Source organism: Bradyrhizobium sp. USDA 3650, from assembly GCF_054057395.1.
The window spans coordinates 842658-897762 of sequence record NZ_JBSRZG010000001.1 but is presented as its reverse complement, the minus strand read 5'-3'; the positions used below and the strand labels follow the sequence as shown (position 1 = coordinate 897762).

The following is a 55105-nucleotide window of genomic DNA, read 5'->3' as shown; positions in this document are numbered from 1 at the left end:
ATCATCTTCACGGGCATCGTCGCGAGCCTGATGGAGCTGCCGTACCTCAAGCTGGTCGGCGGTCTTGCGCTGATCGTGATTGCGGCAAAGCTGCTGGTGCCGGAACAGGAGGACGAGGACGGCGTCGAGTCGGCTTCGCATCTGTGGCAAGCCGTGCAGATCGTCGTCGTCGCCGACATCGTCATGAGCCTGGACAACGTCATTGCGGTGGCCGCGGCCGCCAATGGCAGCGCGCCCCTGCTGGTGCTCGGCCTTGCCATCAGCGTGCCCTTGATCGTCGCCGGTGCGGCGCTGATCATGGCGCTGCTCGCAAAGCTCCCGGTGCTGGTGTGGGCCGGCGCGGCGCTGCTCGGCTGGATCGCGGGCGAGGTGATCGCGACCGATCCCGGCATCGCGCCGAGGCTGCACGCGCTGTTCGACGGTCCGTTCGGCGCCTCGCTGGACAACATGCTCGGCGCCTTGCGCATCCCGCCGCAATTCGGCCATGGCGGCGGAGGCGGCGAATATCTCTGCGCAGCTCTCGGCGTCGTCGTCGTGCTGGTCGTCGGCTCCATCTGGCGCCGCCGCAGCATGAGCGCAGCCGCGCTGGAGTCCTCCGAGCGCCACGCCAAGGCCTCGGCGGAATAGATCTATCTTTTGAGCATGATCTTTTCGGAAAAGCGCTTCAGGCTTTTCCGGATCATGCGCTACCGCCGGACGATCGAGCCGGCGCGGTTGATCAGCCGGGCGAGCGCGCGGAAGCGGCTGCCGACGCGGTCCGCGACGAGATCGCCGAGGCGGTGCTCGAACACCAGCAACAGCTTGCGGCCCACGCTGCGGAAATGCGTCGCGGGCAAGACGCCCGGACGCGCTGCCGAGATCAAATGCGCGACGCGGAAGGCCGCGCCCAGCAGGCGGGCGCGTTCGAGTTGCGCCGGCGTCAGCAACTCCTGCATGGCGACCGGCGGCTGGTTCTCCTCGCTCAGGCCCGCATAGCGATAGAACACGGACAGGCCGACGAAGGCGCGCTCGGTGTGGGTGATCGCGCCGAAATTGCCGTTGACGACCAGGCTCAGCGTCTGCTCGCCGCGATGGTCGGGATGCACGCGCCAGCCGATGTCGGACAGCAGGCACGCGGCGTGGCGCAGGCGGCGGTCCTCCTCGGTCTCGCGCAGCTTCACCACACGCGCGAGGCGGTCGGTCCAGGCGATCAGCTCGCGCGCGTGCTTTGCCGAACGCGACAGCAGCTGGTTCAGCTCCTCGGCCGCGCAGATCAGTCCGTCCTTGTTGCGTTCGGACTCCGGCAGCTTCTCGTGCAGCAGGCCCTCGCGCACGCCGAAGGTCGAAAACACGATGGTCTTCGGCTTCGCCACCCGGATGATGTGCTCGAGCACCAGTGCCGCATAGGTGAGGAGCGGGCGGCGGGCATCGGCGACGATCTCGATGTCGGCGAGCATGCCGGCGGCCGCAAGCCGGCGGAGACGACGGGAAAAATCGAGCGCCTCGGCCGCCGAAATCGAATAGCCGTGCATCACCTGGAGCGGATAGCCGCTCTGGATGATGTGGATGCGCGCAAGCGCGCGCCAGGTGCCGCCGACGGCGTAGAAGCTGCGGCCGCTCCCTGCCTTGAGCTGCGGCACCCCGTCGAGCGCTTCGCGCACGATGCGGTCGGCGCGTTTCAGGGATTTATGCGCGAGGTCCTGCAGCGCGAGCCCGCCGAGCGGCAGCGTCACGCCGCTGCGCACGGTGTTTTTGCGCACGTCGATCAGTTCGAGCGAGCCGCCGCCGAGGTCGCCGACGATGCCGTCGGGATGATGGATGCCGGAGATCACGCCGAGCGCCGACAGCCGCGCCTCGCGCGGGCCCGACAGGATCTCGATCTTCACCGCGCAGATGCGCTCGGCCTTCGCGATGAAGTCGGCGCCGTTGGAGGCGTCGCGGCAGGCGGCGGTCGCAATCGCAAACACCCGTCCGACCTGCATCACCCGGCACAGCGCACGGAAGCGCTTGAGCGAGGTCAGCGCCTTGTCGACGGCGTCGGGCGCAAGCAGTCCCGTGCTCTGCACCTCGCGGCCGAGCCCGCACAGCGTCTTCTCGTTGAAGATCGGAATCAGGCTCCGCGTCAGTCCCTCGTAGACGACGAGACGGACCGAGTTGGAGCCGATGTCGATGACCGCGACGCTCGAGCCGCGCTTGCGCGGCCGCTTCACGTCGACGATCCCGGATCAGGATTGATGACGTTCATTACGGCGCGTGAGGCGGCGCGGCGAGGATTCCTTGAGCGACTTACCACGGCCAGACAGACTCGGATTTGTCATGAAGTAGTTGTGGACGTTGAAAGGCTCCTCGCCCTTCGCGGTCTTCATACGCGTTGAGGACCCGTCCGGCAACAATTGCCAGCTCTGTTCATTGTCCTTGAGATTCGCGACCATGATCTGTTCGAGAACCTGCTGATGCACCGTGGGATTTTGCAGCGGACACAGCACCTCGACGCGGCGGTCGAGATTGCGCGGCATCATGTCGGCCGAGGAGATATACACAGCCGCTTTCGCGCTCGGCAGGCCCTGGCCCATGCCGAAGCAGTAGATTCGGCCGTGTTCGAGGAATCGTCCGATGATCGACTTGACGCGAATGTTCTCCGACAGTCCGGGAATGCCGGGCCGCAGGCAGCAGATACCGCGCACCACGAGCTCGACCTGCACGCCGGCCTGTGAGGCCTCGTAGAGCGCGTCGATGATGTCGGGATCGACCAGCGCGTTCATCTTCATCCAGACCGCACCGGGCCGGCCGTGCCGCGCATGCGCGGTCTCGCCCTGGATGTGCTCGATGATGCGCTTGCGCAGGGTCAGCGGCGAGACCGCCATCTTTTCCAGATCGCTCGGCGCGGCATAGCCGGTGATGAAGTTGAACACGCGGGCAGCGTCGCGGCCGATGGTCGGATCCGAGGTGAAATAGGAGAGGTCGGTGTAGATGCGCGCTGTCACCGGGTGGTAATTGCCGGTGCCGGTGTGGACGTAAGTTGTGAGGCTGCCGCCCTCGCGGCGCACCACCATCGAGAGTTTTGCGTGCGTCTTCAGTTCGAGGAAGCCGTAGACGACCTGCACGCCGGCGCGCTCGAGGTCGCGCGCCCAGCGGATGTTGGCCTCCTCGTCGAAGCGAGCCTTCAGCTCGATCAGCGCGGTGACGGATTTGCCGGCTTCGGCAGCTTCCACGAGCGCGCGCACGATCGGCGAGTTGCTGGAGGTGCGGTAGAGCGTCTGCTTGATGGCGACGACGTCGGGGTCGCGCGTCGCCTGCTGGAGAAACTGCACCACGACGTCGAAGGATTCGTAGGGGTGATGGACGACGAGGTCCTTCTGCCGGATCGCAGCGAAGATGTCGCCGCCTTGCTCGCGGACGCGCTCGGGATGGCGGGGCACGTAAGGGGTGAATTCCAGGTCGGGCCGGTCGAGGCGGGTGAGCTGCGAGAGCTCGTTCATGGCGAGCACGCCATCGACCAGGAACACCTCGTCGTCCGCGGTCGACAGCGCGTGCTGCACGAAGCTGCGCAGCTGCTCCGGCATCTTGGCGTCGATCTCGAGCCGGATCACCGAGCCGCGGCGGCGGCGCTTCAGCGCCGTCTCGAACAGGCGGACGAGATCCTCGGCCTCTTCCTCGATTTCGAGTTCGGAGTCGCGGATGACACGGAACGCGCCCTGGCCATGCAGATTGTAGCCGGGGAACAGGCGGTTGATGAACAGCGCGGTGGCCTGCTCCAGCGAGATCAGCCGGACCACCTTGCCGTCAGCCGGCAGGCGGATGAAGCGGTCGATCTTGCCGGGCATGCGGATCAGCGCGTTCATCTGCTTGCCGTCGGCGGCGCGCGTGAGCTGGAGCGCGATGGTGAAGCCGAGGCTCGGAATGAACGGGAAGGGGTGGGCCGGGTCGATCGCGAGCGGAGTCAGCAGCGGGAACACGTTGCTGAGGAAGTAGTCCTCGACCCAGGTTCGTTCCGCCTTGGTGACTTCCTTGCCCTCGACCAGCACGATGCCCTCGTCGGCGAGTGTCCCGCGCAGGTCGCGCCAGATTGCCTGCTGGTCGGAGGCAAGCTGCGAGACGGTCCTGTTGATGAGCGCGAGCTGCTCGGACGGGGTCAGACCGTCGGGGCTGCGCTCGGCAATGCCCTCGCGCACCTGGGCCTTGATGCCGGCGACGCGGACCATGAAGAACTCGTCGAGGTTATTCGCTGAAATCGACAGGAATCGCACCCGCTCCAGCATGGGGTGGCTGGGATTGACCGATTCCTCCAGGACGCGGCGGTTGAAGTGCAGCCAGGAAAGCTCGCGATTGATGAACCGCTCGGGGCTCGATGCGATCGCCGGCGGGCCTTCGGCCTCCGGGGCTTTTTCTTTAATTTCAACAGCTTGCGCAGAGTCCATCAGAAGTCGATCCATCCAGTTCGCCCCAATTTGCGACTTAGCCGCAAAACCCGCGGGAGCATGTGTTAGAGCGATGACGTTTCGATGACATTGATGTTCCGCCGCCCGGCCGCGTCAAGCCGCCTTGGTCAGACATCCCGGAGCAGCTCGGCCGCCAGGGCCCTTGTGACGGGACGGCCGAGGCGCAGGGCCTCGCTGTCCAGCAGGTCGACTGCCCGTCGGGCGGCGACCGAGGACCGCTCCACGCGAGTGGCGAGGTAGCTGACCACGCTCTCGTCCACCGCGAGCTGGCGGTCGGCGCAGAATTTGACGATCAGGCCGCGGAAGAGCTGATCGTCAGGCGGCAGCAGCGAGATAACGGGGACGGCGCGGAGCCGCGAGCGCAGGTCGGCAAGCTCGATCTCGAGAGAAGCGGGCGCCTCGCGTCCGGTGAAGAGGACGTAGGCGCCGTCCTCGCGGGCCAGATTCATCAGATGGAACAGGGCGCGCTCGTCGAATTCCCTGGCCTTGGGGTCCTCGACCACCAGCGCGCCGGTGGCGAGCGCAGCCGGGACGGCTTCGGCGGTCAGCCCATTGGCCGTGGTCGAGCGGGCGCCCGATGCCTCGGCCCAGATCGCGGCGAGATGGCTCTTGCCGCTTCCTTCCGGGCCGGCCAGCCACATGATCCGGTTCGGCCATTCCGGCCAGGCGTCGACCAGCGCAAGACCGGCGGCATTGACGGGGCCTTCGAGGAAATTGTCCCGGCTCAGGCTCTCCGCATGCGGAAGCGAAAACGCCAGTTGTCGGGGATGAACGCGGCCTGGCACGCTTGCTTTGCTCCATGCCGGCGTGCCGGCTTCGTTTGACGAGATGCGACTTCATCGAGCGGGAGTTGGCCTTTTACGGGGCCGCTTCCCAACTCACTTGGCCTCGATCGTGCTCATGTGCCGCAACCACTCAACGAGATAGAGCGACACGGAGGAGAGCGTGAAGATCGTGACGAGGCCCATCAGGATGATATCATAAGGACCGGCTTTGAAGCCGAAGGCGAGGGCGGCCAGCACCAGCGCTGCGAACGCCACCTGGGCCACAGTGTTGAGCTTGGATACCTTCGAGGGCTTCATCTCCACAGGGCGGTCGAACAGCCACGATATGATCACGGCGGCGACGATCATGATGTCGCGCGAGACCACCAGGATGACGATCCAGCGCGGAATCGCGCCCCAGATGCCCAAGGCCATGTAGATCGAGACCAGCAACGCCTTGTCGGCGAGCGGGTCGAGCAAGGCGCCGAGCTCGCTCGTCATGTTGAAGCGCTTGGCAAGGAAGCCGTCGACCGCGTCGCTGATGCCGGCGATCAGGAAGACGGCGAACGCCACCTCCATTTGGCTCGACACGATGGCCCAGACGATGATCGGGACCAGCATGATGCGGCCCAAAGTAATGATGTTCGGTATACTCACACGGCGCTTCCCGGCACCCGGCCTGACCTCGAATTCGGCCCTTTGGAGGCTGAACCGGTTGATATCTCTACATAGTATACGGAGGCGCGCCATGCGAGCCATTGCGCGTCCCCGGAATTCGACGTAACCAGCCGCAAACCCACTGGAAATCGGGCATGACCGACCGCAAAAACGGCCTCACTTACGCCGATTCAGGCGTCGATATCGACGCGGGCAACCGCCTGGTCGACCTGATCAAGCCAATGGTGCGCGCAACCGCGCGGGCCGGCGCCGACGCCGAAATCGGCGGATTTGGCGGCCTGTTCGACCTCAAGGCGGCCGGTTTCAAGGATCCCATCCTGGTGGCCGCGACCGATGGCGTCGGCACCAAGGTCAAGATCGCGATCGAGACCGGGCTGCATGGCGGGATCGGCATCGACCTCGTCGCCATGAGTGTCAACGACCTCGTGGTGCAGGGCGCCGAGCCGCTGTTTTTCCTGGACTATTTTGCCTGCGGCAAACTCGATCCGGAGGCGACCGCGTCGATCGTCGCCGGTGTCGCCGAAGGCTGCCGGGAATCCGGCTGCGCCCTGATCGGCGGCGAGACGGCCGAGATGCCCGGCCTCTACAAGGACGGCGACTACGACCTCGGCGGCTTTGCCGTCGGCGCCGCGGAGCGGGGCACGCTCTTGCCGCGCAAGGACATCGCCGCCGGCGATGCCGTGATCGGGCTCGCCTCGTCGGGTGTGCACTCCAACGGTTTCTCGTTGGTGCGCAAGATCGTGGAACAATCCGGCCTCGGCTTCGGGGCGCAGGCGCCGTTTGCGCCCGTCATGACGCTCGGCGGCGCGCTGCTGACGCCGACGCGGCTCTACGTCAAATCTTGTCTGCGGGCGATCCGCGAGACCGGCGCGGTGAAGGGGCTTGCCCACATCACCGGCGGCGGCTTCACCGACAACATTCCGCGCGTGCTGCCGAACCATCTCGGTGTCGGTATCGATCTGGCGCGCCTGCCGGTGCTGCCGGTGTTCAAATGGCTGGCAGCCCAAGCCGGCATCGCCGAGCTCGAAATGCTGCGGACTTTCAATTGCGGGATCGGCATGATCGCGATCGTCGAGCCGGACAAGGTCGACGAGGTCGTGGAGACCTTCACTGACGCCGGTGAGACCGTCGCACAGCTCGGTACCGTGATCCCGGCTGAGGGCGAGCACCGCGTCGTCTATAACGGCCATCTCGACCTGGCGCTGTAATGACCGGCGCTGTGATGAAACGCCGTGTCGCCATCCTGATTTCCGGCCGCGGCTCCAACATGGCCGCGCTGATCAAGGGCGCGGCTGCGCCGGATTTCCCGGCGGAGATTTCGCTCGTCATCTCGAACAAGGCCGACGCGCAGGGGCTGGAAAGCGCCAAAGCGAGCGGCGTGAAGACGCTGGTGATCGAAAGCAAGCCGTTCGGCAAGGACCGCGCCGGCTTCGAGAAGGTGCTGCAAGCAGCGCTCGATCAGCACGGCATCGAGCTGATCTGTCTCGGCGGTTTCATGCGGCTGTTCACGGCTGAATTCACAAAAGCCTGGTACGGGCGGATGCTCAACATCCATCCCTCGCTGCTGCCGTCGTTCCCCGGTCTCGACCCGCACGGCCAGGCCTTGCGCGCCGGCGTCAAGCTGTCTGGTGCGACGGTGCACTTCGTCATCCCCGAGACCGACGCCGGCCCAATCGTGATGCAGGGCGCGGTTCCCGTCAGCGACCACGACACGGCGGACACGCTGTCGGAGCGTATCCTCGAAGTCGAGCACCGCATCTATCCCGCAGCACTGAGCCTGCTCGCGACCGGCAAGGTCCGGATCGAGGGCGATGTGTGCAAGACCGCAGGCAGCGGGCCGTCGGAGAATTTTCTGGTTGCGCCGTTGGTGCGGTGAAGCGCCGTCGCACTCGGAATACTTCTCATCCCAAACAAAAACCCCCGGCAGAGCCGGGGGCAGCGTCATGATCCCTCGCGCAGACCGCGAGAGAAATCAGGAGACCTTGAGGTTCTCCGCGGATGCTTTGCCGCGGTTCTCCACGAGGTCGTATTCAACCACCTGGTTTTCATTGAGGGTGGAGAGTCCGGCGCGCTCGACGGCGGAGATGTGGACGAAGACGTCCTTGTCACTGCCGTTCGGCTTGATGAACCCATATCCCTTGGTCGGGTTGAACCATTTGACGGTGCCCTTTTGCGGCATCCTCAGTCTCCTCCGCTAGATACAAAAACGACGCGGCCGCTTTTCGCGTGCCACGCCACAAACGGGCTTCCGGTAGTCTGTTCGAGTCTTGAGTCTCAATGTCGCGAAACGCACAGTCGAGCGGCCAATTCCGATTGTGTCCGATATTGCAACATGAAAATCGCCCGTTAGCAAGCCGCGCGCGAATTTCAAGTCCGGGCCCGGTGTCGTCATCTGCAATTTACGACCTGTGGCCGGGGAACCACAATCGAGGGCAATCGCCTTGGCGATGAGGTCTGGACCGATTGACCCTCGGGGGCAGTTCAGCACAAATCGTCGCACGCAGTGCGGCGCGTGTTGCATTTTTGCGCGCCGCCATTTTGCTTTGGGATTCATCGTCATGCGCTGCACATTGCAGCTTTCCAGGACGCGGCGGGTGATTGGCGGAGACCGGGTTCGTCGGACGGCGGCCAAGGTCGCGAGTGCCATCGTGCTTGGCTTGGTGACGACGGCTGCTCCCGTTCTCGCTCAGGTCGCGCCGCCGCTGCCACCGCCACCGCCACCGCCTCCCACGCCGTCGGCCACCTCCACCAATTACGACCAATCGGCCGGCAACAGCGCGCTCAATCTCGGGTCGAATTTCCTGGAGCGGCTCGGAAACCAGGCATCTGGCGGCGTCAACCGGGCGTTCCGGACCAATCCCGGCGGCGGCGGCGCATCGGCCGGCGCGGAAGATCCGCGCTACCGAACCTGGTTCGAGAGCTACGGCATCTCGGTCCGGACCGATGCGCAAGGAGATTTCGTCGGCGACAAGCGGAAGACCTTTGGCGGTGTCGCAGGCTTTGGCGCGCGGCTCGCACCGCGCGTCAATCTCGGCTTCTCCGTCGACCAGAGCCACACCGACATCGACGTGCCGCTCGCGCTCCAGTCCGCGACGCTGGACCTGACGCAACTCGGCTTCAGCGGCTCCGTCGACAAGGGCCCGTGGACCTGGGCTTTCGCGCTGGTGCACGGTTTCGGCAAGGTCCGCTCCAGCCGGGATACCGGCCTGGGCCTTGCGACCGCGGGTTATCGCGCCGCAGTCGACGGCGCGCTGACCGAGATCAGCTATTACTGGACCAAGGACCAGATGCGCATCGTGCCCAAGGGCGCACTGGAATATGTCCGCGCCACCAGCGTCGCGTTCCAGGAGGTTGGCGGCCTCGATCCACTCAATGTCGGCTCGACGGCGCTCTCGCGCGCGCGCGTCATGATCGGAGCCGAGATCGGACGCTACTTCATCTTCGACCAGAAGATCCTGGACCTGTCCGCCTACGGCAAGTTCGTCGACAATTTCCATCAGAACCTGGGATCGGTGCAGGTCAGCCTCGGGACCCAGAGTATCGTCGTGCCCGGCATCGGCGAGAGCCGCTACGGCATGGATGCCGGCGCCTCGGCCTCGCTCAGCCTGACCAACACGGCGCGGCTCTACGTCAACTATGACGGCAAGTTCCGCAGCGAGCTGACGTCGCACCAGGGCACGGTCGGCTTCGAATATCGGTGGTGAGGCGAAGCCTGCCCACGTCCGCCCAGAGCGGGATCTGGAAAACCGCGAAGCGGTTTTCCGAAGAGATCATGTTCAAGCTTCAAGTCGGCATTGCCGCGACATAACCCGTCAATCCAAAGCCCTCGCGCGCGGCCGTCATCATCGGCGCCAGCGCGTTCGGGTGGATGAACTCGTCGCGGAAACAGGGATGGATCTTGGGATCGAAGATCTTCTTCAGCCAATCGACCACGATCTTGTGGCGCTCGGAGGCGCGGAACTCCTTGTGATAGGTGAGCCAGAGATCGGCGTGGTGGCTGACGCCGAGATCGACGGCAACGAGCGGGGCGCCAAGCGCGATCGAGACCGTCGGCAGGAACCCGATGCCCGCGCCGCGCTCCACCGCATAGAGCACGCCGACCGAGGAATTGGTCTTGATCCCGACGATGCCCTCGAGCGACTTCAGTCCGAGCACGCGGGCGTAGGCGCCGTCGTCGACCTGCGGGGCGCTCTGCTTGATGATGCGATGGTTCTTCAGCTCGGCCAGGCTCGCCGGCACGCCGTAGAGGTTTTCGTACTCCTTGGAGACGAAGGGATAGATGTGCAGCCGGCCGAGCTTGGCGACGATCAGATCGGGATTGGTCGGTGGCTCGAGCTGGATCGCGATATCGGATTCGAGCCGCGCGACGTCGGCCTGTTCCATCGCGCAGCGCAGGTCGACGGTGATCTTGCGATAGGTCTTCTGGAAGTCGATCAGTCGCGGCAGGATCCAGAAATTGCCGGGGCCTTCCGTCACCGCGACGCGCACGGTGCCTGACATGTCGTTCGACGATCGCGAAGCACGCCGGAACACGTTGAAGGCATGACGCTCCATATGCGCGACGTCGGCGATCATCGCGCTGCCTTCGTCGCTGAGCGTGAGCCCGCTCTGGTCGCGCAGGAACAGCTTGCAGTCGATGCTCTCTTCGAGCCGGTCGATCCTGCGCATCAGGGTGGTGGAGGTGAGCCCGAGCTCATCAGCGGCGTTGCGGAAACTTTTATATTTTGCGCAAGCTAAAAACAGTTTCAAATCGTCCCAGGACATATCCAGGGCTTCTTCACGGTGCTGCATCACCGCAGCACCCCGGTGCAATAACTGTTGCATACGCCTGATCCCCAGCCGCTAAGCTCTTGGTCATAGCGGGGCACGAAAGCCGCAAACGATAGAGGGGTGACATGGCTATGGAAAGGGGCTCGTTTGCCGCAAGGCATGATTTCGACGCACTGCCGCTCAGTCCGGATGTCGACGTCCGTCGCGCCCAATTTTCCGAAATCGCCGCGCTTTCGCAGTTGGCGCACCGGCTGGTGCCGGGTGTTCGGATCGGGGCGGCGGAGCTTGCAAAATATTTCGCCTTCGATCCCGAGAGCATCCTGACTTTCAGCCGGAAGGGCAACCTCGTCGGCGGCATGGCCTTCCTGTTTCTCAACGATCACGGGCATGATGCGCTGCTGCTCGACGAGATCTGCCTCACCGCGCCGGAGACGCGCCATCTCGCGTCCGCGAAGGAAGACGTTTCCGCCATCTACATCTGGGCGATCGCGGCGACGGGGCGCGGCGTCGCCGGTCTCGGCAAGGCCGCGGCTCATCTGAGGCAGCTAAGGTTTCGCAACGCGGATTGCTATGCGCAGCCGTCAACCGTGGCCGGACGCGACATCATGAAGGCGACAGGATTCGAGCCTGTTCCAAGCTTCCAACCCGACCTCTGGTGCTACGAGCGGCCTTGGCATCGGCAGCCGATGCGCATGCCGGGCGCGATCATTCAAGCAAGGAGTTTTGCAGATGCACGGTACTAGGATTCCTCTCGCGAAGCCCGATTCCCGCGCCATCACCATTCGCCTCGCACGCGATCTCAGCGATCTCATGCTGGTCACCTCGATCCGCTCAGCCGTCTATCTCGCCGAGCAGGATTGCCCGTTCGACGAGGAGTTCGACGGCAACGACATGGTCGCTGCGCATTTCATCGGCTATGTCGGCAACGAGCCTGCGGGCTGTCTGCGAGTGCGGTTCTTCGGCGATTTTGCCAAGGTCGAACGACTTGCGGTGCGGCACCAATATCGGCGCTCGCGCGTCTCGTTCAAGCTGGTGCAGGCGAGCGTCGACTATGTGAAGCGCAAGGGCTTTCGCAAGATCTACGGCCAGGCGCAGGATCGGCTGGTCGACTTCTGGGCCCATTTCGGCGCCAAGCCGCTCGGCCACAATCGCAAGATCACTTTCTCCGACTTCTCCTACACGGAAATGCTGCTGGAGATCGAACCGGGCCCGGATGCCATTACGCTGGACAGCGATCCGTACGTGATCATCCGACCCGAGGGCGATTGGGACCGGCCGGGCGTGCTCGACGCCTCGGCAGGACGGGCCGTGACGTCGCCGCTGCGGGACGTCGCGCTCGCTGGCCGTTGAAACTGGTGCAGCTGCGCGCAAAACCATGCTGGTTTCCATCACCGACGATCCGCCGATCCTGGTCTGCGCGGATCTCCAGGCCGAATATCTGACCCCCGGCCGTCGCCACGTCATCCTCGACGGCGACGCCGCGACAGCGCGCTGCGTGGAACTGTTGACGTTCTGGCGCGCCAATCTCTGGCCGGTGATGCATCTGAAGCGCATCGCGCAGGCGGCCTGGTTCAATCCGGCATCCAAGCTGACCGATTGGATCGCGGAGGCGAAGCCGCGGCCTGGAGAAATGACGTTCGAGCACCCGCTGCCGTCGGCCTATAGTTCGTCGCGGTTTGTGGACTACATGTCCAATATCCGTAATGTCCGTTGCGTGCTCGCGGGTTTTTCCCTGGACGAAACTGTCTTGGCCACCGCCATCGACGGGTTTCACCGCAGTCATCGCTTCCAGGTAGTGGCCGACGCGGTGGCCTGCCGGCAGCCGGGGACCGGCGATGCTGCCGCCTACAAGCATGCGGTAGTGAATGTGATCGGGAATTTTGCTACAATCCAGTCCAGCGCCGAACTGATCAGAACCAGCGGCGCCGTTGCGGTGTAGGCGGCCGCGATCGACGGATGGAGTGGGACATTGTCACGGGGAGATCAGCTCGAGGAGCTGGCAAGCGACCTGTCGCGTGCCGCCGAGGCGGCGCGCCGTCTTGGTCTGCCCACGACGGTGTATCTGCTCTCGATGGCGCTGGTGGAGGTGCGGGAGGCCGCTGCCGCCGATAGCGATGGAAATGACGACGGCGCGGCGTGACAGCTGCCCGATGTGCGGCTTTGTGCAACGCTGCTGAGCGCTTGGTGCCGACGAATTGACGTTGCAAGTTTTGCGCGGTGGCAATAGCCAAGGAGCTGGATCATCGCGTGATGACGCTGGCCGCGCCGGCGACGTGACGCTTTCAAGGATGCCTGCAAATGTCCATGTTGCCCAATTCGCAAGAGGCCCGGGATGTGGCCTACCAGCTCCATCCCTACACCAACGCGCGCGCCCATCAGCAGGCCGGTCCCCTGGTGATCGAACGCGGAGAGGGCCCTTACGTGTTCGACGCCTCGGGCAAGCGCTATTTCGAGGCGATGGCAGGCCTGTGGAGCGTCGGGCTCGGCTTCAACGAGAAGCGGCTGGTCGAAGCCGCGCACAAGCAGATGCAGGCGCTGCCGTTCTATCACACCTTCTCCGCCAAATCGCACGGGCCCTCGATTGATCTCGCCGAGAAGCTGGTGGCGCTGTCGCCGGTGCCGATGAGCAAGGTCTTCTTCACCAACTCCGGCTCGGAGGCCAACGACACCGTTCTGAAGTTGATTGCCTATCGCTCCAATGCGCTCGGCCAGCCACAGCGCAAGAAGGTGATCAGCCGGATGCGCGCCTATCACGGCGTCACGATTGCGTCCGCCAGCCTCACCGGGCTGCCGAACAACCATCGGTCTTTCGACTTGCCGCTCCCGAACATCCTGCACACGGGCTCGCCGCATTTCTACAAGGACGGCGCGCCCGGGGAGAGCGAGGAAGCCTTCGCTACGCGGCGGGCCGAGGAGCTCGATGCGCTGATTCAGAAGGAAGGCCCGGACACGATCGCGGCGTTCTTCGGCGAACCGGTGATGGGCGCGGGCGGCGTCATCGTGCCGCCGGCGACCTATTGGGACAAGATCCAGAAGGTGCTGAACAAATACGACATCCTGTTGGTCGCCGACGAGGTCATCTGCGGCTTCGGCCGCACCGGCAAGATGTTCGGCTGCGAAACCTACGGCATCAAGCCCGACGCGATCGTGGTGTCCAAGCAGATCACCTCGAGCTATTTTCCGCTGTCGGCCATCATGATGAACGATCGTATGTTCGAGCCGATCGCCGACGAGAGCAACAAGATCGGCGTGCTCGGCCACGGCTTCACCGCGGGCGGCCATCCGGTCGGGTCGGCGATTGCGCTGGAGAATCTGAAAATCATCGAGGAGCGGGGCCTGGTTGCGCATGCCGCCGAGCTCGGTGGCTACATGCAAGGCAAGCTGCGTGAGCTCACCAGCCATCCGCTGGTCGGCGAGGTCCGCGGTGTCGGCATGATCGCTGCGATCGAGCTGGTGCTGGACAAGGCGCGCAAGACCGCGGCGGCGACGCCGGGCGCCGTCGGCGGCATGGCCAGCCGCATGCTGCAGGAGCGCGGCGTGATCTCGCGCAACATGCTCGACGCCATCGCAATCTGCCCGCCGCTGATCGTCACCAAGGCCCAGATCGACGAGCTGATCGCGGCGATTTCAGGTGTGCTGGACGACATGAAGCCGGAAGTCGCGAAGCTGACGCCGGCGTAAGGGAAGCGTTTCAACGCGAGCGGAGCGGCTCACCACACCCGCGGTGTCGTCCTGGCGAAAGCCAGGACCCATCACCACAGGGAGGGGTTTGGCGAAGATTGGTCGTTAGGTACGGCTACCGCCCGCCACGATAGATTTCGCGGTATGGGTCCTGGCTTTCGCCAGGACGACACCGGAGACGGATCGGGGCCTATTCCGCCCGCTGAACCCCGATCACGCGGCCTTTCTCGACCGCCAGCGCCAGCTCGCCGCGCTTCAGTTTCAGTGCGGCCTCGCCGAACAGCTCGCGGCGCCAGCCGCGTAGCGCCGGCACGTCGGCCTCGTCGTCGGCCGCGATCTCCTCGAGATCGTCGACGGTTGCAATCACCTTGCTGGCGACCGCATGGCGCTCCGCGGTCATGCGCAACAGCACCTTCAACAGCTCGACGATCGCGGCGCCATTGTTGTTGTTGCGCGGCTTTTCCAGCTTCGGCAGCGTGGCGTGATCCCGCGCCAGCCCGCGCTCGACGGCGGCGACGATGTCGGCGCCCCATTTGGATTTCTCAAAACCCTTCGGCACGGAGCGGAGGTTTGCGAGCTTCTCGATCGTATTCGGCGCGTGGGTCGCGATGTCGCTGACGGCTTCGTCGCGCAGCACGCGGCCGCGCGGCACGTCGCGGCTCTGCGCCTCCTGCTCGCGCCAGGCGGCGACCTCCATCAGGACTGCGAGGTCCTTGGGCTTGCGCACCCGCGTCTTGAGCCGTTCCCAGGCGCGCTCGGGGTGGAAGTCGTAGGTCTTGGGCGAGGTCAGGACCTCCATCTCGATCGAGACCCATTCGCTGCGCCGGCGCTTCTTGAGGTCGCCATCGAGCGCTGCGAAGACGTCGCGCAGATGCGTGACGTCGGACACGGCATAGTGCATCTGCTCCTTGGTCAGCGGCCGGCGCGACCAGTCGGTGAAGCGATGAGTCTTGTCCGGGCGGTGCCCGGTGACCTTCTCGACCAGCGCGTCGTAGGCGATGCTGTCGCCGTAGCCGAGCACCATGGCCGCGACCTGGGTGTCGAACACCGGGTGCGGGATGATGCCCGCCTGGTGCCAGATGATCTCGATGTCCTGGCGGGCGGCGTGGAACACCTTCAACACGCCCTCGTTGCCCATCAGCTCGAAGAACGGCTTGAGGTCAATGCCGGCAGCCAGGGTGTCGATGACGATCGCTTCCTCGGCGCTGGCCATCTGCACCACGCACAGCAGCGGGTAGTAGGTGGTCTCGCGCAGGAACTCGGTATCGACGGTAATGACGGGGTGCTTGGCCAGCCGGCTGCAGGCAGCCGCAAGGTCAGCGGTGGTGGTAATCAAATCCATGAACGGCCCATGACAAGTCCATCAGCCGTTCTGCCGAAAGCGCTGTGATGTCAAGGGGCTCGAAGCGAATTCGAGCCTTGCATTTGGGCCGGAATCGCATTTTCCGACGAAAATTCTATTCGTAGCGGACCCGCCGGGAGGGTTTGCGCGCGCAAGGCAGTGCCACCACGACCACGCACATGGCGACCAGCGCCAGCCCCAGGAACTCGAAAACCAACAGATCCACGGCAAAACCCCTCAGAAACATTGCTAAACTTGTCTGGGGTGCGTTGAGGGTCTGTTAATGCTCGTGGTTACCGGCGGGAGGGTGGGCCGGATGGTGGACGGGGGGTTAACGGGGGCTCTGGTGGATCAGTCAGTCGCCCCGGCCAAAGGCTCCGTCGGCGCGTCGACCCACTGAACTTTTTCGGATTTGAACCGGGCCCATTTGCTGAGGCCGTGCTCAGGATCGACCTTGAGGCGGTCGCCGATCAGTTTCGTGAGTTCGTCGTGACGTTGACGGTCTTCGGGCAGGGCGGGGTGGGTTTTGTGGGGAGTCTTTCCCTGCCGGTAGGTACTGTCCCACCGCAGCCAGATCTCCCAATCTTCCAGCACCAACGAAAGCAAATCCGGATCGATAGGGCTCAGCAGGAAGCGCGACGAGTAGTCGTCTCTCTCCGCGTCGAACTGCCTTTCGTAGACGTGCGGCTTTCCCAGATAGTCAGCAACGCCGAGTTCTGGCCCGTCGTAATATTTGTTGACGGTGTGGACGCGGTCCCAGATGTCTGTGCTCATCATGCCAGCATGGCAGGATCGATCGCATACCTCCAGTGTGCTGCGGAGAGGTGGCCTAGGCCTGACCGCCATTCTGTCGGCCAAGATGGTCTTTCAAGAAACGACTGCGGCGCCCCGCATGACGGAGCGCCGAGGCTTGTCGTGCCGATGTTGCCCGCCTTACGGCAGCTTCAGCGAGGTCTCCGCGTTGTACGGCTTGAGCGTCTCGTCGGCGGCCTTCTGGGCGGCGACGAGAGCCTCCTTCGGCTGCTTCTTGCCGTTGAGGACGAGCATCACCTCGTCCTCCAGCGTCTTGCGCACCGGCACGGTCTTGTAGGTCGCAAACCACGGTTTTGCGACGTCGAGCTGCTCGACGGCGGTCTTGGCGTCCGGGTTCTTGTTCAGGAATTCCACCATGTCAGGCGTCTTGTAGGCGGCCATGTTGGGGGCGAAATAGCCGGTGGCGCGGCTCCACCAGCCGCTCTTCTCGGGCGAGGTCATCCACTTGATCAGCGTCCAGGCGGCCTTCTGCTTGTCAGCTTCCTGGCCCGCCGGAACGATCAGCGAGGCGCCGCCGATCGGCACGGCGTTGCGGACGTTGCGCGGGATGAACGCGACCTTGTAGGCGAACTTGGCGTTGTCACGCACATAGGTCAGCGAGCCCGTCGAGAGCATCATCATCGCGGCATTGCCGGAAATGAAGGAGGTGCTGACGGCCGGGCCAGGCGTCGCGCCGGGCGGGTGAACCTTGTGCTTGGTGACGAGGTCGTTCCACCAGGTCAGCGCGCCCAGCATCGAGGGCGTGTCGTAGTAGACCTCGCCGCCGAACTCCTCGTTGTAGTAGCGCCCGCCATTGGTCATGGTGAGCGTTTCCATCATCCAGCCGCAATAATCGTAGGCGCAGGGGATCGCGATGCCCCATTGGATCACCTTGTCACCCTCGCGCTTGGTGAGCTTCTTGGCCCAGTCGGTCAATTCAGCCCAGGTCTGCGGCGGCTTGCTCGGATCGAGGCCCGCTTCCTTGGCCTTGTCGGCGTTGATGTAGAGCAGCGGCGTCGAATTATGGAATGGCACGCCGTAGACTGAGCGGTTGATCACCGCGTTGCCCTGCAGCGCCGGAAAGAACTGGCCCAGAAACTGCTCCTTGGTGGTGCCGTCGGCGGCGATCAAGGGATCGAGATTCGTGAGCTCGTTCTCGATCTGCATATCGAGCAGGAAGTTCGCCGACATGATCACGGCAGCCGGCGGCTTGCCGGCCTTGATCGAGGCGCGCGTCTTGATCAGCGTGTCGTCATAGGAGCCGGTGTAGACGGCGGTCGCCTTGATCGCGGGATGGGTCTCGTTGAATTCCTTGATCAGGGTGCCCATGTCGCGGGCGAGCTTGCCGTCGACGGGTACCGGGAAGAACAGGTCGATCTCGGTCGGGCCTTCGGCCAGCGCCGGAAAGGTGAGGGCGCTTGCCAAAGTGCCTGCGATGGCAAGGCCAAGCATGAGCCTGCGGGAAAACAGCATCGAGAAATCTCCTATTTGATGCCTGAGGTGACGAAAGAGCTGATGAAGCGTTTCTGGAAGATCAGGAAGGTGACGAGCAGCGGTGCGATCACCATCAGCGTGCCGGCGGCGATGGTGCCCCAGGCCTGCGTGCCTTCGGCGGTCGCGGTGAACACCGAGAGCCCGACCGTGAGCGGCCGCTTGTCCGGCGAGTTGATCACCATCAGAGGCCACAGGAAGTCGTTCCAGTGGCTGGTGACCGAGATGATCGCGAAGGCGGAAAAGCTCGGCATCGACAGTGGCACGTAGATGTGGCGGATGCGCTGGAGCAGGCTGGCGCCGTCGATTAGGGCAGCGTCTTCCAGCTCGGTCGGGATAGCCTCGAACGCCTGGCGCATCAGGAAGGTGCCGAAGGCGGAAGCGAAGAACGGCATCATCACGCCGGTGAGCGTGTCGTAGAGGCCGAGCTGCGCCACCAGGCTCAAATTGGGCACGATCAGCAGCACCGGCACCAGCATCAGCTGCATCAGGAACAGATAGAAGATCAGCGTCTTGCCCGCGAAGTCGAGCCGGGCAAAGGCAAAGCCCGCCAACGTGATCGTGACGAATTGCACCAGGAGGATGCCGGTGCAGATCATGATGGTGTTGAGGGTGTAGCGCGGGAAATCGCCGATTTCCCAGGCGTCCCTGACGTTGTCGAGCGTCGGCTTCAGGCTCGGTATCAGCTCGGCCATCAGATTGATGCCGTCGGATGCCGGACGCAACGTCGCCACGCCCGTCCACAGGAACGGGATCAGCCAGACCACCGCGAGCAGCACGGTCAGCGCAAAACCGAGCTTTGGCGTGATCTCGCGGCGGGTGGCGAGCGGGGCGTCCTTGAGCAGCCAGTCGATCAGCTTCATGAGCCGCCCTCGCGGTTCGCCATCGTCCGGAAGGAGAGCGCGGTGAGGCCCATCAGCGCCGCAAGCGTCAGCAGTGTCGCTGCCGAGGCCTTGCCGATGTCGTAATGCTCGACCGCCTGCTGGTAGATGTAGAACAGCACGAGATTGGTCGCGTTGGACGGCCCGCCCTTGGTCATGACGAAGACGTGGTCGACCTGCGTGACCGCGTTGAGCGTGGCGATGACCGTGACGAACAGGAAGGTGGGCTTGAGTTCCGGCAGGATGATGTGGCGCAGTCGCTGGTACGGTCCGGCGCCGTCGAGATGTGCGGCTTCCATGACGTCTCCCGGCACCGCCTGGAGGCCGGCCAGGAAGAACAGCATGTAGTAGCCGGCGTTCTTCCAGATCGTGATGACCATGATCGCATAGAGCGCGATGTCGGAATCGCCGAGCCAGTTCGGCAGCACCGGCAGGAAACGGCCGATGTAATAGTCGAGCAGCCCGACATTGGGCAGGAAGATGAACAGGAACAGCGCGGACGCTGCGACCATCGGGATCAGCACCGGCAGGAACAGCGCGGCGCGCAGTGCACTGGTCAACGCGTTGGTGCGCGACAGCGCCAGCGCGAACAGCAGCGCGAGGCCAATGCTGGGGATCGCCGTGCCGACGGCATAAACGAGATTGTTGACGACCGCGCCGGTGAAGGCCGGGTCAGCAAGCACCGCTGCGATGTTGTCGAGACCGACGAAACGAACCGGCGCCCTGGGCGTGGCGCGCTGATAGAGCGCGTCGACGAGGACGCGGCCCATCGCGCCATAGGTGAACAGCGCGAGGAAGACGAGCGAGGGCAGCAGCAGCAGATAAGCCGGCAGCGACGTTTTGAAGCGGTGACAAAACCGCCTTACGATGTGAAGGCGTGCCGGCGCCGACGCCGCGACCGGGAGAGCCGCGGATTCTGCGAAGCTCATCTCATTGCGCCGGGAAAGTGAGCGCATAGTCGCGGCCGTCCACTCCCGCCGGTGGCTCGAAGGGGAAGCGCAGACTGGTGTCGAGGAAGTCGTGGCTGTGCACGACCAGGTTCTCGCCGTCGATCAGCACCACGCCGTAAGCCGGCGGCTCATGGCTGGCGAGATGCTCGGCCGCGGCGGCGTCGAGCTCAAACCAGACCTGGTGGTTGGTGCCGCGAAGCGTCGAGAACGGAATTTTGCCGTAGCTGCCGAAGATCGGCCGGTGCACATGGCCGAAGAAGAGGTGGCGGATGCGCGATCGGTAGGGCGCGATCACCTCGGCGAACTCCGCGCTTTGCTTCAACGCGATCTCGTCCATGGCGTGCACGCCGACCGGGAACGGCGGATGATGCATGAAGACCACGAACGGCATGTCCGCCGGCGCGGCCGCGAGCGTGCTTGCGAGCCAGCCCAGGCGCTTGGCGCACATCTCGCCGGCGTGGCTGGTCTCGTCGAGCGTGTCGAGGAAGACGAACAGGCCGTGCTCGGTGGTGCGCGTGCCCTGCACGAAACCATTCGGATCGCGCGGGGCGGATTTCAGGCTATCGAGGCAGCTGACGCGGCGGTCGTGATTGCCGACCATGGCGATGTACGGGATTCTCAGCGCGGACATTGCGTCTGCGAAATTGGCGTAGGATTCCGGCTCGCCCCAATGGGTGAGGTCGCCGGTCACGACCGCGAAAGCCGCATCGGACTGATGCTCGTTGATGTCGGCAATCGCAGCGTCCAGTCGGGCACGCGGGTCGAGGCCATACAGCTTCAGCCCGGGATTCGCGAGATGCGTGTCGGTGACGTGGATGAATTTGAAGGGCATGGCGCTTGTCAGGATCGTTGGAGGGTGGGCGCCTCCGGCAAGACGACCCTGACAGGCCGTTAGAGTGCGAGTGTTTCAGTTTGATGACAGCGGTTCCGGTGGAGCCAGGCGTCCACAAGCTCTGCTCGCTACGCCTTCGGCTAATCCACCCTACGCACCGAGTTTTACGTCCCGCAAAACGTCTGCAACACCCGCTGCTCCGGCAGCGGGGGATCGGCGTATGCCGCGTAGTCCGGTTGATCCTCGAATGGTTTCGCCAGCACCTTCACAAGTTCCTCGAACGGCGCGTAGTCGTCATCATTCACCGCGGCCTGGATCACGGCCTCGATGCGGTGGTTGCGCGGGATGAAGATCGGGTTGACGGCGTGCATGGCGGCTTGCCGTTCGGCTGCGGTTTGCGGCTCAAGCGCCGTGCGCTCGTGCCAGCGCCTGGCCCACTCGTCGAAGGCGGCGGGGTCCATGAACTGGGCGCGTGCATCGTCGGCTGTCGGATCGCCAGCGGCGTCACCAAGCTTGCGGAAGGTGAGGGTGAAATCGGCCTGGTTCTTCGCCATGGCGTCGAGCAGGTCCTGGATCAGCGCATCGTCGCCGTCGCGCTCCGTGAACAGGCCGACCTTCTTGCGTAGGCCCGCCTGATAGGCGTCGCTGAACGTCTCGGAGAAGGCGCCGAGAATGTCCTGGGCTTCGGCGACCGCCTTTTCCTGATCGTCGGAGAACAGCGGCAGCAGGCATTCGGCCAACCGGGTCAGATTCCACAGTGCGATGCGCGGCTGGTTGGCATAGGCGTAGCGGCCCATCTCGTCGATCGAGGAAAACACCTGCGCCGGATTATAGGAATCCATGAAAGCGCACGGACCGTAATCGATGGTCTCGCCTGATATCGACGAGTTGTCGGTGTTCATCACGCCGTGGATGAAGCCGACCAGCAGCCAGCGTGCGACCAGATTGGCTTGGCGCGCGACGACGCCGGCGAGCAGGGCGTGATAGGGCCGCTCGCTGCCGATCAGATCCGGATAGTGGCGGGCGATGACATGGTCGGCGAGCCGGCGGATCGCGTCAGTGTCGCGGCGGACGGCGAAGAACTGAAAGGTGCCGACGCGGATGTGGCTCGAGGCGACGCGGGTCAGCACCGCGCCGGGCAGCGCGGTTTCGCGGATGACGTGCTCGCCGGTGACGACTGCGGCGAGCGAGCGCGTGGTCGGAATGCCCAGCGCGAACATCGCTTCGCTGACAATGTATTCGCGCAGCACCGGCCCGAGCGCGGCACGACCGTCGCCGCGGCGGGAGAACGGGGTGGGTCCCGAGCCCTTGAGCTGAATGTCGCGGCGGATGCCATCCTTGTCGATGACTTCGCCGAGCAGCACCGCCCGTCCGTCGCCCAGCTGCGGCACGAAATTCCCGAACTGGTGGCCGGCATAGGCCATGGCGATCGGATCGGCGCCGGCGGGAACCGTCTTGCCCGCCAGGATTTCGGCGCCCTCAGGGGTCTCCAGCACATCCGGATCGAGCCCGAGCTGGACCGCCAGCGGCCGGTTCAGCTTGATGAGCCGGGGCGCCGCCACCGGCGTCGGTGCGACACGGGCGAAAAAGCTGTCCGGCAGCGCCGAATAGGAGTTCTGGAACGGGAAATGGACTGTCATGGCCTCAAGATAGGCGTGGAACGCCGGATGGCAAAGGCTTGAGCCCGGATTGGGCAAAAATGGGCACTTCCAGCCGAAAACAGGGCGTTCCCTTGGTTGCCGCTTGGGGCCTCGTCGGGTAAACCCTGCCGAACTTTTGGATAGGCCATTTGGCCTACTCGATTCGACCCCTCCGACATTGATTTTGGAACGACCATGCATCGCTACCGGTCACATACATGCGGCGCGCTCCGCGAGAGCAACATCGGCGAGACGGTCCGCCTTTCAGGCTGGGTCCATCGCGTTCGCGACCACGGCGGCGTGCTGTTCATCGACCTGCGCGACCATTACGGCCTGACCCAGTGCGTGGTCGATCCGGACTCGCCGGCGTTCTCGCAGGCCGAGAAGCTGCGTTCGGAATTCGTGGTCAAGATGGACGGCAAGGTCCGCCGCCGCCCCGAAGGCACCGATAATGACGATCTGCCGACCGGCAAGATCGAGATCTATGTCAGCGAGATCGAGGTGCTGGGCCCGGCCGGCGACCTGCCGCTGCCGGTGTTCGGCGACCAGGAATACCCTGAAGACATCCGCCTCAAGTACCGCTTCCTCGACCTGCGTCGCGAGAAGCTGCATCAGAACATCATGACGCGCGTCGAGATCATCAAGTCGATGCGCAGGCGGATGGAGGGGCAGGGCTTCTTCGAGTTCAACACGCCGATCTTGACCGCATCCTCGCCGGAGGGCGCGCGCGACTTCCTGGTGCCGTCGCGCATCCATCCCGGCAAGTTCTATGCGCTGCCGCAGGCGCCGCAGCAGTACAAGCAGCTGTTGATGATGTCGGGCTTCGATCGTTACTTCCAGATCGCGCCCTGCTTCCGCGACGAGGACCCGCGCGCGGATCGTCTGCCGGGCGAGTTCTACCAGCTCGACGTCGAGATGAGCTTTGTCACGCAGGAAGACGTCTTCGCCGCGATGGAGCCTGTCATCACCGGCGTGTTCGAGGAGTTTGCCAAGGGTAAGCCGGTGACCAAGGGCTGGCGCCGGATTCCGTTCGCGGAAGCCTTGCGCAAATACGGCTCCGACAAGCCGGACCTGCGCAACCCGATCGAGATGCAGGACGTCTCCGAACACTTCCGCGGCTCCGGCTTCAAGGTGTTCGCGCGCATGTTGGAGGACCCCAAGAACCAGGTCTGGGCAATCCCGGCGCCGGGTGGCGGCTCGCGCGCCTTCTGCGACCGCATGAATTCATGGGCGCAGGGCGAGGGCCAGCCCGGCCTCGGCTACATCATGTGGCGCGAGGGCGGCGAAGGTGCCGGTCCGCTTGCCAACAACATCGGTGCTGAGCGCACCGCCGCGATCCGCGCACAAATCGGCGTGAAGGAAGGCGATGCCGCGTTCTTCGTTGCCGGCGATCCCGACAAGTTCTGGAAGTTTTCAGGGTTGGCCCGCAACAAGGTCGGTGAGGAGCTGAACCTTACCGACAAGGAGCGGTTCGAGCTGGCCTGGATCGTCGACTTCCCGATGTACGAGTACAACGAGGAAGACAAGAAGGTCGACTTCTCGCACAACCCATTCTCGATGCCGCAGGGCGGTCTCGATGCCTTGAAGGGCCAGGACCCGCTGACCATCAAGGCGTTCCAGTACGACATCACCTGCAACGGCTACGAGATCGCCTCGGGCGGTATCCGCAACCATGTGCCGGAAGCAATGGTGAAGGCGTTCGAGATCGCCGGCTATGGCGAGCAGGAAGTCGTCGATCGCTTCGGCGGCATGTACCGCGCCTTCCAGTACGGCGCCCCGCCGCATGGCGGCATGGCCGCCGGCGTCGACCGCATCGTCATGCTCTTGTGCGGCACCAACAATCTGCGCGAGATCTCGCTGTTCCCGATGAACCAGCAGGCCATGGACCTCCTGATGGGCGCGCCGTCGGAGCCCAGCACCAAGCAGCTCCGCGAGCTGCATGTGAAGGTGAATCTGCCGCAGAAGTGAGGCTGTCTCCACATCGTCATTGCGAGCGAAGCGAAGCAATCCAAAATCTTTCCGCGGAGGGACTCTGGATTGCTTCGCTTCGCTCGCAATGACGGGGAGGGATTTTCGCCGCTCCAACTGCCGTCCCCGCGCGCAGCGTCGTCCCCTACAGCCCCGTCGACGCCTCGATCCTGAACTGCGCAAGCGCGCTCTGTGGGTCGGTTTGCAAGAGCTGCATCAATTGCAGCAGCGGGGCCTTGGCGCGCGGCGACAGCTTGATGGAAAGCGTCTGGCCCGGCGTCTCGACAAAGCGGGCGATCGCGTCCACGGCCGCGTTCGCATCCGGATTGGCGGAAGCAACTTGCTCCCGTTTAGCTTTGATGCTCTCGACGAGCGCCTGGCGTGCGGTATCGCGGCTGACATTCTGCATGCGCGCGAACTGTGCCGCGACGAGATCGACGACGCCGCTGTCGCGCAATGAGAATTCGAGCGTGCCCGCCTCGATCCGGGCCGCCTGGCCCATGAGCTGGGCCGGATCGGCCGAAAACACCTCGCGTGGTACGTTGCCGAGCGCGATATGCAATTGCGCTCTTGCGACCCCTCCGATGTCGAGGGTCGCTGGCGTCAGAACGAAGCCTTTTGACGATTCTGTCCAGACAGCGCCGAGATCGAGGTCGATCGCGAGCTTGTCTAAGCCGGCGGCTAGCAATGGAAGCTGCTTCGGATCGGAAGGATCTGTGGGCGTGACAAATTTGGCAACCACATGCGCCTTGCTCGGGATCGAGCCGACCATCTGCCCCCAGTCCAGGCTCAATGTGTCGATCATGACCAGCTTCTTGGTGGTCTTGAACGGCGCGGTCACGCCCTTGATCTCCGCGCCCGAGAGCACGCCAAACAGGCCCAGCATCTGAGCCGGCGAGGGCGGCTGTCCGGGATGGGTGAGGCTCGCCGCCCACCGCATAAGGTTCGTGATGCTGAACGATTTGAGTGCGAAGCGCTCCATCTTGATTTGCCCTTGTGGCGTCGGCGCATCGAGGCCTTCGAGCGCGAACTCGCCCTCTTGGTATCTGATGGACCTAAGCCGGGGCGTCCCTTGCGGGGTCGTCATCGACATGGTGCCGATCTCGATCTTGCCGACGCGAAGGCCTTCATAGAACCCGGCGAGCTTTTCCATGATCTCGCGCGATTGCGGCGGCGTCGGCGGGGCCGAGCTGTCCGCCGGCAGCAGCGCCAGGATCTCGGCGGGCCGGAATTTCGATGGTTGCACCGCGATGTCGGTGATGGCGATCCCGTCGACCTGCATTCGGATGCCGAGCGTCGAGGTCACGACATAAGTGCCGCTGGACATCTGCCCGTAGATACGATGATAGCTGTCGTCGTCGGCCTTCTGGGGATCGAGCGCAGCGGCGATCGCAATCGAATCGAAATCATTGATGATGATGTCGGACACCTCGCCGGTCAGCTTGTCCGCCTTGCCCGGCTGCGGCACGTTGATCGTGAAACTGGCGCGCTCCGCCTTGATCGCGGCGATCTTGCCTTGGCCGAGCTTCTGGATCGCGAGGCCCGAATAGACGACCTCGCCACTGCCTCCGGCGCTTTTGCCCGCATCGAAGGCGACTGCGAGGGTTGGCGCTATCACGGACGAAGCCGTCACGTTTGCGTACTGGTCGAGCACGAAACGGTACATGTCGATCAGGGAGCCTGACGCCGGCGCGTTCTGAGCATGAATGGGACCGACGTAATCCCGCATGGTCAACTGCGGGACCTTGTAGGAGACTTTCAGCTTCCCGGGGCCGACCTCGTCGAGCGCGACCTCGAAGCCCGAGACATCGATGCTGTCGGCCGCGATGCGTGTCTCCTCGACCTGGCGGATGCCAACGCCCTTGATGGCGGCGATCTTGACATGCGCCTGTGGCTGGTTGGCAGGCTCAACCGCGATATCCTCGATCGTCAACGTCCGACTCGTCAGATCGAACGCCACCTTGCCGTGGCTCGCCTTGCCGCCGCTGGAGCGGATCTGCTCGAAAGCCGCCTCGATCTCGGCGGTGACGCGATGCTTTGCGTAGAGATTGAAGCCGAACCATCCGCCCGCGGCCACCACGGCCGCGACGATCAGGCCGATCAGGATTCGCTTCATTCCCAGCTCCAGTTGCTCGTTTTGCACTGCGCAACCTGCCATATTCGCAAAGCAACGCGCGGTCCAGGGAAAGTGAGCGCTATCAGATATTTGACCGCGCGCCCTGTTGATGGGGCCGCAATCGGATGTTGCCACCGGGGCGCCCGACGTGCTTCATCCCGTTTCCATGACCCGGAAATACCACCCGGAGGCGGGCCGGTCGGGACAACGTAGTTTGAGGCCGGTAACGCGAGGCGAGACACCGCATGTCGTCTTATTCCGATGATCTCCACCAGGCGGCGCTGGCCTATCACCGTTTGCCGCGCCCCGGAAAGCTCGAGATCCAGGCAAGCAAGCCGCTTGCCAACCAGCGCGACCTCGCGCTGGCCTATTCGCCGGGAGTCGCCGCCGCCTGCCTGGAGATCGCCAAGAACCCGGCGGAAGCGGCGACGCTGACGATCCGCTCCAATCTGGTCGCCGTGGTTTCGAACGGCACCGCCGTGCTCGGCCTCGGCAATATCGGTCCGCTGGCCTCGAAGCCGGTGATGGAGGGCAAGGCGGTCCTGTTCAAGAAATTCGCCGGCATCGACGTGTTCGACATCGAGATCGCGGCCGACACCATCGAGCGCGTAGTCGAGACCGTGGCCGCGCTCGAGCCGACCTTCGGCGGCATCAATCTGGAAGACATCCGCGGACCGGAATGCTTCGAGATAGAGGCGCAGCTGAAAGAGCGCATGAAGATCCCGGTCTTCCATGACGACCAGCACGGCACCGCGATCATCGTTGCCGCCGCCGTCACCAACGCCCTGCGACTCAACGGCAAGAAGCTCTCCGACGTGAAGATCGTAGCATCGGGGGCAGGGGCCGCGGCGATCGCGACCCTGAACCTGCTGGTGTCGATGGGCGCGCAGCGCAAGAACATCTGGGTCTGCGACATCGACGGCCTGGTGCATGAGGGCCGCAACACCACGATGGACCGCTGGAAGGCGGTCTATGCGCAGAAGACCGACAAGCGCACGCTTGGCGACGTCATCGGCGGCGCCGACATCTTCATCGGCCTGTCGGCACCGGGCGTGCTCAAGCCCGAGATGGCCAAGGCGATGGGTGACAAGCCGCTCATCATGGCGCTCGCGAATCCGACGCCGGAGATCATGCCGGAGGAGGCGCGCAAGGTGCGTCCCGACGCCATGATCTGCACCGGCCGCTCCGACTATCCGAACCAGGTCAACAACGTCCTGTGCTTCCCCTTCATCTTCCGCGGCGCGCTCGACGTCGGCGCCAGCGCGATCAACGAGGAGATGAAGCTCGCCGCCGTCGAGGCCATCGCGCAGCTCGCGCGCGAGGCGCCGTCGGATGCGGTCGCGCAGGGCTTCGACACCGGCGAGACGCAAGGTTTCGGCCCGGGCTCGCTGATCCCGTCTCCGTTTGATCCGCGGTTGATTTTGCGAATCTCGCCGGCGGTCGCCAAGGCTGCGATGGATTCCGGCGTCGCGACCCGGCCCATCACCAATTTCGACGAGTACACCGCGCTGCTCGAGCGCTTTGCCTTCCGCTCCGGCCTCGTCATGAAACCGATGTTCGCGAAGGCCAAGACCCAACCGGTGCGTGTGATCTACGCCGAAGGCGAGGACGAGCGGGTGCTGCGTGCCACCCAGGTGGTGCTGGAAGAGAAGCTGGCGACGCCGATCCTGGTCGGACGTCCGTCGGTGGTCGAGGCCCGCATCGAGCGCTTCGGCCTGTCGATCAAGGCCGGCAGGGACTTCGATCTCGTCAATCCCGAGGACGATCCGCGCTACCGCTCCTACGTGCAGTCCTATGTCGAGGTCGCCGGCCGCCGCGGCGTGACGCCGGATGCGGCGCGCACGGTGGTGCGCACCAACAACACCGTCATCGCGGCGCTCGCGGTGGTGCGCGGAGAGGCGGACGCCATGCTCTGCGGCGTCGAAGGCCGCTACATGAGCCATCTTCGCCATGTCCGCGAGATCGTCGGGTTCACGCCGGGGATCAGCGACTATGCGGCGCTGGCGCTGTTGATCACGAGCAAGGGCGCCTTCTTCATCGCCGACACCCAGGTGCGGCCCAATCCGAGCGCCGAAGAGCTCGCCGAGATTGCCTCGCTCGCGGCGGTCCACGTCCAGCGCTTCAACATCAAGCCGAAGATCGCCTTCGTCTCGCATTCGGATTTCGGCAGCTACGACACGGAATCCTCGCGCAAGATGCGCCGGGCGACCCAGCTTCTGAAGGAGAAGCATCCGGAGCTCGAGGCTGACGGTGAGATGCAGGGCGACACCGCGCTCTCGTCCGCGGCGCGCAAAATGGTGCTGCCGCACTCCAACCTCGAGGGCGAGGCCAACATCATGATCATGCCAAGCCTCGACACCGCCAACGTCGCCTATCAGATGATCAAGTCGCTGGCGGACGCGCTGCCCGTCGGTCCGATCCTGATCGGCCCGGCGCGCCCGGCCCACATCCTCACCCCGTCGGTGACGGCGCGAGGCATCCTCAACATGACCGCAGTGGCTGTGGTGGAAGCGCAGGAGCGCGCGTCGCGGCAGCAGCCGACGCTGTTTACGTAGGGGCGGGGCTCTTCACCTCGCCCCGCTTGCGGGGAGAGGTCGAATTCGCGCGCAGCTCGAATTCGGGTGAGGGGGACTCTCCGCGAGTCCAACTTTCACCGTCCCCGCCGAGGCTCCCCCTCACCCCAACCCTCTCCCCGCAAGCGGGGCGAGGGAGCGCACTTGCCGCGCGTCGGCACTTCGATGCTTTCAAAACGACTTTCGCCATTTCCCCGTTTGTAAACCGGCGAATGACTCTCCATAATCCTTCAGTGCTTTCGTCAAAATCCGGTTTCAAAAAGCCTGAGCAAAGAGGCCGATCATGCCAGCGTTCGTGACTTTCGGGCGGATACTGTTCGCCGTGCTGTTCATCTACACAGGCGCGGCAAGACTGTTTGCCATGCAGGCGACCGTTGATTTCATCGCCGCCAAGGTCGTGGTGCCCGACATGATCGCGCCTTACGCCAAGCAGGTCGAGACGGCGACGGCCATGACGACGCCGCAACTGCTGGCGATCGCGGTCGGCGTGCTCGAGATCATCGCAGGCGTGATGATCGCGCTGAATTTCGGCGCGCGCTTCTTCGCGATGCTGATGATCATCTATGTCGCGGTCGCGACCTTCCTGTTCTACGACTTCTGGAACCAGGTGCCGCCTGACAACGGCAAGATGCTGGTCGACGCGCTCAAGAACCTGTCGATCATCGGCGCGCTGTTCATGATCATGGGCTACGGCCGCGCCACGCGTCCGGCCGAGGCGGCCTACGGCGACGTGTGACGGCCAAACCACTATGTTCTGCGCCAGGGCGTGACAGTCACGTCATGCGCGGCGTCGAGCAGATACGGCGCGCCCGGCTTCAGCCCGTGTGAGGCCAGCACCTGCTGAGGCGTCCGCGCCGGTACTTCGACAAAACAGCCCTTGCCGCCGGGCAGCCGCAGATGCGGGGCTTCCGACAGCCAGAACGTGTCGTAGCGGTCCATGAACATGTCGAACACGAGGGGGCCGCCGATGATTGCGACGGTGCCGGAAGCGACATCGGCGAACGCGCAGGCGTCTTCGAAGCTGGCGTGGTCCGGATTCCACAAGGTCGCGTTCGGCATTTCGGGATCGACGGTCAGCGCCTTGATCTTGCGGTTCAGGATCAGGCGCTTGCGCTTGGGTGAATTCGGCTGCTGCTCGTGCGAGTGACGGCCGTGCACGATCAGCGCAGCGCGATCGAGCGCCTGCTCGAAGAACAGCTTGTCGCCTTCGAACTTCAGGCTGTCGGGCATGACATGCGCCGCGTCGGCGAGCATGCCGTCCGCGGAGACGATGACGTAGCCCTCGATGCGAAAGGACAAGGCGCGGCTATTCGGAAACCGTCGTCACGACGCTGTTGACCGGCCGGGTGCTCACCGTCGGCAGCTTGACGTCCTTGAGCAGCTCCTGGTCGTATTCCGGCAGCGTAGAGGCCGGGAACTTGGCGCGCATCGCCACAACCTTGTAGCCGCCGGCCTTCAGGCGCTTGAGCAACTCGGGCAGGGCCTCCGCAGTGTGCTTCTGGAAGTCGTGCATCAGGATGATGCCCTTGCCCTTGCCGTCCAGCTTCTTCATGACGGTCTCGACCACCTTCTCGGGCTTTGAGGCCTTGAAGTCGAAGGAGTCGATGTCGCAGGAGAAGATCGCCGTGTTGCGGTTGCCGAGATAGGTGACCATCTCCGGCGGATGCTGGAGCGCCGGGAAGCGGAAGAACGGCGAGGGCGAGATGCCGCCGAGCGCCCATTTCACTGCGGAAAGACCCTTCTCGATCTCTTCCTTGCGCTGCGCTTCTGTGAGCTTCTTGTTGTTGAGATTGGCGTGCGACCAGGTGTGGGTGCCCACGGTGTGGCCGGCCGCGTAGACCTGCTTGAGGATCTCCGGCTCGTAGGTCGCGTGCTTGCCGATCGAGAAGAAGATGCCGGTGGTGCACTCGTCGGCGAGCGCCTTCAGCACCGCGGGCGTGTTCTTCGGCCAAGGGCCGTCGTCGAACGTCAGCACCACCTCCTTGTCGCGCAGGAAGTCGAGCTCCTTGAAATGCTCGAAGCCAAAGCCGGGGCCACCGGTGGTGTCGATCTCGACCGTGCGGGCGACCCCGAGCGCGCCCGGCGTGTTGCACGCTGCGCGGGCGGGCTGCGGCGCCTGTTTTGGCGGGGGCGGATTGACGAAGCCCGCCGGCGCGGCTGCTGCTGCTGGAGCGGGTGCCGGAGCCGCAGCGGGCGCAGCTGCAGCCGGTGTTGCCGCCGGTGCGGCCTGCGTCGCGACAGCGGGCTTTGCAGCCGGGGTCTGCGACCATGCCGCGCCCGTCATCGCCAGAGACATCGCGCTCGCCAATATCAGTCCTGCCGCCACACGCATGGTGTTGTCCTCGAGATTGATCCCGTTGTTCCGCCGCGGCTTTTCGCCTCCGGCAAAACCATCCTGCCCCTAACGATCCTAGCCTAGATGGTGGGCCCTCGCCATTGCAACGGCTGTTTGGCGCGCCAGCCCAATTGTGCCCAACCGGGTTGGGAACGCGTGGCGTCAAGTGTCGGCCAACGCCTTGGCGATCGCCGTCTTGATTCGCGTGTCGGCCGGCTCGACGGTGGATGCAAAGACGTCGGCGATATAGCCGTCCCGGCCGATCAGATATTTGTGGAAGTTCCAGCGTGGAACATCCTTGGGGCGCGCCTCTGCCGCCCATTTGTAGAACGGATGCGCCTTCGCACCGACCACGACAGCCTTGGCCGCGATTGGGAAGGTAACGCCGTATTGGTGGTGGGCGGTCTCCGAGATCTCACTGGTGCCGCCGGGCTCCTGTCCGCCGAAGTCGTTGGCAGGCACGCCAATGACGGTGAGGCCGCGTTGGCGAAACTCGCCCCAGATGTCTTGCAGGCCGGCATATTGCGGCGTGTAACCGCAGAGCGAAGCGGTGTTGACCACCAGCAGCGGTTTGCCGGTGAAGGCCGCAAGGCGGATGTCGTCGCCTGATAATGCCGGAAAGGAGAAAGCGTAGGCGGAGATCCGGCTCATGCCGCCATCCGCCAGTGCACGCGTCACCGGCGCCAGCGTGCCCGCAAAGGCGGCGATGAGCATGGTCCTGCGGTTCATCATGACGGCGTCCCCCGAAATGATCCGGGGCGCATGTTACCCCGCCGCTGCGAGCGGCCTCGTCAACACCGCGTTATCTGCCGCGATGAAGCGCGTCAGTACAGGCGGACGATGAAATCGGTGCCTTCGCCAGTCTCGCCCTGGTTGATGCCCTGGTCGGAGACGATAATCGAGCCGCCGGACGTCAGCATTTCGTTGATCTTCGCGATCGTGTCGGCCGGGATCGAGACGCGGTCGAGGGCCTCGGCCGGGCTGTCCGGCGTGACCACGGGCTTGGCAGCGACCGGAATCACGGCTGCGCCACGCTGGTGGCCTGTCATGCGGCGATCATCCTCGCGCGCGGCAGAGCGGACGGACACCGGCAAGGACACCACCGACCAATGCAGCGCATTGGAATCGGCCTTGTCGACCTCGGCGGTGAAGACATGCGTGCCGAGCGGCCGATCGCTCGCGGCGATCGTGACAGGCACCTCGAACAGTGGCGCAAAGTTCTGCCGCACGTAGAGCTTGGAATCCTTGCGGCTGATGAAGACCGCGATCTGGCCCGCCCGCTTGGGCGCTTCAGATTTTGCCACGGGCGCCGGATCCGCGACGCGGGTCTCGTCCTTCTTGACGTCTGGCGTGGCCGCCTGCGCTGCCGCCGCGGCCGGTGCATCGGGCGTCTTCGCAGGTTCGGACTTGGCGGTTTCGGACTTGGCGGTTTCGGACTTCGGCGTCTCCGCAGCCTCGACAGGCTTCGCTTCAGTGTCCGCGGGCTGCGGGGCGTCTCCGGCCTGGGGCTTGGCCGCGTCCGCCGCCTCAGCGGTCCTGGTCTCGGGCTTTGCCGCTGTCTCAGTCTGGTCGGCCGATACCGGGGCCTCCTCGCGGGCCGGGGCATATCCGGTGGTCACGTCCGACATCACGGTGTGGCCGACCGACGAGCGCAGCTCGAGCACGCCGTCGGCGCTGGCGGTCTTCGTTTCGGCCGGGTTTGCTGCGGCGGCTCCGGTATTGGCCGCGACCTTGTCGCCGGCATTGGTCTGCGGCTCCAGGCTGGCCGCGGGTTGCGGCGGAATGCGCACCGAGGCAAGCAGCGGATGTGAGAAGTTCTGCGGCGACATCTGGCCGGGCGAAACGATCACGCGCGCGCCCATCCTGGTCCAGTTCCACATCTTCACCGCGAACGCCATCGGCATACGGATGCAGCCGTGCGAAGCCGGATAGCCCGGCAGCACACCGGCATGCATGGCAACGCCCGACCACGTAATCCGCTGCATGTACGGCATCGGCGCGCCGCTATAGATGTTGGAGTGGTGGAATTTGTGCTTCTGGATGACGCTGAACACACCCATCGGCGTCGAATGGCCCTTCATGCCCGTCGACACCGGGGATTCCGCAAACACACCGTTGGTGTCGTAGACCGTAACCTTCTGCCGGTCGATCGAGACGACGATGACGAGGGGACCTTGCGGTTTCGTGCCCGCTTCCTTTTCGGCAACGAGGTCCTTCTTGCCAGCCGCACCGCGCTTCTGCGGCTTCTGGCGCGGGACTTCGGGATGGCGCTCCTGGCGCCCGTACGACCCGTCGGAATAATCCGTCCAGTAATAAAACGCTGCGTCCGCCTGGCTCGCCGTGCCGATCGCACCCGCCGCCGTCAAAATGGCGACCTGCCAAAATCGCGCCGGCTTGGCAGAAAAACCAGACCCGTTCACGCTGTTCATCATCGAATCCATAATCCAAATCAGATGTTAGTCTCTCAGAGGGGATACGCGTTCACCAGCATGGCGGTTCTGCGATCAGCTACTTTTGTCCAAAGCGTAGCAAAAAAGCCTCACGGAGCGGTAAACGGCGGCCGTGCCGGCTTGCCGGTCGTCTTCCTGATCGGTCGCCTCATACCTACATTGCTGGGACTTGTTACTGGAGAACTTCATGTCATCTCGTTTCCCCGGTCTTTCCAGCATCCGCTTGAAAGGCCTCGCTTTATTTCTCCTGGCGCTGACCGTGCCGGCAGCGTCCGCATCCGCCGCGGACGAGCCGGATCTGATCTTCCGCCGCTCGACCGTGTTCAAATGGATGAGCCCGAACGACAAGCTTGCGACCTATGGCCTCGACGACCCCGAAGTCGAGGGCGTGGCCTGTCATTTCACGGTGCCGGAGAAGGGCGGCTTCAAGGGCTGGCTGGGCCTTGCCGAGGAGGTCTCGGACATTTCGCTCGCCTGCCGTCAGGTCGGCCCGATCAAGTTCAAGAACAAGATGGAGCAGGGCGACGACATGTTCCGCCAGCGCCGCTCGCTGTTCTTCAAGAAGATGCAGATCGTGCGCGGCTGTGACGCCAAGCGCAACGTGCTGGTCTACATGGTCTATTCGGACAGGCTGATCGAGGGCTCGCCGAAGAACTCGACCTCGACCGTCCCGGTCATGCCGTGGGGAGCGGCGGACGCAAACGTCCAGAAGTGCGGAGAGTTCTTCACTCAGTGACGCATTTGCGTTCGCTCAGTGAGGGGTTTGCGTTCACTCAGTGATGTCAGCGCGGCTGGCGCGCGGTTTTGCAAGATGGGAGCCGGTCAGCCGCACGAATGACTGCGGCGTGGCCTCAAACCCACGGCTCGATTGCAGCGCCATTTCGCCAGGCGAATTGGCGCCGCTGCGAACAGGCCGTTGCTCCCGGCGGTCGGTTCGTTGGTCCGCATCGCGCGTCGTTGCGCGATTCTGCGCCGTCATGATGGCCGTTCCTCACATGAACGCGCTCGGTGATTCCGGGCGTCTCGGTCTCGATAGCTTGGGTCGCCGTCGAAGCGCCCCCGGTTCGACGGGACCCAGCCTTCGTTCGGCTTCTCTTCAGCAGAAAAACGTAAAACGCGTGTGAAGGGTGTGAGGCGGGATCATGACGGCGCCAGCGTTCCGGCGCGCATCCGAGTTCGCCCGGAACCTGCCAGGCCACATTGGGCGGCCGTGCGACCGGTCTGAAAAGATTGAGATTTTCCGTCGAATGTGTCGTCGCCGCGAGCGGGACGAAACAATTCTCACGGAGATGAAACCATTTTCCGGTTTTGGCGCATCACGCGCGAAACCGCCCATGGTTATCAACCTCACAACGACGACGGCGCACGCCGGCCACCGAATTCGGAGAGAACTCCATGCGGACGCTCAGCCTCATCCTTGCTTTCGGTTTCGTGCTTGCCGGCTCCTCGTTCGCAGGCTCGCCGGATGGCAATGTCCCGGGCATCGGCACTTTCCAGTACAGCGGCTCGCCGATCATGACCCCGGCGCCGCAGCCGATCGTGGTTGCCGCGCGCTTCTGATCGTCAACAAGAAAAATCAGCCGATAAAGGCCATCATGCTTGTTCGTACTTTCGCTGCGGCGTTCATATCCCTTCTGACGATCAGTGCCGTTCAGGCGCAGGTGCGCTCTCCCTCCAGATTACCCGATCCCCGTACTGAGTTCGTGAGGCAATGCGCGCCGCGAATGCTCGGGCGGTGGGAGCATCCGGAAGAGGTCTGCGGCTGCCTGCACGATCATGCTGCCGCCGTCGTCGAGGATCGCGATCTCCGCGAGGCCCTGCTGCGCGGTATCAGCGAGACCGGGGTGCCGACGATCGAGACCGATTGGGTGCCGGCCGCAAAGCAGACCGAAATCGGTCCGACCTTCACCAAGATCGCCAAGCCGACCCTGCAATGTATGTTCGACCCGGCGAAGTAGCGCTCATCGCTTTGATTTCGGACCAAACCGCGACACGCAGGTGCTCGTCCGTGCGACGCCCTTGTCGGTCATCTTGGCGCCGCGCACTTCCTTGACCTGTCCGGCGGGGCAGGTTCCGTCGTCCACTTGCACGCGCTGGCCGAGCTTGAGATCGACGATGTCCTGCTCGCGTCCAACCGTGCCTGCACGCGCCGTCGCGGCGAGTGCGATGAAGATCAGGAGCGAGAGGCAAGTCGCGCGGCGTAGCAGCATGGTGTGAGCTCCCGGCATCGGTGCCGCAATGTAGGGAGCGGCAGCCGATTCTCATAGTGAACGTTCGTCATGCCCGCCGGGCCGGCTTGCGTCGCGCACGCAAGGCCGCTCGCGATTCCCGCGCGAGCCGCTCGGCGGATGCCACGAGCTTCGAAACCGTGTGGCCGGAAAATCCCAGCACGAAACCGGGCAGTGGACGTGAGCGTGAATAGGTGTCGGCCAACAGCCAGCCTTCGGCGCCGGCGGCCTGCTTGGCGTCTGCCGCCACAGCCAGATCGACCGAGGGATCGAACCGGGCGACAAGATGCAGGCCCTGTGATGGGACCGGCACCGACAGTACGCCGTCGGATGCAGCTTCGAGCGTCCCGGCCAGCGCGTCGCGCGCCTCGCGGTAAAGCTTGCGCACGCGCTTCAGGTTCGCCGCGAAGGCGCCGGAATTGAGCATGTCGGCCACCGCACCCTCCATCAGCGTGCCGGGAAAGCGGTCGAGCGCGGCCCGCGCGGCGGTCACATCCGCAATCAAGCGCTCGGGCAGGGCGCAGTAGCCGATGCGCAAGCCCGGAAACAACGTCTTGGCGAACGTGCCCATGTAGATCACGCGCTGGAGGTGATCGATGCCGGCCAGCGACATCAGCGGCGCGCCGTCGTAACGGAATTCGCTGTCGTAATCGTCTTCCAGCACGAAGGCGCCGGCCTGCCTGGCCCAGTCCAGCAGCTCGAGCCGCCGCGGCATCGACATCTGCACACCCAGCGGAAACTGGTGCGACGGCGTCACATAGGCTGCGCGCGCGGACGGCGCCGCTGCGCGGCCTCTGGCGATCCGCATGCCGTGCGCGTCGACGGGAACGGACACGGCACGATAGCCGCAATGCGCGATGGTTTTTCGCGCGGCGGGGTAGCCGGGGTCTTCGCACCAGACCTGGTCGTTGGGCTTCAGGATCGCGCTCAGCACGATGCGCAGCGCATGCAGCGTGCCTGACGTCAGCATGATCTGATCAGGGTCGCAGCGCAGGCCCCGCGCCGACAACAGATGATCGGCGATGGCCACCCGCAGCTCGCGGCTGCCACGGGGATCGCCATAGTGCAAATGCTCGGACCCGAACGCGCGCATACGCCGGCCGACGAAAGCGCGAAAGCGCTGCACGGCGCGCGCGTCGATATGGGTGCAGCCCAGCGAAAACGCGCCTTGCCCGGGCGTTTCGACGATGATCTTCGGCCGCTTCGGCTCGGCCGCGCGCGCGGGGATGCGCGCGGCGACGAACGTGCCGGAGCCGACGGTGGCGTCGGCAAAGCCATCGGCGATCAGCCGCTCATAGGCGGTGACGACGGCATTGCGCCGAAAGCCGGTCTGTTTGGCCAGCGTGCGCGACGGCGGCAGCGGCTCGCCGGGTTTCACGAGGCCGCCGACGATCATCTCGCACAGCGCCTGGTACAGCCGGTGCGCCGACGAGGCGCCAGCCGTGATGTGCGGGCCTGCGAGGTCGAGCGGCAGCTCGGCCTTGGCCGGCGAGGGGACAGAATTGGTCGGAATTTTTCGCATGGAATTGGCACTATCGCAGACCAAATCCGTGGCTACAACTGCGCTGGAAGTGTTGCAATCCGACAGGAGCGGCCGTGAGCCAGACCGAGAACCAGAATTCCTATCCGACATCCGCGCGCAACCAGGTGAAGCGCCGTCACGACCGCGGCTTCTACGATCACGACACCGTTCATCGTATCCTGGATTCCTCGATGCTCTGCCACGTCTCCTACGCCATCGACGGCCAACCCTATTGCACGCCGACCTTCTTCTGGCGCGAAGGGACGAAGCTGTATTGGCACGGCTCGAGCGCCAGCCGCATGCTGCGCAACCAGACCCGGGGCGAGCGTGTGTGCCTGACGGTCGCCCATCTCGACAGCCTGGTGCTGGCGCGCTGCGGGTTCAATCACTCGGCCGATTACCGCGCCGTGATGGCGTTCGGCACCGCCTATCTCGTCACCGCTCCCGAGGAGAAGGAGCGCGCGGTCATCGCGATGGTCGACCGCTTCTTCCCGAACCGCACCGCCAGCCTGCGGGCGAGCAACACGCAGGAGATCAAGGCGACCTCCTTTATCGCGATGGAGATCGAGGAAGCCTCCGCGAAAATCCGCGCCAAGGGTGTCGCTGACGACGACGAGGACTATGAATTGCCGATCTATGCCGAGCGCATCCCGGTACGCACCGTGCTCGGCGCGCCGGAGCCTTGTCCGCGGCTGCTCGACGGCGTGCGCCGGCCGGCGACACTGAATGGCTATTCGGAGGGCCGGCTGCTCGAAGATGCATTGCGGGATGCCTATTTTGCAGAGTACCCGAACGGCTGAAATCGGTTAGCTTGCGCTCCATCGATGATCTCAATGCCCGATTGGAGTGCCTGATGAATGCCGAAACGCAGCAGAGGATTCTTGACGCCGTCGATGCCGGCTTCGAAGCCCAGCTCGCGACCACACGCGATTTCGTCGCGATCCCCTCGACCCGTGGGGCGGAGGGACCGTGCCAGGACATGATCGGCGACCTCCTGCGCGCGCGCGGCTACGAGGTCGACGACTGGCATATCGATGTCAATGACCTCAAGGATCTGCGCGGCTTCGGTCCCATCGAGCATGATTTTTCCAAGGCGCGCACTGTGGTCGGCACGTACCGGCCCAAAACCGAGGCGGGCAAATCGCTGATCCTGCAGGGCCATTGCGACGTCGTACCGGCCGGCCCACTGGAACTGTGGGAGACCCCGCCGTTCTCTCCCGTCATCAAGGACGGCAAGATGTTCGGTCGCGGTGCCTGCGACATGAAGTCGGGCACCATCGCAGCGCTCTCCGCGCTCGATGCGATCAAGGCCGCGGGCCTCAAGCCTACGGCGCGGATTCACTTCCAGTCCGTGATCGAGGAGGAGAGCACCGGCGTCGGCGCGCTCTCGACCCTTCAACGCGGCTATCGCGCGGATGCCTGCTTCATTCCTGAGCCGACCGGCGGCAAGATGGTGCGCTCGCAGGTCGGCGTGATCTGGTTCCGCCTGCGCGTGAAGGGCCATCCGACCCACGTCGCCTTCGCCGGCTCCGGCGCGAACGCAATCATGGCGGCCTATCATTTGATCCAGGCGCTGCAAAAACTCGAGATCGAGTGGAACGAGCGGGCGAAGGCCGATCGTCACTTCAAGACGCTGAACCATCCCATCAACTTCAACCCCGGCATCATCAAGGGCGGCGACTGGGCCTCCAGCGTGCCGGCCTGGTGCGACGTCGATTGCCGGATTGCCGTGTTGCCGGGCTGGTCGATCGCCGATCACCAGAAGGAGATCATGGCTTGCGTCGCGGCTGCCGCGCGCAACCATCGCTTCCTCGCCAATAATCCCCCGGAGGTCGAATGGTCGGGCTTCTTGTCGGAAGGCTATGAGCTGACCGACGCCGCCGCGCCGGAAGCCGCGTTCGGCAAGGCCTTCAGCGCCGTCTATGGCGGCCAAATCGAGGACCTCGTCTTCACCGCGCTCACCGACACGCGCTTCTACGGCCTCAATCACGGTATCCCGAGCCTGTGCTTCGGCGCGAGTGGCGGCGAGATGCACGGCTTCAATGAATATGTCGATCTGGATTCGCTGAAGAAGACGACCAAGGCGATGGCGCTGTTCATCGCGGATTGGTGCGGGGTGGAGAAGGGGTAGCGACAGGCTCGGCTCTCTCGGCCGTCATTGCGAGCGCAGCGAAGCAATCCAGTACCCCCCGCCGGGGCAGTCTGGATTGCTTCGTCGCTACGCTCCTCGCAATGACGAAACAAATATCCTGCCGGTCCGCTGCCCAATCCACCGGCGTTCCAAAATCCTTTAAGCTTAAACTAAAGACTAGGATGCCGCCCACGCCGGTGGCAGACTGGCGCCAGGTCCACAAGGCCTTGAGTCCCTCGAGGAAGTCACGATGCGCGATTGGGATGACGCTTACGCCAATTCGGCCCATATCTCGGGCTCGGACAGAATACCGGCGCTGTGGGCCGAGCGGGCGGCGGCTTATCGCGCCGGGCTGAAGGAGTTTCGCGCTGACATCGCCTATGGTCCCGGCGAGCGCCAGCGCCTCGACCTCGTCCTGCCCGACGGCGACAGCAAGGGCCTCGTCGTGTTCGTCCACGGCGGCTACTGGATGCGCTTCGACAAATCGGCATGGACTGATCTTGCCGAAGGCGCGCGTCATCATGGCTGGACAGTGGCGCTGCCGAGCTACACGCTAACGCCGGCCGCGCGCATCTCCGACATTACGGCGGAAATCACCACAGCGATTGCCAAGGCGGCCTCGCTCGTCGCGGGCCCGATCCGGCTCGCCGGCCATTCCGCCGGCGGTCATCTCGTCACGCGCATGCTGTGCGATGACAGCCGGCTCGATCCCGCCGTCGCCAACCGCATCGCCGGGACGCTGTCCATCAGCGGCCTGCATGATCTGCGTCCGCTGCTCAAGACCAGGATGAACGAGACCCTGCGCATGACGATGGAGGAGGCCACGCTGGAAAGCGCGGCGCTGCATCTGCCGCGCGGGCCTTCGCCCGTGACCGCCTGGGTCGGTGGCAACGAGCGGCCCGAATTCATCCGCCAGTCCGATCTGATGGCCAATGTCTGGACTGGATTCGACGTGCCGACGCGTCTTGTGGTCGATCCCGGGCTGAACCATTTCACCGTAATCGACGCTCTCAAGGATCCGTCGTCGCCAATCACCGCGCGCCTGATCGGCCTCGACTGACGAGGCCTCAAAGATCGATCGAAAGGGCCTGCCATGACGTCCAGCCAATACGATCCCGCAAGCGAAGGCGCCGAGACCGATTTCGCCCGACGCATGTCCTACGGAAGCTATCTTGCGCTGGACGCAATCCTCGGCGCGCAGCATCCGCTGTCGGAAGCGCATGACGAGATGCTGTTCATCATCCAGCATCAGACCACCGAACTCTGGATGCGGCTCGCCATCCACGAGCTCAGCGCCGCACGCCGTTCGATCGCGAAGGATGAGGTGCAGCCTGCGATGAAGATGCTGGCACGGATGTCGCGCATCTTCGAGCAGCTCAACGGCGCCTGGGACGTGCTGCGCACCATGACGCCCAGCGAGTATACGCGCTTCCGCTCGCAGCTTGGCCAGTCCTCGGGCTTCCAGTCGCGGCAGTACCGGTTGATCGAATTCCTGCTCGGCAACCGCAACCACGCCATGCTCAAGCCGCACGCGCACGATCTGGAAACCACGCAGCTGCTCGAAGCCGAGCTCGCGACGCCAAGCCTCTATGACGAGGTGCTGCGGCTCGCCGACCGCAACGGGCTCAAGATGCCTGCGGCGGTGCTGGCGCGCGATGTTCGCGAGACTCATAGCTTCAATGAAGGTGTGCTGCAGGCCTGGCGTATCGTCTACGAAGCGCCGGAAACGCACTGGATGCTCTACGAACTGGCCGAGAAGTTGGTCGATTTCGAGGATTATTTCCGGCGCTGGCGCTTCAACCATGTGACGACGGTCGAGCGCGTCATCGGCTTCAAGCGCGGCACCGGCGGCACCGGCGGCGTCAGCTACCTCAAGCGTATGCTGGAGATCGAGCTGTTTCCCGAGCTCTGGCGCGTACGCACGATCCTGTAGAGATATTCATGACCAAGCTTCGCGTCTACGACGACACCAAAGCGCTGTTCCATATGCCGGACGGGGTGATCTATCTCGACGGCAATTCGCTCGGCGCGTTGCCGCTTGGCGTTGCCGAGCGCGTCAGCCGCGTCATCACCGCCGAATGGGGCGACGAGCTGATCCGCGCCTGGAACACGGCGGGCTGGTACGCCCAGCCGCGTCATGTCGGCGATCGCATCGCGCGACTGATCGGCGCGGAAGCCGGCTCCGTCATGGTCGGAGATACGCTGTCGCTCAAGGTTTATCAGGCGCTCGCCGCCGCGCTCGATATGAACGCATCGCGCAAGGTCGTCCTGTCGGACACCGGCAATTTTCCGACCGACCTCTATATGGCCGAAGGCCTGATCGCGACGCTCGGCCGTGGCCATCAATTGCGCCTGGTGGCGCCGGAGGAGATCGAGGCTTCGTTGTCGGAGGAGATCGCGGTGCTCTACATCACCGAGGTCGATTACCGCACCGGACGGCGCCACGACATGGCGAAGCTGACGGCAAGAGCGCATGCGCTCGGCATCGTCACGGTGTGGGACCTCGCGCATTCGGCCGGGGCGCTGCCGGTTGACCTTGCCGGCACCAGCGCTGATTTCGCCGCCGGATGCACCTACAAATACATCAACGCCGGCCCCGGCGCGCCAGCCTTCCTCTACGTCGCGCCGCGCCATGCCGACGCCGTGCGCGCCGCTTTGTCGGGGTGGATGGGGCACGCAAAGCCGTTCGCGTTCGAGCTTGCCTATGCGGCTGCGGGCGGTGTCGAGCGCATGCGCGTCGGCACGCCGCCGGTGCTGGCGATGGCGGCGCTGGAGGCCTCGCTCGACATCTGGGACCGCGTCGATATCGGGGAAGTCCGCGCGCGTTCGCTGGTGCTCGGCGATCTCCTGATTGCCGAGGTCGAACGCCGCTGTCCGCAACTGACGCTCGTTACGCCGCGCACCCATGAGCGCCGCGGCTCGCAAGTCTCCTTCGCCTTCGCAGGCGGCTACGCTGCGATGCAGGCCCTCATCGCCCGCGGCGTGATCGGCGATTTTCGCGCGCCTGACATCATGAGGTTTGGCATCACACCGCTGTATATCGGCGAGAGCGAAATCGTGCGGGCAGCCGAGTTCATCGAGGAGGTGATCGCTGGCGAGATTTGGCGGCGGCCGGAGTATCAGGTGGTGAATGCGGTGACGTGAGGTACGAAGGCTGTCTCCCTCGTCATTGCGAGCGCAGCGAAGCAATCCAGGATCTTTCCGCGGATACATTTCTGGATTGCTTCGCTGCGCTCGCAATGACGACCTCGGACGTCATTGCTTTGCCGCGCGGAGCAATTCACCTGTGAGCAGAATGATTTGGGAGGAGATCCGATGACGCCGCTCGAGAAACTTAAAGCAATGAAGATGCCGTTTGCCGAACTCAAGGGCGTCGAGTTCGTCGAGGCAGGGAAGGATCGCGTGGTGGCGCGGATGACGGTCAGGCCCGATCTCTGCACGCTTCATCACACCATCCACGGCGGCGCGGTGATGGCGCTGGCCGATTCCGTCGGCGCGGCGGCCACCGTGATCAATCTGCCGGAAGACGCCAAGGGCACGACCACGCTCGAGAGCAAGACCAACTTTATCGGCGGGGCCAAGGAGGGAACCACGGTGATCGCGACCGCCACCCCAGTCCACAGAGGCCGGCGCACCCAGGTCTGGACTACCCGGCTGGAGACCGAGGACGGCAAGCTGGTCGCCGTGGTGACGCAGACCCAGCTGGTCCTCGTATGAATACGGGGGCTTGATTTTGTTAACGAATTAGTCGCCTCCCATGCCCGAAACTTGGGCAGGTTCCCGTCTTGAAAAGTTTGTTGCGATGCACAATATTGGAGGCCTAGGGATTCGAACGCCTCCTCGAGGGACACCAAGAGGAGTTTTGACTTGTCACTCGCAGCAGATTTTGGACTTGAAGTAACCACCCGCCCGAAGTCCGTTCAGGGCTACGTGCGCACCTTGAGCCAGCAGGAAGAATTGCCGCTTTTGCGCGATCATCTGCTGAGGCTCGATGCCGAAAGCCGGCACGACCGCTTCAATGGTTTTCTCGACGACAGTTTCATCGAGCGTTACGCCGCCCGTTGCGCCGAGGACGGCACCGTGATCGTCGCCTATATCGTCGACGGCGTGGTCCGCGGTGCGGCCGAGCTGCATCCGCCCGAGGGCGATTCGCTACCCGAGGTCGCCTTCAGCGTGGAAGCCTCGGCGCGGCGCCAGAACGTCGGAACCGTGCTGTTCAGCCGCCTGATCGCGGAGGCGCGCTGGAAAGGCTACAAGCGCTTGCGCATCACCACCGGCGCCGAGAATCACGCGATGCGGGCGCTCGCCAGGAAGTTCGGGGCGCATCTGCAATTCCGTCATGGCGAATCGACCGGTACGATCGATCTCGCCAAGGCGCCTGAGGACGAGCTCGCTGATCTCGCGGCCTCGCCATTCACGGCCGGCCGCGCTCTTATCAGCTTCAACTCGACCTGCTGGAAGATCATCTCCAGCATCTATGGCAATCGCGCCGCCTGACCCGAGAAAGCCGACTGGAATCAAAAAGCGGACCGGCAAAACCGGTCCGCTTTTGTATTCAGAATAGCGAGCTCAGCGCTCAGGTGCCGGTGCGCTTGTCGTTGCCGAAGCGGCGCACGACACGGCGTTCGACCACCACGGAGCGCTGCGCGCCCTGTTCGCCGGCGATCACGCGCGTCGAGGTGATGCGGCTGTTGGTGCGAACCTGTTTCTTGACCTCGGCCTGGACGACATCGAGCGGCATGCCCATCAGGGCTGCGGCGATCTCGGCCTGCTGCTCCTGATCATCGGTGATGCCGACGGCGGCGAAGATCGCCTCGTCCAGGGTCGGCGGATCGTGGCGCACGCGCCGCGTGCCATATTTGGTATTCCAGTCTGCGTTCATAACGGCCTCGTTTCGATGCCGGGATACCTAGTGCCGTCTATGTTGCATTGCAATATGAAATCGGTGTGGCATCACAGCTATGCACCGGTTGGGTGTCAGGGTGGTGACGCGACACCGGAAACATCCGCAACCCGCTGTTGTGGCCAGCGTTTCAGCGCCGCGTGGCCCGATTCCGTCAGCCGGTAGATTCCCCGCTCGGTGCGTTCGAACCAGCCATAAACATTGTTAAGCATGATCTTGCCGGCATCGGGACAGCGTTGGCGCAATTCACTCACCTTCCGCGGGCCTGCTGCAAGCTCCGAGGCGCAGGCCAGCGCCTGCTGCCGATAGGCCGTCATGATCGGCGCGCGCGTGCTGCCGCCCAGCACCGGATCGCCCTGGCGGCGCTGATGCTCTGCGACGAGGCGCGAACGGACCTTCGGCTCGCGCCGAGGGGCGGCCGTCGGCGGCTTCACCAGCACCTCGACCTGACCGCGGTCGGTCACTCCGAGCATGCCGAAGCCGAGGCGGCGACAGAGGTTACGATAGCGTGCGTCGGTCTCGCGTCCCTTGCCGCGCACTGACATCTTTGCGGCAATCCAGACCTCGTCGCCGGCCGGTGCACGATCGACCGCCTGAAGGATCAGCTCGAGATTGAAGGTCAGCTTGAGCTCGCCGATCACGACTACCGGCGGATCGCCGGCGCTGAGGCCCACGAGATCGCAGCCGCCGATCTCGCCCTTGACCGTGAAGCCGAGCTCTTCGAGGAAGCGTTTGACAGGCAAATAGAGCGTGGTTTCCAAAGGAAGCTTCCGAGTGTCACGTCCGGTTGGGAATCAGTACCGCGCAGTTTAGCCCGGAACGGCCCTACAGCTCTGCGCCATTTGATCGGGAACAGATGATCCGGCTATCCTGCGGGTGGGACAATCGGGCGCTTCACGAAGATGACCATCAGGAATGGGCTCTATCATATCCGCATCGAAATGCTGGATGCCGTCCAGGGCGGCAACCAGGGCGTCATGGTGATGCGCGACGGCACCATGCGGGGCGGGGATTCGTTCTTCTTCGCCTACGGCAGCTACACCTCGGCCGACGGCAAGTGGAAGGGCGAGCTGACCAACGAGGAGCATTCCCCCTCGTTCGACGAGCGCCCGGTGTGGGGCCGCAAGGTCGTGACCATCGGCTTCAGCGGTACCTATAATGACGAGACCGCGTACGGCGAGGGCATCGCGCTCGCCGGCAAGCAGAGCATCCGTTTCAAAGGAAATCTCCGGCTCTTGGTGCCGGATTGACTACACCCGCCCGCCGACCGGAATCAGCGCGCCGGTGACGCCGCTCGCGGCATCGCTGGCGAGGAACAGGATGACTTCGGCGAGCTCCTGCGGGGTCACCCATTTGGTGAAGTCGGCTTTCGGCATGTCGGCGCGGTTCGCCTCGGTGTCGATGATCGAAGGCAGCACCGCGTTCACGGTCACCTTGCCTTTCCACTCGCTCGCCAGCGCCTCGGTGAGCCGATGGACGCCGGCTTTCGACGCCGCATAGGGGCCCATGCCGGAGCCGGCCTGAAGCGCGCCCATGGCCCCGATATTGACGATGCGGCCGGCTGTGGACGCAGCCAGATGGGGTAGCGCCGCGTGCGAGGCGTTGAGCGCCGTTAGCAGGTTGAGCGCATGCATGCGCTGCCACGTCTTGACGTCGCCGTCGCCCACGGTCTCGAAGGCGAAGCCGCCAGCGATGTTGACCAACACGTCGACCTTGCCAAGTGTCTTGCCGCCGCCTCGACTGCCGTCTTTGCTTGTGCTGCGTCGGACAGATCGACGCCGCCGATCTCGATGCGCTCAGGCGTCGCGGAGATTTGCGATGGCGCATGGTCGATGCCGGCCACGTGCGCGCCGCGCGACTGCGCGGTCTCGGCGACGACTTTTCCAAGTGCGCCGAGTGCTCCGGTCACCACAATGACTTTTCCCTGCACGAGACTCTCCGTCCATCAATGGGCCGGACTATTGCGCGGCCCGCATTGGACTTGCAATGGCGGCGGGTTCCAAACTGGGCTATAGATGCAACTTCAGATAGTGGAGGAGGCTGTTTCATGGGCGACAATTTGCCGACCCTCGAGTTTCCTGCTGCGATCGTTGACTTGCAGTATCCGCTGCCGAACTTCAGAAAAGCATTGGGCGGAAGGGGGCCCGTGCGCATCGTGGCGATGGGGTCGTCCTCGACGGCCGGACTTGGCAACGTGGTTGCATATCCAGCGCGGCTCGAGCTGTATTTGAGAAAGCACTACAAGGATGACGATCCCCATCGGGGCATCCGGATAGATGTGCTCAACCGTGGCAAGGGCGGCGAAGAGGCGCCGCAAGAAGTGGCTCGGTTCAACGATGACATCTTTGCCGACAATCCTTCGCTGGTGCTCTGGCAGGTCGGAACCAACGCCGTGTTTCGCAGCAACGAATTCGACTTCGATGAGGTGTTGGCTAAGATCGCCGAGGGACTGGCTCGCCTGCGCGATCATCCGGCCACGGATGTCATTCTCATCAACCCGCAATACGTCACGGCCATGCTCGGCGACAATGCCAAGCTCTCGGAGAAGATGGTCTCGGCGATCCGGGCCGCCGCGCAAGAGGCCAAAGTCAATTTGTTCCAGCGCTGGGCCCTGATGCGGCACTGGAACGAGCACAACAACGTCTCGCTCGAGCAACTGCTCGCGCCGGACGACGAGTTGAAGCTGCACCAGAGCGACTGGAGCACCATGCAAGTCGCGCGGGCTCTGCGTTCGGCGATCCTAACGGCGATCGGTGCAACACAGAGATGCTCGTGCCTGATTACGACGTGAGATAGCGTTCCCTGAGCGCCATCCGCTCGGCCGCGCCGAGCTTGAGCCCGTCCTGCAAATAGGTTTCGAGGTCGCCATATTCGGCGCCGACAGCTTCGAAAGCTGCGGCAAGGTACGACGCCTCTACGCTACCGATGGCATTGCGTACGTCCTCGGGCAGATCGGCGGCAGCCGTCGCGTCGCGCTTGTAGTGCTGGTTGGTCAGCAGATAGTCCTCGGCAATGACATCGTCAGCCACGCCGAGCGCATGCAGGATCAGCGCGCTGGCAAAGCCGGTGCGGTCCTTGCCGGCGGTACAGTGAATGACGAGCGGCGCGCGGTCCTCCAGGAGATGCCCGAACAGGTTGCGGAAACTGGCCGTGTTGTGGCGGACGTAGTTGCGATAGGATTCGCGCATGAGTTCGAGCGCCACCGGAGCGGTCAGCCTGCCCCTGGCGAGCTCGGCGCGCAGCGCGGCCACGACCGTCGGCTCGATCGGCAGTGAATGCACGGCGATCTCGCTGACCACGCAGACACCCGCCGCGCGCTCCTCGACGCCGCGAAAATCGAAGGCGCTGCGCACGCCCAGCGCGCGGACGATCTCGACATCGGCGGCAGTGAGCTGGCCGAGATGGTTGGAGCGGAAGATGTGCCGCCAACGCGTGGTACGGCCATCTGCGGTCGGATAGCCGCCGAGGTCGCGAAAATTGCTGGCGCCTTGCAGGGCGAGGTGGCGGGCGGGGGAGTCTTTCATGGAGGTGTCTTGTCACGCATCTGAAGCGGTCGGTGACCGCCTGTGCGACCATATGATCCCGCAATCAAGTCCGGAATCAAAAAGGGCCGAAACTTCGTTGTTTCGACCCTTTTTCGAACTGACGCCGGGCATCGAGAGACCGCGGCGGTATTGAACCGAACGCAGGCATCAGCGATCCCATTTCGGCTTGGCTTCATCGACTGCTTCCTGATGGTACCAGCTGCCGCTGCAAATCGTCTCGTTCACGGGGAGCGAGGCGTGGTTGGCGGGAAGGCGGGTCTCACCGTTGCGGCGCCCCCCGAGAGCCGCGCGGCCCCCGACAGGGAATTGGTAGATCTGTGCAGATCCGTGACTCAGTCCATTGTTCATCATTGCGGTATCTCCCGAGATCGCAGCGCTGGGCCTCCATGGTGCGCCCGACTCGTTGGCTTGTGGTTACTGGAATCCCCATATCGGCCGTGCATTCCGAAATGCAAAGTGCTGAAAAGGAAATCAGCCTTGGCCTATTTTGTAGGCAGGTTGCATTCTGCTTCCTCTAAGGCAGCGCTCGGGTGGCTAACGCGTGGGCCATTGCGAAGGTTGCGGGCGACCGGCGCAGACTTGGCGAATATTGCCGGACGTTGATGCGCGTTTAGCCGGCAACCTCCGGCCCGGGCCTGCCTGCTCCAGAATCGGGCGTTTTCCGCGGGATTTTTGCAGTGCAGCTTCACGCAAAGGTGCGCCGCTATGACGCACGGCGCAGTCGACGATCCGCCGGCCGGGAGAGGAGGCCGGCCGCGGTGGAAAACCTCCCGCGTTGCGGCCTTTTGGCACGTTAAATGCTTGGAAAGGGTCGGCCGATGTTGGCCGGGTAAACAATCGTGCGGGGGCCTGCGGCCCCCACCTTTCGCATCATCTACAGAGAGGCTCAATGACCAAGTATAAGCTCGAGTACATCTGGCTCGACGGATATACGCCGACTCCGAACTTGCGCGGCAAAACTCAGATCAAGGAATTCGCGTCGTTCCCGACGCTCGAGCAGCTTCCGCTCTGGGGCTTCGATGGCTCCTCCACCCAGCAGGCTGAAGGCCACAGCTCCGATTGCGTGCTGAAGCCGGTCGCGGTGTTCCCGGATGGCGCCCGCACCAACGGCGTGCTCGTGATGTGCGAAGTCATGATGCCCGACGGCAAGACCCCGCACTCGACCAACAAGCGCGCCACCATCCTCGACGATTCCGGCGCCTGGTTCGGCTTCGAGCAGGAATACTTCTTCTACAAGGACGGCCGTCCGCTCGGCTTCCCGGCCTCCGGCTATCCGGCCCCCCAGGGCCCGTACTACACCGGCGTCGGCTTCTCGAACGTCGGCGACGTCGCCCGCAAGATCGTCGAAGAGCATCTCGACCTCTGCCTGGCTGCCGGCATCAACCATGAAGGCATCAACGCGGAAGTCGCCAAGGGCCAGTGGGAATTCCAGATCTTCGGCAAAGGCTCCAAGAAGGCCGCTGACGAAATGTGGATGGCCCGCTACCTGATGCTGCGCCTGACCGAGAAGTACGGCATCGACATCGAGTTCCACTGCAAGCCGCTCGGCGACACCGACTGGAACGGCTCCGGCATGCACGCCAACTTCTCGACCGAGTACATGCGCACGGTCGGCGGCAAGGAGTACTTCGAGGCGCTGATGGCGGCCTTCGACAAGAATCTGATGGACCACATCGCCGTCTACGGCCCGGACAACGACAAGCGTCTGACCGGCAAGCACGAGACCGCGCCCTGGAACAAGTTCAGCTACGGCATTGCCGATCGCGGTGCTTCGATCCGTGTGCCGCACTCCTTCGTCAACAACGGTTACAAGGGCTATCTGGAAGACCGTCGTCCGAATTCGCAGGGCGACCCATACCAGATCGCTTCGCAGATCCTGAAGACGATCGCCTCCGTGCCGGCCGACAAGAAGGCCGCCGCCTAAGATCCTCCCGGCCCGGGCTGGGGGGCTGGCCCGGGTTGGACTTCGATCCGCCGAAGCCGAAAGGCTTCGGCGGATTTTTCGTTCCGATGACAGCCGTTGCGGAAGACCCCTCGACCTCATGGCGCGAAACTTGTCCATCGCCGCCGAAAGCGGGATAGAGTGCGACTGGATGCGCGCAGGGCCCGGGACGGCTGGTGTTTGAAGGCTTCTACAAGGTGAGATTTCAGCTCGGCGACGGGGTCGGCCGGAGCGTGATGCATGCTGGCAACGGCAAGATGCTCGGCGGCAATTCGGCCTTCGCCCATATCGGCACCTACGCCAAGACCGAAGCCGGCATCGACATCGTGATCAGCACGGTCCGCCACAACCCCGATCCGAACTACCGCGCCATGGCGGGCACGGACGATGCGACCCTGCTGGCCAAGGGCTGGGCCGACGGCGATCTCTATCGCTTCAAGGGCGAGCTCAAGGAGCTGCCCGGCGTACCCTTTCAGTCGTTGATGACGCCGATCACCGAAGACGAGATGCCGATCGCCGGCGGCGTCGGCGAGGCCGGCATCGCCGACGGGCTCTACTCGGTGCATCTGCGCATGCTCGACGGCGTCGACGGCGGTCTCACCGGCGTGATGCTGCTCAACAAGGGCCGCATCCTCGGCGGCGATGCATCATTCTACTATCTCGGCAGCTACACCGCCGCCAACGGGCGCTGGAAGGGCCAGATCCTCAATCAGGAGCACACGCCGGCCAAGGACGATCCGATCTTCGGCGGCCACGAGGTCGGCATCGGCTTCTCCGGCACTTATGATGCCGAGCAGGCGGTGCTGGAGGCGACGGCGCTCGCCGGCAAGCGCAGCCTGCGCCTGACCGCCGCGCTCAAGCTGATGCACCCCGCCTGATCGCCACGGGAATAGCTGATGGAAACAATTCGCATGCTTTCGACGCTCGGCCTGATGGGCGCGATGCGCAGCCTGTCCTCAGCGTATGAGACCGCGACCGGCGTCCGCATCGAGGCCGATTTCGCGCCGACGCTGGCGCTGCTCAAGCGGTTGCGCGACGGCGAGGCCGCCGATCTCGTGATCCTCACCCGCGAAGGGCTCGACGAGATGATCGGCGAGGGCCGCGTCGTCTCAGGGAACGCGGCCGACCTCGCACGCTCCTTCGTCGGCATCGCGGTGCGGGCAGGGCAAGCACATCCCGACATCGCCACGGAATCCGCGCTGCGCAACACGCTGCTTGCGGCGCGGTCCGTGGCCTATTCGCGGCTGGGGGCGAGCGGGGTCTATTTCGCCCGGTTGATCGCGCAGATGGGGATCGCGGCAGAGATCAACGCCAAAGCCACCATCGTCGAGCAGGGCTTCACCGCAGAGCGGCTCGTGAGCGGCGAGGCTGACCTGGCCGTGCAGCAGATCAGCGAGCTGAAGCAGGTCGAGGGCATCGAGGTGGTCGGACCGGTCCCGCACGATCTGCAAACGCCGGCCGTGTTCTCCGCCGGCCGGATGGCCAACGCCGAGCACGCCGACGCCGCGGACCGGCTGCTGGCCTATCTGGCATCACCCGAGGTCGTCCCCGTCTTGCGTCAATCGGGACTCGAGCCTTGAATTTGCCGGGGCGACGACGCAACCTGGCGTCCATGCGGACTTTCCTCGTTGCGATCCTTCTCACGCTTGCAGTGCCGTTGTCGGCGCATGCGCAATCGGCCGATCTCGTCCTGTGCGACCGCGTCGCCGCCGACCCCAGCGATCCCGACAAGCCGGCCGAGGTGAGGGGCGTGAGCGAGATTGCGGCCTCCGACGTCGCGACCGCCATCAAATTCTGCAAGCAGGCCGCGCCGTCATCGCGGCGCGCGATGTTCGCGCTCGGCCGCGCCTATGCGGCCAACCGGCAGACGGCGGAAGCGATGGCTGCCTGGCGCAAGGCCGCCGACAAGGGATCGAGCGCGGCGATGGTCGAGCTCGGTGTGGCCTACGGCACCGGCTCCGGTGTCGCCAGGGATGAAGCACAGGCGCGCAAATTGTTCGAGAAGGCGGCGCAGGCCGGCAATCCGCGCGGCATCAGCAATCTCGCCGCGCTCAGTGGCACCGGCGGTGCCGCGCCGGCCGATCCGGCACAGGCGCGCGCATTGCTCGGCAAGGCCGCCGAGACCAATGCGGAAGCGCAGTACCAGCTCGGCGTGATGCTCTCCGAAGGCACGGGCGGGGCGAAGGACGACGCCGCGGCGCGTGCGCTGTTCGAGAAGGCGGCGGCGCAAAACCATCCCGGCGCGCTGGAGCGGATGGGCGCCTTCGCGCAGGAAGGCCGCGGCGGGCCAAAGGACAAGGACGCCGCGAAATCCTATTACGAGCGCGCCGCAGCGCTCGGCGACGCCGATGCCAAGCAGGCGCTGGAGCGGCTGCGCTGTCCCTATGCGATCAAGGACAAGCAGGGCAAGCTCGTCACCACGCTGTGCTTCTAAAGCGCGTTGCACGCGCTTGGATTTATTTGTGAGCATGATCTTTTCGGAAGACCGCTGCGCACTTTTCCGGATCATGCCGTAGCTCACTTGTAGTAGTAAGCGACGTTGTTGCGGGCGTCGCGATAGCTCGTCTCGAGAAAATCCGGATATTGCGCGGCCGCTCGTGCCACCGCACGCACGACGCAGTCCCAGAAATCGCCATCCCAGCTGAAATACGTGAAGGTCGCGTCCTCGAACCTGACGGCGGTGATGATGGCCTGCCTGATCGCATCATCATCGGCACGCGGATGAGCGCGCTTCAGATAATCGAACATCGGTCCTTCATGGGCGTGGTCGCGATCCCAGCGGTATTTCGCGCTGATCTGCTCCGGCGTGAGGGTGCGGTTGACGCGGACCTCTTCGGCGGTCGGGCGCCCCTCGACCGAATCCAGCTGGGTGCGTCGGCGCCAAAGCTCGAACGCGGCATCGAGCAGCGGCTGCTTCGCCGCGCTTGCGATGAAGGTTGCGATCTGCGCCTCGGCTGATGGCTCCATGTGATCCATGCCGCTTTGTCGCGCGCCTGCAACAGCGGGTTCGAAGCCGGCTTGGGGGAGTGCGTAAGGGCCGCTGGCGACCGGCCAAGCAAAAAACTCGAAAAACAACCCCATGCACAGTAGCCAAGTGCTTGAAATCACAGCGCTGCAAATGGTGTTGAAATTCCATCCCTGCGGAATTGCCGAAATCTATTGCGCCGTCGGGCAAAACAGGCGCATGATGGCATCATGGCAGGGTGTGCTTTGCGAATGCCCCTGCGCGAAAAAGCCCGATGGTCTTGGTGCGATGGCGGTGCTAGGTAGCGCGTGCTTTCCTTCTGATATTCCGGGTCAATTGCGTTGCTGGACGGACTCTACAAGGTTGAATACGGCGTCAACGATGCCTTCGGCCGCAGCATCATGTGCATGCATGACGGCAAGCTGCTGGGCGGCAATTCGGCCTTCGCGCATCTCGGCAGCTATTTCGAGCGCGACGGCGAGATCATCGCCGAAGTCATCACCGAACGGCACAACGACGATCCCAACTACAAGCCGCTGATGGGGGCTGATGTCGCCTCGATCGGCGCGCGCGGCCGGCTCGTTGGCAACCAGATCCGTCTCGCGGGCAGTGCGGACACGGTGCCGGACGCCGGTTTCTGGGCCAATCTCACGCGGCTCGATGACGAGGGGTTGCCGCCGCAGGGGACGATTGGTCCGGGCGGGGTGGTGAACGGGCTCTATGCGATCCACCTGCGCGCGCTCGACGGGGTCGATGCCGGGCTCTCCGGCGTCATGCTGCTGATGGACGGCCGCATCCTGGGCGGCGATGCGTTCTTCTACTATCTCGGCTCCTATTCCTCGGCTGACGGCCGCTGGAAGGGCGAGATCCTCAACCAGGAGCACACGCCGGCGAAGGGCGAAAATCCCGTGTTCGGCGGCTATGAGGTCGGGATCGGCTTCTCCGGCACCTGCACCGCCGACAGCGGCGAACTCGAAGGCATCGCACTCGCCGGCAAGCGCAGCCTACGGCTGGCGGCCTCGCTCAAGCTGATGCGAAGGGCGTAGGACGGTTACTCAAAAATCTGGGTGTCTGCTTTTGAGAGAGTAACGCGGTCTGACGCGCGACTCGCGGCGATGTCGGCAAGCGACCCCGAAGCGGACGTGAGCCCCCTCGGAGCCTATGGTCAGCCGATGATCCAATGCGAACGGCGTAGTCAGATTTGATGAGCAGCGCGGAACCTACCGAGGCGCACACACCTTTTACTTGTACAAGCCAAATTAAGAAATCATTAGACGAGCCTCGGATATTGACATTCCAAGAGGGGTCGCGGATCCGAACGATGCGATAATGGACAGAGTGATGCGAAATCAAGGCTTTGTCTTTGCCGTCCTGAATGCTTATCGATTCAGCGAAACTCTGCGCTTGTGGATCGCAATTGCAATTGTTGCAGCCGTTGACCTCATATGGCTTCGCGCCGATGGGATGACGATGGCTATCGATCCGACGCAAGCGATTGCGTTCTGCGCGGCCGCTCTTCTCTCCTTTGTTTACACGAGGTTGAGGCCGGATCGGCGTATCGCTGAGCTTGCCACCGCTTTAACTCAGATCATTGCCTTTACGGTCGTGGGCGCGATCCTAAGTTATTTAACCGTCACGGCAAAGTTTCCGTTGGTCGATTCCCAGCTGGCCGGCGTCGACACCCTGCTGAGACTGAATTGGCTGGCTTTCTTTGAGTGGGTTGAGGCCAGACCAACTATCAAAGCGGTCCTCGCAGTCGCGTATCATAGCTGTATGCCGCAGGTCGCTATCTTGTTGGTGTGGCTGAGTGCGTGCGGGCGATTTGAAAGGATGCGAGAGTTTGTTTGGCTGTTCGTAACATCCCTCCTCGTGATTATTCCGATCTCATGGATACTGCCGGCAGCGAGCGCATGGGTCTACTTCGGCGTCGTCGAACGCGTCGACGCGTATCATTTGATCGATTTTAACGCACTCCGAAGCGGCGAGATGACACGCATCTCGTTGACGCACGTGAATGGTCTGATCACATTTCCTTCTTTTCACGCTGCGCTGGCCATAATACTCATATACGCCAGCCGAGGCGTGAAGATGCTTTTCCCGCTATACCTTGTCTTGAACGTGCTGATGCTTGCTGCAACACCTACTGTAGGCGGCCATTATTTCATTGATGTCATCGCGGGCGCGGGTG

General features: G+C 64.0%; 55 protein-coding genes and 1 pseudogene (2 of these 56 only partly in view). 30 read left to right on the top strand and 26 right to left on the bottom strand.

The window, feature by feature from the left end; genetic code table 11:
* On the top strand, positions 1–627 hold the 3' portion of the coding sequence (locus tag ACVIN2_RS04440; protein WP_456764642.1) for a TerC family protein. The gene continues 234 nt to the left of window position 1, outside the view; the window shows 627 of its 861 coding nt (coding positions 235–861); its start codon lies off the left edge, out of view; its stop codon occupies positions 625–627.
* Positions 628–686: 59 nt separating this feature from the next.
* Here ACVIN2_RS04440 and ppx read toward each other — a convergent pair whose 3' ends face one another.
* The 4 genes from ppx to ACVIN2_RS04420 all read right to left on the bottom strand — a co-directional run bounded on the left by ppx (position 687) and on the right by ACVIN2_RS04420 (position 5839).
* Positions 687–2189: an exopolyphosphatase gene (ppx, locus tag ACVIN2_RS04435; protein ID WP_247816116.1), complete on the bottom strand. Its 1503-nt coding sequence runs from the start codon at positions 2187–2189 to the stop codon at positions 687–689.
* 15 nt (positions 2190–2204) lie between these two features.
* Complete coding sequence (locus ACVIN2_RS04430; RefSeq protein ID WP_456769641.1) at positions 2205–4397, bottom strand: RNA degradosome polyphosphate kinase; 2193 nt, start codon at positions 4395–4397, stop codon at positions 2205–2207.
* A 128-nt stretch (positions 4398–4525) separates the two neighbouring features.
* Positions 4526–5203 (bottom strand): chromosomal replication initiator DnaA, encoded by a 678-nt coding sequence (locus tag ACVIN2_RS04425; RefSeq protein WP_456764641.1) that lies wholly within the window; start codon positions 5201–5203, stop codon positions 4526–4528.
* Between the two features lie 93 nt (positions 5204–5296).
* On the bottom strand, positions 5297–5839 hold the full coding sequence (locus tag ACVIN2_RS04420; protein ID WP_027517558.1) for a CDP-alcohol phosphatidyltransferase family protein: 543 nt from the start codon (positions 5837–5839) through the stop codon (positions 5297–5299).
* A gap of 155 nt (positions 5840–5994) precedes the next feature.
* Between ACVIN2_RS04420 and purM the strand changes: the two genes are divergently transcribed.
* On the top strand, positions 5995–7068 hold the full coding sequence (purM, locus tag ACVIN2_RS04415; protein WP_456764640.1) for a phosphoribosylformylglycinamidine cyclo-ligase: 1074 nt from the start codon (positions 5995–5997) through the stop codon (positions 7066–7068).
* A gap of 14 nt (positions 7069–7082) precedes the next feature.
* Positions 7083–7736 (top strand): phosphoribosylglycinamide formyltransferase, encoded by a 654-nt coding sequence (gene purN / locus ACVIN2_RS04410; protein WP_456764639.1) that lies wholly within the window; start codon positions 7083–7085, stop codon positions 7734–7736.
* A 96-nt stretch (positions 7737–7832) separates the two neighbouring features.
* Here purN and ACVIN2_RS04405 read toward each other — a convergent pair whose 3' ends face one another.
* Entirely contained in the window at positions 7833–8039 is a 207-nt protein-coding gene (locus ACVIN2_RS04405) for a cold-shock protein (protein WP_007591938.1), read from the bottom strand.
* A gap of 379 nt (positions 8040–8418) precedes the next feature.
* Here ACVIN2_RS04405 and ACVIN2_RS04400 point away from each other — a divergent pair, with 379 nt between their 5' ends.
* Complete coding sequence (locus ACVIN2_RS04400; protein ID WP_456764638.1) at positions 8419–9564, top strand: autotransporter outer membrane beta-barrel domain-containing protein; 1146 nt, start codon at positions 8419–8421, stop codon at positions 9562–9564.
* A gap of 79 nt (positions 9565–9643) precedes the next feature.
* On the opposite strand, the gene ACVIN2_RS04395 is transcribed toward ACVIN2_RS04400, so the two are convergent.
* Positions 9644–10684 carry a LysR family transcriptional regulator gene (locus ACVIN2_RS04395; RefSeq protein WP_456764637.1) on the bottom strand — a complete coding sequence of 347 codons (1041 nt, stop codon included), beginning with the start codon at positions 10682–10684 and terminating at the stop codon, positions 9644–9646.
* 71 nt (positions 10685–10755) lie between these two features.
* On the opposite strand from ACVIN2_RS04395, the gene ACVIN2_RS04390 reads away from it, so the two are divergent.
* From ACVIN2_RS04390 to ACVIN2_RS04370, 5 genes are all read left to right on the top strand, one after another.
* Positions 10756–11373: a hypothetical protein gene (locus ACVIN2_RS04390; RefSeq protein ID WP_456764636.1), complete on the top strand. Its 618-nt coding sequence runs from the start codon at positions 10756–10758 to the stop codon at positions 11371–11373.
* On the top strand, positions 11360–11980 hold the full coding sequence (locus ACVIN2_RS04385; protein WP_007591919.1) for a GNAT family N-acetyltransferase: 621 nt from the start codon (positions 11360–11362) through the stop codon (positions 11978–11980). Before ACVIN2_RS04390 ends, ACVIN2_RS04385 begins: the two co-directional genes overlap by 14 nt.
* A gap of 25 nt (positions 11981–12005) precedes the next feature.
* Positions 12006–12569 carry an isochorismatase family protein gene (locus ACVIN2_RS04380; RefSeq protein ID WP_456764635.1) on the top strand — a complete coding sequence of 188 codons (564 nt, stop codon included), beginning with the start codon at positions 12006–12008 and terminating at the stop codon, positions 12567–12569.
* A gap of 30 nt (positions 12570–12599) precedes the next feature.
* Entirely contained in the window at positions 12600–12770 is a 171-nt protein-coding gene (locus tag ACVIN2_RS04375) for a hypothetical protein (protein WP_007609402.1), read from the top strand.
* 158 nt (positions 12771–12928) lie between these two features.
* Positions 12929–14311: an aspartate aminotransferase family protein gene (locus tag ACVIN2_RS04370; protein ID WP_456764634.1), complete on the top strand. Its 1383-nt coding sequence runs from the start codon at positions 12929–12931 to the stop codon at positions 14309–14311.
* Between the two features lie 190 nt (positions 14312–14501).
* Here ACVIN2_RS04370 and rnd read toward each other — a convergent pair whose 3' ends face one another.
* From rnd to ACVIN2_RS04335, 7 genes are all read right to left on the bottom strand, one after another.
* Positions 14502–15653: a ribonuclease D gene (gene rnd / locus ACVIN2_RS04365; protein ID WP_456764633.1), complete on the bottom strand. Its 1152-nt coding sequence runs from the start codon at positions 15651–15653 to the stop codon at positions 14502–14504.
* A gap of 351 nt (positions 15654–16004) precedes the next feature.
* Positions 16005–16430 (bottom strand): hypothetical protein, encoded by a 426-nt coding sequence (locus ACVIN2_RS04360; RefSeq protein WP_456764632.1) that lies wholly within the window; start codon positions 16428–16430, stop codon positions 16005–16007.
* A gap of 156 nt (positions 16431–16586) precedes the next feature.
* Entirely contained in the window at positions 16587–17918 is a 1332-nt protein-coding gene (locus tag ACVIN2_RS04355) for an extracellular solute-binding protein (protein WP_456764631.1), read from the bottom strand.
* Positions 17919–17929: 11 nt separating this feature from the next.
* Complete coding sequence (locus ACVIN2_RS04350) at positions 17930–18799, bottom strand: carbohydrate ABC transporter permease (RefSeq protein WP_456764630.1); 870 nt, start codon at positions 18797–18799, stop codon at positions 17930–17932.
* Positions 18796–19746 (bottom strand): carbohydrate ABC transporter permease, encoded by a 951-nt coding sequence (locus ACVIN2_RS04345; protein WP_456764629.1) that lies wholly within the window; start codon positions 19744–19746, stop codon positions 18796–18798. Before ACVIN2_RS04345 ends, ACVIN2_RS04350 begins: the two co-directional genes overlap by 4 nt.
* 1 nt (position 19747) lies before the next feature.
* Complete coding sequence (locus tag ACVIN2_RS04340) at positions 19748–20599, bottom strand: phosphodiesterase (protein WP_456764628.1); 852 nt, start codon at positions 20597–20599, stop codon at positions 19748–19750.
* 164 nt (positions 20600–20763) lie between these two features.
* The gene (locus ACVIN2_RS04335; RefSeq protein WP_456764627.1) at positions 20764–22239 is read right to left on the bottom strand and encodes a protein adenylyltransferase SelO; all 1476 of its coding nucleotides are present in this window, start codon (positions 22237–22239) and stop codon (positions 20764–20766) included.
* Between the two features lie 195 nt (positions 22240–22434).
* On the opposite strand from ACVIN2_RS04335, the gene aspS reads away from it, so the two are divergent.
* Entirely contained in the window at positions 22435–24207 is a 1773-nt protein-coding gene (gene aspS / locus ACVIN2_RS04330; RefSeq protein ID WP_456764626.1) for an aspartate--tRNA ligase, read from the top strand.
* Positions 24208–24352: 145 nt separating this feature from the next.
* Here aspS and ACVIN2_RS04325 read toward each other — a convergent pair whose 3' ends face one another.
* Positions 24353–26323 carry a hypothetical protein gene (locus ACVIN2_RS04325; RefSeq protein ID WP_456764625.1) on the bottom strand — a complete coding sequence of 657 codons (1971 nt, stop codon included), beginning with the start codon at positions 26321–26323 and terminating at the stop codon, positions 24353–24355.
* Between the two features lie 245 nt (positions 26324–26568).
* On the opposite strand from ACVIN2_RS04325, the gene ACVIN2_RS04320 reads away from it, so the two are divergent.
* Together ACVIN2_RS04320 and ACVIN2_RS04315 are read left to right on the top strand one after the other, a co-directional pair.
* Positions 26569–28878, top strand: a complete 2310-nt coding sequence (locus tag ACVIN2_RS04320; RefSeq protein WP_456764624.1) for an NADP-dependent malic enzyme — start codon at positions 26569–26571, stop codon at positions 28876–28878.
* Positions 28879–29179: 301 nt separating this feature from the next.
* Positions 29180–29632 carry a DoxX family protein gene (locus ACVIN2_RS04315; protein WP_027569710.1) on the top strand — a complete coding sequence of 151 codons (453 nt, stop codon included), beginning with the start codon at positions 29180–29182 and terminating at the stop codon, positions 29630–29632.
* An 11-nt stretch (positions 29633–29643) separates the two neighbouring features.
* On the opposite strand, the gene ACVIN2_RS04310 is transcribed toward ACVIN2_RS04315, so the two are convergent.
* From ACVIN2_RS04310 to ACVIN2_RS04295, 4 genes are all read right to left on the bottom strand, one after another.
* On the bottom strand, positions 29644–30195 hold the full coding sequence (locus ACVIN2_RS04310; RefSeq protein WP_456764623.1) for a dihydrofolate reductase: 552 nt from the start codon (positions 30193–30195) through the stop codon (positions 29644–29646).
* A 7-nt stretch (positions 30196–30202) separates the two neighbouring features.
* A complete protein-coding gene (locus ACVIN2_RS04305; RefSeq protein ID WP_456764622.1) occupies positions 30203–31228 on the bottom strand; it encodes a polysaccharide deacetylase family protein in 1026 nt (341 codons plus the stop codon).
* Positions 31229–31393: 165 nt separating this feature from the next.
* Positions 31394–31963, bottom strand: coding sequence for a glutathione peroxidase (locus ACVIN2_RS04300; RefSeq protein ID WP_456764621.1), 570 nt, complete (start codon positions 31961–31963; stop codon positions 31394–31396).
* A gap of 92 nt (positions 31964–32055) precedes the next feature.
* Complete coding sequence (locus ACVIN2_RS04295; RefSeq protein ID WP_456769640.1) at positions 32056–33660, bottom strand: L,D-transpeptidase; 1605 nt, start codon at positions 33658–33660, stop codon at positions 32056–32058.
* A 208-nt stretch (positions 33661–33868) separates the two neighbouring features.
* Between ACVIN2_RS04295 and ACVIN2_RS04290 the strand changes: the two genes are divergently transcribed.
* The 3 genes from ACVIN2_RS04290 to ACVIN2_RS04280 all read left to right on the top strand — a co-directional run bounded on the left by ACVIN2_RS04290 (position 33869) and on the right by ACVIN2_RS04280 (position 35639).
* Positions 33869–34417 (top strand): CreA family protein, encoded by a 549-nt coding sequence (locus ACVIN2_RS04290; RefSeq protein WP_456764620.1) that lies wholly within the window; start codon positions 33869–33871, stop codon positions 34415–34417.
* 659 nt (positions 34418–35076) lie between these two features.
* Positions 35077–35241, top strand: a complete 165-nt coding sequence (locus ACVIN2_RS04285; protein WP_167552240.1) for a hypothetical protein — start codon at positions 35077–35079, stop codon at positions 35239–35241.
* Positions 35242–35276: 35 nt separating this feature from the next.
* Positions 35277–35639: a hypothetical protein gene (locus ACVIN2_RS04280; protein WP_456764619.1), complete on the top strand. Its 363-nt coding sequence runs from the start codon at positions 35277–35279 to the stop codon at positions 35637–35639.
* A 3-nt stretch (positions 35640–35642) separates the two neighbouring features.
* On the opposite strand, the gene ACVIN2_RS04275 is transcribed toward ACVIN2_RS04280, so the two are convergent.
* Both ACVIN2_RS04275 and pdxR read right to left on the bottom strand, forming a co-directional pair.
* Positions 35643–35891 (bottom strand): DUF6719 family protein, encoded by a 249-nt coding sequence (locus ACVIN2_RS04275; RefSeq protein ID WP_027517580.1) that lies wholly within the window; start codon positions 35889–35891, stop codon positions 35643–35645.
* Positions 35892–35958: 67 nt separating this feature from the next.
* Complete coding sequence (gene pdxR, locus ACVIN2_RS04270; protein WP_456764618.1) at positions 35959–37431, bottom strand: MocR-like pyridoxine biosynthesis transcription factor PdxR; 1473 nt, start codon at positions 37429–37431, stop codon at positions 35959–35961.
* A 74-nt stretch (positions 37432–37505) separates the two neighbouring features.
* Between pdxR and ACVIN2_RS04265 the strand changes: the two genes are divergently transcribed.
* The 7 genes from ACVIN2_RS04265 to ACVIN2_RS04235 all read left to right on the top strand — a co-directional run bounded on the left by ACVIN2_RS04265 (position 37506) and on the right by ACVIN2_RS04235 (position 44059).
* Entirely contained in the window at positions 37506–38231 is a 726-nt protein-coding gene (locus ACVIN2_RS04265) for a pyridoxamine 5'-phosphate oxidase family protein (RefSeq protein ID WP_456764617.1), read from the top strand.
* A 53-nt stretch (positions 38232–38284) separates the two neighbouring features.
* Complete coding sequence (locus ACVIN2_RS04260) at positions 38285–39562, top strand: ArgE/DapE family deacylase (RefSeq protein WP_456764616.1); 1278 nt, start codon at positions 38285–38287, stop codon at positions 39560–39562.
* A gap of 250 nt (positions 39563–39812) precedes the next feature.
* Positions 39813–40622: an alpha/beta hydrolase gene (locus ACVIN2_RS04255; protein ID WP_456764615.1), complete on the top strand. Its 810-nt coding sequence runs from the start codon at positions 39813–39815 to the stop codon at positions 40620–40622.
* Positions 40623–40655: 33 nt separating this feature from the next.
* On the top strand, positions 40656–41495 hold the full coding sequence (gene kynA / locus ACVIN2_RS04250) for a tryptophan 2,3-dioxygenase (protein ID WP_456764614.1): 840 nt from the start codon (positions 40656–40658) through the stop codon (positions 41493–41495).
* 8 nt (positions 41496–41503) lie between these two features.
* Entirely contained in the window at positions 41504–42706 is a 1203-nt protein-coding gene (kynU, locus tag ACVIN2_RS04245) for a kynureninase (protein WP_456764613.1), read from the top strand.
* A 171-nt stretch (positions 42707–42877) separates the two neighbouring features.
* The gene (locus tag ACVIN2_RS04240) at positions 42878–43279 is read left to right on the top strand and encodes a PaaI family thioesterase (protein ID WP_027569725.1); all 402 of its coding nucleotides are present in this window, start codon (positions 42878–42880) and stop codon (positions 43277–43279) included.
* Positions 43280–43429: 150 nt separating this feature from the next.
* Complete coding sequence (locus ACVIN2_RS04235; RefSeq protein ID WP_456764612.1) at positions 43430–44059, top strand: N-acetyltransferase family protein; 630 nt, start codon at positions 43430–43432, stop codon at positions 44057–44059.
* A 79-nt stretch (positions 44060–44138) separates the two neighbouring features.
* On the opposite strand, the gene ACVIN2_RS04230 is transcribed toward ACVIN2_RS04235, so the two are convergent.
* Together ACVIN2_RS04230 and ACVIN2_RS04225 are read right to left on the bottom strand one after the other, a co-directional pair.
* Positions 44139–44444 (bottom strand): hypothetical protein, encoded by a 306-nt coding sequence (locus ACVIN2_RS04230; protein WP_007591844.1) that lies wholly within the window; start codon positions 44442–44444, stop codon positions 44139–44141.
* Between the two features lie 95 nt (positions 44445–44539).
* Positions 44540–45226, bottom strand: coding sequence for a DUF2161 domain-containing phosphodiesterase (locus ACVIN2_RS04225; RefSeq protein ID WP_456764611.1), 687 nt, complete (start codon positions 45224–45226; stop codon positions 44540–44542).
* 141 nt (positions 45227–45367) lie between these two features.
* Here ACVIN2_RS04225 and ACVIN2_RS04220 point away from each other — a divergent pair, with 141 nt between their 5' ends.
* The gene (locus tag ACVIN2_RS04220; protein ID WP_456764610.1) at positions 45368–45715 is read left to right on the top strand and encodes a hypothetical protein; all 348 of its coding nucleotides are present in this window, start codon (positions 45368–45370) and stop codon (positions 45713–45715) included.
* On the opposite strand, the pseudogene ACVIN2_RS04215 reads toward ACVIN2_RS04220, so the two are convergent.
* Positions 45716–46395, bottom strand: a pseudogene (locus tag ACVIN2_RS04215) (SDR family oxidoreductase).
* 117 nt (positions 46396–46512) lie between these two features.
* Between ACVIN2_RS04215 and ACVIN2_RS04210 the strand changes: the two are divergent.
* Complete coding sequence (locus ACVIN2_RS04210) at positions 46513–47256, top strand: SGNH/GDSL hydrolase family protein (RefSeq protein WP_456764609.1); 744 nt, start codon at positions 46513–46515, stop codon at positions 47254–47256.
* Here the strand turns inward: ACVIN2_RS04210 and ACVIN2_RS04205 are convergent.
* Entirely contained in the window at positions 47246–47989 is a 744-nt protein-coding gene (locus tag ACVIN2_RS04205; RefSeq protein ID WP_456764608.1) for a tyrosine-protein phosphatase, read from the bottom strand. The two genes, ACVIN2_RS04210 and ACVIN2_RS04205, sit on opposite strands and share 11 nt — an antisense overlap.
* Positions 47990–48157: 168 nt before the next feature.
* Positions 48158–48361, bottom strand: coding sequence for a DUF2735 domain-containing protein (locus ACVIN2_RS04200; RefSeq protein ID WP_456764607.1), 204 nt, complete (start codon positions 48359–48361; stop codon positions 48158–48160).
* 538 nt (positions 48362–48899) lie between these two features.
* On the opposite strand from ACVIN2_RS04200, the gene ACVIN2_RS04195 reads away from it, so the two are divergent.
* From ACVIN2_RS04195 to ACVIN2_RS04180, 4 genes are all read left to right on the top strand, one after another.
* Positions 48900–49934: a glutamine synthetase beta-grasp domain-containing protein gene (locus tag ACVIN2_RS04195; RefSeq protein WP_007591833.1), complete on the top strand. Its 1035-nt coding sequence runs from the start codon at positions 48900–48902 to the stop codon at positions 49932–49934.
* Positions 49935–50128: 194 nt separating this feature from the next.
* Positions 50129–50830 (top strand): GrlR family regulatory protein, encoded by a 702-nt coding sequence (locus ACVIN2_RS04190; protein ID WP_456764606.1) that lies wholly within the window; start codon positions 50129–50131, stop codon positions 50828–50830.
* Between the two features lie 18 nt (positions 50831–50848).
* Positions 50849–51532 carry a substrate-binding domain-containing protein gene (locus ACVIN2_RS04185; RefSeq protein WP_456764605.1) on the top strand — a complete coding sequence of 228 codons (684 nt, stop codon included), beginning with the start codon at positions 50849–50851 and terminating at the stop codon, positions 51530–51532.
* A gap of 32 nt (positions 51533–51564) precedes the next feature.
* On the top strand, positions 51565–52386 hold the full coding sequence (locus ACVIN2_RS04180) for a tetratricopeptide repeat protein (protein ID WP_456764604.1): 822 nt from the start codon (positions 51565–51567) through the stop codon (positions 52384–52386).
* An 83-nt stretch (positions 52387–52469) separates the two neighbouring features.
* Here the strand turns inward: ACVIN2_RS04180 and ACVIN2_RS04175 are convergent, their stop codons facing one another.
* Positions 52470–52919: a hypothetical protein gene (locus ACVIN2_RS04175; RefSeq protein ID WP_456764603.1), complete on the bottom strand. Its 450-nt coding sequence runs from the start codon at positions 52917–52919 to the stop codon at positions 52470–52472.
* Positions 52920–53258: 339 nt separating this feature from the next.
* Here ACVIN2_RS04175 and ACVIN2_RS04170 point away from each other — a divergent pair, with 339 nt between their 5' ends.
* Both ACVIN2_RS04170 and ACVIN2_RS04165 read left to right on the top strand, forming a co-directional pair.
* A complete protein-coding gene (locus tag ACVIN2_RS04170) occupies positions 53259–53963 on the top strand; it encodes a GrlR family regulatory protein (RefSeq protein WP_456764602.1) in 705 nt (234 codons plus the stop codon).
* Between the two features lie 283 nt (positions 53964–54246).
* Positions 54247–55105, top strand: the 5' portion of a protein-coding gene (locus ACVIN2_RS04165) for a phosphatase PAP2 family protein (protein ID WP_456764601.1). 89 nt of this gene lie beyond the right edge of the window; only the first 859 of its 948 coding nucleotides appear in the window; its start codon is at positions 54247–54249; its stop codon lies beyond the right edge, outside the window.

What these genes read in the sequence shown, in the direction of transcription:
- ACVIN2_RS04350 (WP_456764630.1), bottom strand. Translation starts at nt 18,799, where the DNA reads ATGAAGCTGATCGACTGGCTGCTCAAGGACGCCCCGCTCGCCACCCGC.
- ACVIN2_RS04340 (WP_456764628.1), bottom strand. Translation starts at nt 20,599, where the DNA reads ATGCCCTTCAAATTCATCCACGTCACCGACACGCATCTCGCGAATCCC.
- ACVIN2_RS04380 (WP_456764635.1), top strand. Translation starts at nt 12,006, where the DNA reads ATGCTGGTTTCCATCACCGACGATCCGCCGATCCTGGTCTGCGCGGAT.
- ACVIN2_RS04205 (WP_456764608.1), bottom strand. Translation starts at nt 47,989, where the DNA reads ATGAAAGACTCCCCCGCCCGCCACCTCGCCCTGCAAGGCGCCAGCAAT.
- ACVIN2_RS04175 (WP_456764603.1), bottom strand. Translation starts at nt 52,919, where the DNA reads ATGGAGCCATCAGCCGAGGCGCAGATCGCAACCTTCATCGCAAGCGCG.
- ACVIN2_RS04360 (WP_456764632.1), bottom strand. Translation starts at nt 16,430, where the DNA reads ATGATGAGCACAGACATCTGGGACCGCGTCCACACCGTCAACAAATAT.
- purN (WP_456764639.1), top strand. Translation starts at nt 7,083, where the DNA reads ATGAAACGCCGTGTCGCCATCCTGATTTCCGGCCGCGGCTCCAACATG.
- ACVIN2_RS04400 (WP_456764638.1), top strand. Translation starts at nt 8,419, where the DNA reads ATGCGCTGCACATTGCAGCTTTCCAGGACGCGGCGGGTGATTGGCGGA.
- ACVIN2_RS04320 (WP_456764624.1), top strand. Translation starts at nt 26,569, where the DNA reads ATGTCGTCTTATTCCGATGATCTCCACCAGGCGGCGCTGGCCTATCAC.
- kynU (WP_456764613.1), top strand. Translation starts at nt 41,504, where the DNA reads ATGACCAAGCTTCGCGTCTACGACGACACCAAAGCGCTGTTCCATATG.
- ACVIN2_RS04385 (WP_007591919.1), top strand. Translation starts at nt 11,360, where the DNA reads ATGCACGGTACTAGGATTCCTCTCGCGAAGCCCGATTCCCGCGCCATC.
- ACVIN2_RS04325 (WP_456764625.1), bottom strand. Translation starts at nt 26,323, where the DNA reads ATGAAGCGAATCCTGATCGGCCTGATCGTCGCGGCCGTGGTGGCCGCG.
- kynA (WP_456764614.1), top strand. Translation starts at nt 40,656, where the DNA reads ATGACGTCCAGCCAATACGATCCCGCAAGCGAAGGCGCCGAGACCGAT.
- ACVIN2_RS04370 (WP_456764634.1), top strand. Translation starts at nt 12,929, where the DNA reads ATGTCCATGTTGCCCAATTCGCAAGAGGCCCGGGATGTGGCCTACCAG.
- ACVIN2_RS04180 (WP_456764604.1), top strand. Translation starts at nt 51,565, where the DNA reads ATGCGGACTTTCCTCGTTGCGATCCTTCTCACGCTTGCAGTGCCGTTG.
- ACVIN2_RS04430 (WP_456769641.1), bottom strand. Translation starts at nt 4,397, where the DNA reads ATGGACTCTGCGCAAGCTGTTGAAATTAAAGAAAAAGCCCCGGAGGCC.
- ACVIN2_RS04200 (WP_456764607.1), bottom strand. Translation starts at nt 48,361, where the DNA reads ATGATGAACAATGGACTGAGTCACGGATCTGCACAGATCTACCAATTC.
- ACVIN2_RS04390 (WP_456764636.1), top strand. Translation starts at nt 10,756, where the DNA reads ATGGCTATGGAAAGGGGCTCGTTTGCCGCAAGGCATGATTTCGACGCA.
- pdxR (WP_456764618.1), bottom strand. Translation starts at nt 37,431, where the DNA reads ATGCGAAAAATTCCGACCAATTCTGTCCCCTCGCCGGCCAAGGCCGAG.
- ACVIN2_RS04355 (WP_456764631.1), bottom strand. Translation starts at nt 17,918, where the DNA reads ATGCTGTTTTCCCGCAGGCTCATGCTTGGCCTTGCCATCGCAGGCACT.
- ACVIN2_RS04280 (WP_456764619.1), top strand. Translation starts at nt 35,277, where the DNA reads ATGCTTGTTCGTACTTTCGCTGCGGCGTTCATATCCCTTCTGACGATC.
- ACVIN2_RS04195 (WP_007591833.1), top strand. Translation starts at nt 48,900, where the DNA reads ATGACCAAGTATAAGCTCGAGTACATCTGGCTCGACGGATATACGCCG.
- ACVIN2_RS04220 (WP_456764610.1), top strand. Translation starts at nt 45,368, where the DNA reads ATGACCATCAGGAATGGGCTCTATCATATCCGCATCGAAATGCTGGAT.
- ACVIN2_RS04305 (WP_456764622.1), bottom strand. Translation starts at nt 31,228, where the DNA reads ATGCGTGTGGCGGCAGGACTGATATTGGCGAGCGCGATGTCTCTGGCG.
- ACVIN2_RS04275 (WP_027517580.1), bottom strand. Translation starts at nt 35,891, where the DNA reads ATGCTGCTACGCCGCGCGACTTGCCTCTCGCTCCTGATCTTCATCGCA.
- ACVIN2_RS04290 (WP_456764620.1), top strand. Translation starts at nt 33,869, where the DNA reads ATGTCATCTCGTTTCCCCGGTCTTTCCAGCATCCGCTTGAAAGGCCTC.
- ACVIN2_RS04345 (WP_456764629.1), bottom strand. Translation starts at nt 19,746, where the DNA reads ATGAGCTTCGCAGAATCCGCGGCTCTCCCGGTCGCGGCGTCGGCGCCG.
- ACVIN2_RS04335 (WP_456764627.1), bottom strand. Translation starts at nt 22,239, where the DNA reads ATGACAGTCCATTTCCCGTTCCAGAACTCCTATTCGGCGCTGCCGGAC.
- ACVIN2_RS04210 (WP_456764609.1), top strand. Translation starts at nt 46,513, where the DNA reads ATGGGCGACAATTTGCCGACCCTCGAGTTTCCTGCTGCGATCGTTGAC.
- ACVIN2_RS04405 (WP_007591938.1), bottom strand. Translation starts at nt 8,039, where the DNA reads ATGCCGCAAAAGGGCACCGTCAAATGGTTCAACCCGACCAAGGGATAT.
- ACVIN2_RS04255 (WP_456764615.1), top strand. Translation starts at nt 39,813, where the DNA reads ATGCGCGATTGGGATGACGCTTACGCCAATTCGGCCCATATCTCGGGC.
- ACVIN2_RS04295 (WP_456769640.1), bottom strand. Translation starts at nt 33,660, where the DNA reads ATGAACAGCGTGAACGGGTCTGGTTTTTCTGCCAAGCCGGCGCGATTT.
- ACVIN2_RS04395 (WP_456764637.1), bottom strand. Translation starts at nt 10,684, where the DNA reads ATGCAACAGTTATTGCACCGGGGTGCTGCGGTGATGCAGCACCGTGAA.
- ACVIN2_RS04185 (WP_456764605.1), top strand. Translation starts at nt 50,849, where the DNA reads ATGGAAACAATTCGCATGCTTTCGACGCTCGGCCTGATGGGCGCGATG.
- ACVIN2_RS04285 (WP_167552240.1), top strand. Translation starts at nt 35,077, where the DNA reads ATGCGGACGCTCAGCCTCATCCTTGCTTTCGGTTTCGTGCTTGCCGGC.
- rnd (WP_456764633.1), bottom strand. Translation starts at nt 15,653, where the DNA reads ATGGATTTGATTACCACCACCGCTGACCTTGCGGCTGCCTGCAGCCGG.
- ACVIN2_RS04230 (WP_007591844.1), bottom strand. Translation starts at nt 44,444, where the DNA reads ATGAACGCAGACTGGAATACCAAATATGGCACGCGGCGCGTGCGCCAC.
- purM (WP_456764640.1), top strand. Translation starts at nt 5,995, where the DNA reads ATGACCGACCGCAAAAACGGCCTCACTTACGCCGATTCAGGCGTCGAT.
- ACVIN2_RS04315 (WP_027569710.1), top strand. Translation starts at nt 29,180, where the DNA reads ATGCCAGCGTTCGTGACTTTCGGGCGGATACTGTTCGCCGTGCTGTTC.
- ACVIN2_RS04240 (WP_027569725.1), top strand. Translation starts at nt 42,878, where the DNA reads ATGACGCCGCTCGAGAAACTTAAAGCAATGAAGATGCCGTTTGCCGAA.
- aspS (WP_456764626.1), top strand. Translation starts at nt 22,435, where the DNA reads ATGCATCGCTACCGGTCACATACATGCGGCGCGCTCCGCGAGAGCAAC.
- ACVIN2_RS04260 (WP_456764616.1), top strand. Translation starts at nt 38,285, where the DNA reads ATGAATGCCGAAACGCAGCAGAGGATTCTTGACGCCGTCGATGCCGGC.
- ACVIN2_RS04300 (WP_456764621.1), bottom strand. Translation starts at nt 31,963, where the DNA reads ATGATGAACCGCAGGACCATGCTCATCGCCGCCTTTGCGGGCACGCTG.